At 42.1% G+C, this 57,671-nt stretch carries 51 protein-coding genes, 3 tRNA genes and 1 pseudogene (1 of these 55 running past the window's edge); 37 read left to right on the top strand and 18 right to left on the bottom strand.

What is annotated here, in order from left to right; translation table 11 throughout:
* A protein-coding gene (gene argA / locus EAE91_RS19855) for an amino-acid N-acetyltransferase (protein WP_214089992.1) crosses the window boundary here: on the bottom strand, window positions 1-153 show its start. The gene continues 1,182 nt to the left of window position 1, outside the view; 153 of the gene's 1,335 nt are visible here — the first part of the coding sequence; its start codon is at window positions 151-153; its stop codon lies off the left edge, out of view.
* A gap of 245 nt (window positions 154-398) precedes the next feature.
* Here argA and amiC point away from each other — a divergent pair, with 245 nt between their 5' ends.
* Window positions 399-1,643: an N-acetylmuramoyl-L-alanine amidase AmiC gene (gene amiC / locus EAE91_RS19850; RefSeq protein WP_214089991.1), complete on the top strand. Its 1,245-nt coding sequence runs from the start codon at window positions 399-401 to the stop codon at window positions 1,641-1,643.
* Between the two features lie 77 nt (window positions 1,644-1,720).
* Here the strand turns inward: amiC and EAE91_RS19845 are convergent, their stop codons facing one another.
* The 5 genes from EAE91_RS19845 to EAE91_RS19825 form a co-directional block, all read right to left on the bottom strand.
* Window positions 1,721-2,020 (bottom strand): helix-turn-helix domain-containing transcriptional regulator, encoded by a 300-nt coding sequence (locus tag EAE91_RS19845; RefSeq protein ID WP_036812155.1) that lies wholly within the window; start codon window positions 2,018-2,020, stop codon window positions 1,721-1,723.
* Between the two features lie 11 nt (window positions 2,021-2,031).
* Window positions 2,032-2,355 carry a type II toxin-antitoxin system RelE/ParE family toxin gene (locus EAE91_RS19840; RefSeq protein ID WP_214089990.1) on the bottom strand — a complete coding sequence of 108 codons (324 nt, stop codon included), beginning with the start codon at window positions 2,353-2,355 and terminating at the stop codon, window positions 2,032-2,034.
* A gap of 159 nt (window positions 2,356-2,514) precedes the next feature.
* Window positions 2,515-2,591 (bottom strand) — tRNA-Met (locus EAE91_RS19835).
* A 29-nt stretch (window positions 2,592-2,620) separates the two neighbouring features.
* A tRNA-Met gene (locus EAE91_RS19830) sits at window positions 2,621-2,697 on the bottom strand.
* Between the two features lie 28 nt (window positions 2,698-2,725).
* A tRNA-Met gene (locus EAE91_RS19825) sits at window positions 2,726-2,802 on the bottom strand.
* A 224-nt stretch (window positions 2,803-3,026) separates the two neighbouring features.
* Here EAE91_RS19825 and mltA point away from each other — a divergent pair.
* The gene (mltA, locus tag EAE91_RS19820) at window positions 3,027-4,124 is read left to right on the top strand and encodes a murein transglycosylase A (protein ID WP_214089996.1); all 1,098 of its coding nucleotides are present in this window, start codon (window positions 3,027-3,029) and stop codon (window positions 4,122-4,124) included.
* Window positions 4,125-4,173: 49 nt separating this feature from the next.
* The gene (tcdA, locus tag EAE91_RS19815; RefSeq protein ID WP_036781567.1) at window positions 4,174-4,986 is read left to right on the top strand and encodes a tRNA cyclic N6-threonylcarbamoyladenosine(37) synthase TcdA; all 813 of its coding nucleotides are present in this window, start codon (window positions 4,174-4,176) and stop codon (window positions 4,984-4,986) included.
* 2 nt (window positions 4,987-4,988) lie between these two features.
* Here tcdA and csdE read toward each other — a convergent pair whose 3' ends face one another.
* Both csdE and csdA read right to left on the bottom strand, forming a co-directional pair.
* Window positions 4,989-5,444 carry a cysteine desulfurase sulfur acceptor subunit CsdE gene (gene csdE / locus EAE91_RS19810; protein WP_214089989.1) on the bottom strand — a complete coding sequence of 152 codons (456 nt, stop codon included), beginning with the start codon at window positions 5,442-5,444 and terminating at the stop codon, window positions 4,989-4,991.
* A gap of 20 nt (window positions 5,445-5,464) precedes the next feature.
* Entirely contained in the window at window positions 5,465-6,718 is a 1,254-nt protein-coding gene (csdA, locus tag EAE91_RS19805) for a cysteine desulfurase CsdA (RefSeq protein WP_214089995.1), read from the bottom strand.
* Between the two features lie 430 nt (window positions 6,719-7,148).
* Here csdA and EAE91_RS19800 point away from each other — a divergent pair, with 430 nt between their 5' ends.
* The 8 genes from EAE91_RS19800 to EAE91_RS19765 all read left to right on the top strand — a co-directional run bounded on the left by EAE91_RS19800 (window position 7,149) and on the right by EAE91_RS19765 (window position 17,228).
* On the top strand, window positions 7,149-8,069 hold the full coding sequence (locus EAE91_RS19800) for a transcriptional regulator GcvA (RefSeq protein ID WP_040151422.1): 921 nt from the start codon (window positions 7,149-7,151) through the stop codon (window positions 8,067-8,069).
* A 60-nt stretch (window positions 8,070-8,129) separates the two neighbouring features.
* Entirely contained in the window at window positions 8,130-8,525 is a 396-nt protein-coding gene (locus EAE91_RS19795) for a DUF423 domain-containing protein (protein WP_214089988.1), read from the top strand.
* Window positions 8,518-9,618: a 23S rRNA (cytidine(2498)-2'-O)-methyltransferase RlmM gene (rlmM, locus tag EAE91_RS19790; RefSeq protein ID WP_214089987.1), complete on the top strand. Its 1,101-nt coding sequence runs from the start codon at window positions 8,518-8,520 to the stop codon at window positions 9,616-9,618. The genes EAE91_RS19795 and rlmM overlap by 8 nt, the downstream gene beginning before the upstream one ends.
* Before the next feature lie 1,120 nt (window positions 9,619-10,738).
* Window positions 10,739-12,199: a serralysin gene (gene prtA / locus EAE91_RS19785; protein WP_280520294.1), complete on the top strand. Its 1,461-nt coding sequence runs from the start codon at window positions 10,739-10,741 to the stop codon at window positions 12,197-12,199.
* A 54-nt stretch (window positions 12,200-12,253) separates the two neighbouring features.
* On the top strand, window positions 12,254-12,658 hold the full coding sequence (locus tag EAE91_RS19780; RefSeq protein ID WP_214089985.1) for a protease inhibitor Inh/omp19 family protein: 405 nt from the start codon (window positions 12,254-12,256) through the stop codon (window positions 12,656-12,658).
* Window positions 12,659-12,717: 59 nt separating this feature from the next.
* Window positions 12,718-14,448: a type I secretion system permease/ATPase gene (locus EAE91_RS19775; RefSeq protein WP_214089984.1), complete on the top strand. Its 1,731-nt coding sequence runs from the start codon at window positions 12,718-12,720 to the stop codon at window positions 14,446-14,448.
* Window positions 14,449-14,523: 75 nt separating this feature from the next.
* A complete protein-coding gene (locus EAE91_RS19770) occupies window positions 14,524-15,852 on the top strand; it encodes an HlyD family type I secretion periplasmic adaptor subunit (RefSeq protein WP_214089983.1) in 1,329 nt (442 codons plus the stop codon).
* Window positions 15,853-15,854: 2 nt separating this feature from the next.
* Window positions 15,855-17,228, top strand: a complete 1,374-nt coding sequence (locus tag EAE91_RS19765; RefSeq protein ID WP_214089982.1) for a TolC family outer membrane protein — start codon at window positions 15,855-15,857, stop codon at window positions 17,226-17,228.
* Here EAE91_RS19765 and xni read toward each other — a convergent pair.
* From xni to queF, 3 genes are all read right to left on the bottom strand, one after another.
* Window positions 17,225-17,983 (bottom strand): flap endonuclease Xni, encoded by a 759-nt coding sequence (xni, locus tag EAE91_RS19760; protein ID WP_214089981.1) that lies wholly within the window; start codon window positions 17,981-17,983, stop codon window positions 17,225-17,227. The two genes, EAE91_RS19765 and xni, sit on opposite strands and share 4 nt — an antisense overlap.
* A gap of 63 nt (window positions 17,984-18,046) precedes the next feature.
* A complete protein-coding gene (ppnN, locus tag EAE91_RS19755) occupies window positions 18,047-19,414 on the bottom strand; it encodes a nucleotide 5'-monophosphate nucleosidase PpnN (RefSeq protein WP_214089980.1) in 1,368 nt (455 codons plus the stop codon).
* A gap of 111 nt (window positions 19,415-19,525) precedes the next feature.
* Window positions 19,526-20,374: an NADPH-dependent 7-cyano-7-deazaguanine reductase QueF gene (queF, locus tag EAE91_RS19750; RefSeq protein WP_214089979.1), complete on the bottom strand. Its 849-nt coding sequence runs from the start codon at window positions 20,372-20,374 to the stop codon at window positions 19,526-19,528.
* A 147-nt stretch (window positions 20,375-20,521) separates the two neighbouring features.
* Here queF and syd point away from each other — a divergent pair, with 147 nt between their 5' ends.
* The 6 genes from syd (at window position 20,522) to EAE91_RS19720 (ending at window position 26,555) form a co-directional block, all read left to right on the top strand.
* A complete protein-coding gene (gene syd, locus EAE91_RS19745; RefSeq protein ID WP_214089978.1) occupies window positions 20,522-21,076 on the top strand; it encodes a SecY-interacting protein in 555 nt (184 codons plus the stop codon).
* Between the two features lie 529 nt (window positions 21,077-21,605).
* Window positions 21,606-21,938, top strand: a complete 333-nt coding sequence (locus EAE91_RS19740; protein ID WP_214089977.1) for a YqcC family protein — start codon at window positions 21,606-21,608, stop codon at window positions 21,936-21,938.
* A 1-nt stretch (window position 21,939) separates the two neighbouring features.
* Window positions 21,940-22,686 (top strand): tRNA pseudouridine(65) synthase TruC, encoded by a 747-nt coding sequence (gene truC / locus EAE91_RS19735; RefSeq protein ID WP_214089976.1) that lies wholly within the window; start codon window positions 21,940-21,942, stop codon window positions 22,684-22,686.
* A gap of 792 nt (window positions 22,687-23,478) precedes the next feature.
* Entirely contained in the window at window positions 23,479-24,450 is a 972-nt protein-coding gene (locus tag EAE91_RS19730; protein ID WP_051560829.1) for a Fe(II)-2OG oxygenase family protein, read from the top strand.
* Between the two features lie 9 nt (window positions 24,451-24,459).
* Window positions 24,460-25,320 (top strand): glutamate racemase, encoded by an 861-nt coding sequence (murI, locus tag EAE91_RS19725; RefSeq protein WP_036781528.1) that lies wholly within the window; start codon window positions 24,460-24,462, stop codon window positions 25,318-25,320.
* A gap of 23 nt (window positions 25,321-25,343) precedes the next feature.
* Complete coding sequence (locus EAE91_RS19720) at window positions 25,344-26,555, top strand: MFS transporter (protein ID WP_214089975.1); 1,212 nt, start codon at window positions 25,344-25,346, stop codon at window positions 26,553-26,555.
* Between the two features lie 407 nt (window positions 26,556-26,962).
* Here the strand turns inward: EAE91_RS19720 and EAE91_RS19715 are convergent, their stop codons facing one another.
* Window positions 26,963-28,129, bottom strand: coding sequence for a hypothetical protein (locus tag EAE91_RS19715; RefSeq protein ID WP_214089974.1), 1,167 nt, complete (start codon window positions 28,127-28,129; stop codon window positions 26,963-26,965).
* 626 nt (window positions 28,130-28,755) lie between these two features.
* On the opposite strand from EAE91_RS19715, the gene EAE91_RS19710 reads away from it, so the two are divergent.
* Window positions 28,756-29,205, top strand: coding sequence for a flavodoxin (locus EAE91_RS19710; protein WP_214089973.1), 450 nt, complete (start codon window positions 28,756-28,758; stop codon window positions 29,203-29,205).
* A 57-nt stretch (window positions 29,206-29,262) separates the two neighbouring features.
* Here EAE91_RS19710 and EAE91_RS19705 read toward each other — a convergent pair whose 3' ends face one another.
* The 4 genes from EAE91_RS19705 to map all read right to left on the bottom strand — a co-directional run bounded on the left by EAE91_RS19705 (window position 29,263) and on the right by map (window position 34,445).
* Complete coding sequence (locus EAE91_RS19705) at window positions 29,263-29,649, bottom strand: DUF3461 family protein (RefSeq protein ID WP_036781518.1); 387 nt, start codon at window positions 29,647-29,649, stop codon at window positions 29,263-29,265.
* A 214-nt stretch (window positions 29,650-29,863) separates the two neighbouring features.
* The gene (gene dapD / locus EAE91_RS19700) at window positions 29,864-30,688 is read right to left on the bottom strand and encodes a 2,3,4,5-tetrahydropyridine-2,6-dicarboxylate N-succinyltransferase (RefSeq protein WP_214089972.1); all 825 of its coding nucleotides are present in this window, start codon (window positions 30,686-30,688) and stop codon (window positions 29,864-29,866) included.
* Window positions 30,689-30,859: 171 nt separating this feature from the next.
* Complete coding sequence (gene glnD, locus EAE91_RS19695) at window positions 30,860-33,508, bottom strand: bifunctional uridylyltransferase/uridylyl-removing protein GlnD (protein ID WP_214089971.1); 2,649 nt, start codon at window positions 33,506-33,508, stop codon at window positions 30,860-30,862.
* 139 nt (window positions 33,509-33,647) lie between these two features.
* Entirely contained in the window at window positions 33,648-34,445 is a 798-nt protein-coding gene (gene map, locus EAE91_RS19690) for a type I methionyl aminopeptidase (protein ID WP_214089970.1), read from the bottom strand.
* A gap of 429 nt (window positions 34,446-34,874) precedes the next feature.
* On the opposite strand from map, the gene rpsB reads away from it, so the two are divergent.
* From rpsB to tilS, 18 genes are all read left to right on the top strand, one after another.
* Entirely contained in the window at window positions 34,875-35,600 is a 726-nt protein-coding gene (gene rpsB, locus EAE91_RS19685; protein ID WP_036781258.1) for a 30S ribosomal protein S2, read from the top strand.
* A gap of 150 nt (window positions 35,601-35,750) precedes the next feature.
* Window positions 35,751-36,602, top strand: coding sequence for a translation elongation factor Ts (gene tsf, locus EAE91_RS19680; protein ID WP_214089969.1), 852 nt, complete (start codon window positions 35,751-35,753; stop codon window positions 36,600-36,602).
* A 153-nt stretch (window positions 36,603-36,755) separates the two neighbouring features.
* Window positions 36,756-37,484: a UMP kinase gene (pyrH, locus tag EAE91_RS19675; protein ID WP_036781253.1), complete on the top strand. Its 729-nt coding sequence runs from the start codon at window positions 36,756-36,758 to the stop codon at window positions 37,482-37,484.
* 119 nt (window positions 37,485-37,603) lie between these two features.
* Window positions 37,604-38,161, top strand: a complete 558-nt coding sequence (gene frr, locus EAE91_RS19670; protein WP_214089968.1) for a ribosome recycling factor — start codon at window positions 37,604-37,606, stop codon at window positions 38,159-38,161.
* A 267-nt stretch (window positions 38,162-38,428) separates the two neighbouring features.
* Window positions 38,429-39,625, top strand: coding sequence for a 1-deoxy-D-xylulose-5-phosphate reductoisomerase (gene ispC, locus EAE91_RS19665; protein ID WP_214089967.1), 1,197 nt, complete (start codon window positions 38,429-38,431; stop codon window positions 39,623-39,625).
* A 283-nt stretch (window positions 39,626-39,908) separates the two neighbouring features.
* Window positions 39,909-40,604 (top strand): (2E,6E)-farnesyl-diphosphate-specific ditrans,polycis-undecaprenyl-diphosphate synthase, encoded by a 696-nt coding sequence (ispU, locus tag EAE91_RS19660; RefSeq protein ID WP_244868950.1) that lies wholly within the window; start codon window positions 39,909-39,911, stop codon window positions 40,602-40,604.
* A 9-nt stretch (window positions 40,605-40,613) separates the two neighbouring features.
* A complete protein-coding gene (cdsA, locus tag EAE91_RS19655) occupies window positions 40,614-41,462 on the top strand; it encodes a phosphatidate cytidylyltransferase (RefSeq protein WP_214089966.1) in 849 nt (282 codons plus the stop codon).
* A gap of 28 nt (window positions 41,463-41,490) precedes the next feature.
* A complete protein-coding gene (gene rseP / locus EAE91_RS19650; RefSeq protein WP_214089965.1) occupies window positions 41,491-42,846 on the top strand; it encodes a sigma E protease regulator RseP in 1,356 nt (451 codons plus the stop codon).
* 34 nt (window positions 42,847-42,880) lie between these two features.
* A complete protein-coding gene (gene bamA, locus EAE91_RS19645; protein WP_214089993.1) occupies window positions 42,881-45,274 on the top strand; it encodes an outer membrane protein assembly factor BamA in 2,394 nt (797 codons plus the stop codon).
* A 110-nt stretch (window positions 45,275-45,384) separates the two neighbouring features.
* Window positions 45,385-45,882: a molecular chaperone Skp gene (skp, locus tag EAE91_RS19640; protein ID WP_214089964.1), complete on the top strand. Its 498-nt coding sequence runs from the start codon at window positions 45,385-45,387 to the stop codon at window positions 45,880-45,882.
* Between the two features lie 3 nt (window positions 45,883-45,885).
* Entirely contained in the window at window positions 45,886-46,914 is a 1,029-nt protein-coding gene (gene lpxD / locus EAE91_RS19635; protein WP_214089963.1) for a UDP-3-O-(3-hydroxymyristoyl)glucosamine N-acyltransferase, read from the top strand.
* A gap of 154 nt (window positions 46,915-47,068) precedes the next feature.
* Window positions 47,069-47,521, top strand: coding sequence for a 3-hydroxyacyl-ACP dehydratase FabZ (gene fabZ, locus EAE91_RS19630; RefSeq protein ID WP_036781244.1), 453 nt, complete (start codon window positions 47,069-47,071; stop codon window positions 47,519-47,521).
* Between the two features lie 3 nt (window positions 47,522-47,524).
* On the top strand, window positions 47,525-48,313 hold the full coding sequence (gene lpxA / locus EAE91_RS19625) for an acyl-ACP--UDP-N-acetylglucosamine O-acyltransferase (protein WP_214089962.1): 789 nt from the start codon (window positions 47,525-47,527) through the stop codon (window positions 48,311-48,313).
* A gap of 4 nt (window positions 48,314-48,317) precedes the next feature.
* Window positions 48,318-49,502 carry a lipid-A-disaccharide synthase gene (gene lpxB, locus EAE91_RS19620; RefSeq protein ID WP_214089961.1) on the top strand — a complete coding sequence of 395 codons (1,185 nt, stop codon included), beginning with the start codon at window positions 48,318-48,320 and terminating at the stop codon, window positions 49,500-49,502.
* Window positions 49,499-50,092, top strand: coding sequence for a ribonuclease HII (gene rnhB, locus EAE91_RS19615; RefSeq protein ID WP_214089960.1), 594 nt, complete (start codon window positions 49,499-49,501; stop codon window positions 50,090-50,092). Before lpxB ends, rnhB begins: the two co-directional genes overlap by 4 nt.
* 53 nt (window positions 50,093-50,145) lie before the next feature.
* Complete coding sequence (gene dnaE / locus EAE91_RS19610; RefSeq protein ID WP_214089959.1) at window positions 50,146-53,628, top strand: DNA polymerase III subunit alpha; 3,483 nt, start codon at window positions 50,146-50,148, stop codon at window positions 53,626-53,628.
* 12 nt (window positions 53,629-53,640) lie between these two features.
* Window positions 53,641-54,600, top strand: a complete 960-nt coding sequence (gene accA, locus EAE91_RS19605) for an acetyl-CoA carboxylase carboxyl transferase subunit alpha (RefSeq protein WP_214089958.1) — start codon at window positions 53,641-53,643, stop codon at window positions 54,598-54,600.
* Between the two features lie 209 nt (window positions 54,601-54,809).
* Window positions 54,810-56,138 carry a tRNA lysidine(34) synthetase TilS gene (gene tilS / locus EAE91_RS19600; protein ID WP_214089957.1) on the top strand — a complete coding sequence of 443 codons (1,329 nt, stop codon included), beginning with the start codon at window positions 54,810-54,812 and terminating at the stop codon, window positions 56,136-56,138.
* Window positions 56,139-56,170: 32 nt separating this feature from the next.
* On the opposite strand, the gene rof is transcribed toward tilS, so the two are convergent.
* Window positions 56,171-56,437: a Rho-binding antiterminator gene (rof, locus tag EAE91_RS19595; RefSeq protein ID WP_214089956.1), complete on the bottom strand. Its 267-nt coding sequence runs from the start codon at window positions 56,435-56,437 to the stop codon at window positions 56,171-56,173.
* A 333-nt stretch (window positions 56,438-56,770) separates the two neighbouring features.
* Here rof and nlpE point away from each other — a divergent pair, with 333 nt between their 5' ends.
* A complete protein-coding gene (gene nlpE / locus EAE91_RS19590) occupies window positions 56,771-57,436 on the top strand; it encodes an envelope stress response activation lipoprotein NlpE (protein ID WP_247982983.1) in 666 nt (221 codons plus the stop codon).
* 113 nt (window positions 57,437-57,549) lie between these two features.
* Here nlpE and EAE91_RS25080 read toward each other — a convergent pair.
* Window positions 57,550-57,671, bottom strand: a pseudogene (locus EAE91_RS25080) (IS982 family transposase); the annotation flags it as partial.

The raw sequence follows: 57,671 nt of genomic DNA, 5'->3' as shown, positions 1-57,671 counted from the left end.
TAGCAAACCTATATCATTGATAATATTGGTAAAATTATCATGAGCAATAGCCTCACCACCAAGCATAATAACAAAGGTTTTACCACGATGTGCATTGATGTACGGAACAGAATGACGAAATCCTTCAACTAATTCGGTGCTGCGTTCTTTCATAACAGACTCTCGATTGAATTTTTATTCGTGATTTATGCTTTTTTATTCCTTTTGAGAGAAAATGGCAAGAGGCAATTCAGATAAAAACATTTTCATATACCTGTAGACGTTAATAATTTGCAAAATATAAAATGCTGTTTATTGATGACAGCATAATGCTGATTGGTTAAAGTTTTTCATTTGATCGTTTCATTTGGTGAATATCACCCTGAATGTTTGTATTTTATGAATGGAATATTAAGTAGATGAGTCATTCAGAGCATAGTCTGTCACGACGTCGTTTGTTGCAGGGAGCCGCAGCGATGTGGTTACTCAGTGTTAGCCAGGTGGGTTACGCAGCGTCAGCAAAAGTTATAGCGGTACGTATTTGGCCAGCATCCAGTTATACCCGTGTGACTCTTGAATCCAATATTCCACTCAAATATCGCCAGTTTGCGTTAAAAAATCCAAATAGAATTGTCGTTGATCTTGAAGGTGTACAACTGAATCATACCCTAAGTGGGATGGGAGAGCAGATTCAATCCCGCGATCCTTATCTTAAATTGGTCAGGGTAGGACAGTTTGATCCTAAAACCGTTCGTCTGGTGTTCGAAGTTAAACAAGCCGTCAGCCCACATATGTTTACTTTGAAGCCAGTGGCAGAGTTTAAACATCGTCTGGTATTGGATATTTATCCCGCTGCGGGGGTTAATACGGATGATGATCCATTGCTTGCTCTACTCGAAGAATACAATAAAGGTCATTTGGCCGAGGATCTGCCAGTGGAAAGGCCAAGGTCAGGTAAGGCAGGTAAAGACAGGCCGATCATTATCATGCTTGATCCTGGGCATGGCGGGGAAGATCCCGGCGCTATTGGCAAATATAAAACTCGTGAAAAAGACGTTGTTCTGAAAATTGCCCGTCGATTAAAAACGCTTATTCAGCGTGAGCCGGGTATGAAAGTTTATATGACCCGTAATGAAGATGTGTTTATCCCATTAAAAGTTCGGGTGGCAAAAGCGCGTAAAATGCGAGCTGATCTATTTGTTTCTATTCATGCTGATGCCTTTGCTAACCGGGCGGCACGTGGTTCTTCGGTTTTTGCGCTTTCTACTAAAGGTGCAACCAGTAATACCGCACGCTTTCTGGCCCAGACGCAAAACGAAGCTGACCAAATTGGCGGCGTGAGTAAAAGCGGTGATAAGTATCTGGATCATACGATGTTTGATTTGTTGCAGACTGCGACAATCAATGACAGCCTTAAATTTGGTAGTGAAGTGCTTAAACGTATGGGCAAAGTGAATAAACTGCATAAAAACCGGGTGGATCAAGCTGGATTCGCGGTACTGAAAGCGCCGGATATCCCCTCGATTCTGGTAGAGACTGCTTTTATTAGCAATTTGGAAGAGGAGCGGAAACTGAAAACCGCGCGTTTCCAGCAGCAAGTAGCAGAGTCAATTTTTGCGGGTATCAAAGCTTATTTTAAGAATGGCGGTAGTTTGGCAATTTGAGCTTGCCGCTATGGGTAATTTTTGCTGTTAAACAGGGAAGGAGGCTATTTTCCTTTAGCCTATACTCCCCGCCCTATTTAGTGGGTAGTGATAGGTTGAACTGCCAGGCGCAAGCCCATGACACGCAGAATCGCGCTTAGACTTCTAACTTCCGGGTTGCCCTCGGCTGACAAGGTGCGATAGAGCTGGTTCGGATTCAACTCAGCTTCCTTGGCCACGTTACGAACTCCGCCGAAAGCCTTGGTCATTTGGCGAAGGGCAATCAGTAACTCGGCTTGTTCGCCATCTTCAAGGATGCTGTTTAGTAGCTCAATCGCGTAAGCCGGGTCTTTGCGGAACACCTCGGCCATTGCGTCGTCGTGTGATCTATCTTTCATTATTTGTTCTCCTATCTGTTTCTACTCTTCCATTCACGCCAGTATTCACATGCTCTGGCTATGTCTGCGTTTTGCTTACGTTTGTCGCCGCCACAGAGCAGAAGAACTACAGTTAAGCCAGATTTGGCGTAATAGACCCGATACCCCGGCCCTATGTCAATGCGCAGTTCCCAGACACCCTCGGACAAGGGTTTGTGATCGCCAAAGTTACCCAGTTCCATGCGCATAATGCGTCGGTCAATGGCAATTTGAGCCTTGGTGTCACGTATTTGTTCTCGCCATTCTTCAAAGACATCACGTCCGTTGTTGTCGATATAGTGTCGTATCTCATTCATAGCTTTGTTATCGTTTATAAACGATAATCTGTCAAGCCAGAAATGACTATATGTGGATATTTATCATTAAACTGAGAGCAGATACGATGACGAAAAAATTATCTAAAAGTCATTATGAAGTTGCTTTTGGGAGTTTATATGCTGAAACGCATAGAGAATTGGTTGCGGGGGCCGGATTTGAACCGACGACCTTCGGGTTATGAGCCCGACGAGCTACCAAGCTGCTCCACCCCGCGTCCGTTTTGATATTTTGAATAGCGAAAATTGGTTGCGGGAGCCGGATTTGAACCGACGACCTTCGGGTTATGAGCCCGACGAGCTACCAAGCTGCTCCATCCCGCGTCCGTTTTATCGAACTACTTTATTGCGTTGGTTGCGGGGGCCGGATTTGAACCGACGACCTTCGGGTTATGAGCCCGACGAGCTACCAGGCTGCTCCACCCCGCGTCCGATAGCGGGCACTATACTCAGGATAAGAGCCGTTGCAAGTTTTTTTATTAAAAATTGTTTGTTTCGTTACTTTTTTGATGGGTTACTCTGCATGTTGGAGTTTTTTTATTCGTTTGTGTCGTTGTTTTGTTAAGTTATTTTTTTATGGTAGGTTTCATTATTTTTATTGGTTTGGTATGGTTTGCCGTTGAGTCATGTTGGCAAGTGTAGAGAAGATGACAATGAAATACTGGGGTAAGTATCTGCTGTGTGGAACCGTGATTTCACTGTTAGTTGGATGTCATTCTCGCCCAACAGCACAAGGCCAACAATATAGAGATGGCCATATCGCTCAGGATTTACGGCTGGTTAATCAACCCAATGCGCAGGGTAAGCCAGTTAATGCAAAGGATTTTTCAGAGCAGGTTGCCCTGATTAATCAGGTTGCTCCTCGTCTGTATAATCGTAATAGCTTAACTTTTGACGCTGTTCAAAACTGGATGTTAGCGGGTGGTGAAACCAGTAAGTTGAATCTGTTTAATTTACGCGCTTACCAGATGGAAGGTGTGGATAATTACGGTAATGTCCAATTTACCGGCTACTATACGCCGGTGCTACAAGCTCGCCGTGTTAAACAGGGGGAATTTAAATATCCTCTGTACCGAATGCCGCCTAAGAGTAAATATCGCTTACCAAACCGAACCGAAATATACAATGGCGCTCTTAGCCCCAGTTTGATTATTGGTTATAGTCGTTCACTGATTGATAATTATATTATGGAGGTACAGGGTAGTGGTTATGTCGATTTTGGTGATGGTGGACCACTGACTTTTTTGGGTTATGCCGGTAAGAATGGACATATTTACCGGAGTATTGGTAAATTACTGATTGAGCGTGGAGAGATCGCGCAAGAAGATATCTCCATTCTGGCGATTCGTAAATGGACAGAATCTCACAGTGAGGCAGAAGTCCGTGAACTGTTGGAGCAGAACCCATCATTTGTTTTCTTTAAACCTGAAAACCTTGCACCGGTACGGGGTGCGAGTGGTGTTCCTTTAATTGCAAAAGCTTCTGTAGCTGCTGATAAAATGCTTATTCCACCGGGAACAACCCTGTTGGTAGAGGTTCCTTTATTGGATAAAGAGGGTAAATTTACCGGTCAGTACCAAATGCGCCTGATGGTTGCATTAGATGTTGGTGGGGCAATAAAAGGACATCATTTCGATATCTATCATGGTATTGGTGATGCGGCAGGTATAGCGGCAGGTTTCTATAACCACTACGGTCGGGTTTGGGTGTTAAAAAAAGCGCAGCCTACTATGCTGATGGTAAGTCAGTGATAACTCTTCATAAATTTTATAATTAGGTTTTCAGGATTGATATTCAGTAATGCAAACTTCTCTTTCTGATGCATATATGCAGCGCTTTGCGGGGACTGCCCGTTTATATGGACAAAAAGCGCTTTCTTTGTTTTGCCATTCTCATGTTTGTGTTGTGGGCATCGGTGGTGTCGGCTCCTGGGCGGCTGAGGCTCTGGCTCGAACGGGAATCGGTGCGATCACTTTGATTGATATGGATGATGTCTGTATCACCAATACTAACCGCCAATTGCATGCTTTAAAACAGCATATTGGGCAACCAAAAACCGAAGTGATTGCCGAACGTATTCTGGCAATTAATCCAGAGTGCAAAGTGACTTGTGTTGATGATTTTCTCACACCCGATAATGTTGAAGAGATGATGGCGGCTGGATTCAGTTATGTGATTGATGCTATCGATAGTGTCAGGCCAAAAGCGGCGCTGTTGGCTTATTGCCGTCGCCATAAAATTCCGCTGGTGACAACCGGTGGCGCAGGTGGGCAACTTGATCCGACACAGATTCAGGTTGTTGATTTGGCGAAAACGGTTCAGGACCCTTTAGCGGCTAAACTGCGAGAAAGGCTGAAATCTGATTATCGTGTTGTGAAGAATGGTAAAGGTAAATTGGGCATTGATTGTGTGTTCTCAACCGAGCAATTGGTTTATCCGCAGAGTGATGGTTCTGTTTGTGCCGCGAAAAGTACCGCAGAAGGCACTAAGCGTATGGATTGCGCTTCTGGTTTTGGTGCCGCAACGATGGTCACGGCGACATTTGGATTTGTGGCGGTTTCCCATGCACTGAAAAAAATGGTTGCTAAGGCGCAACGTCAAGGTGATCTTTAATCTTACGTATAATGTTTTGCGGCGTTTTGCACGGTATTAATCAGTGATTTCACGCCGTTCAACCGTGAGCCACTTATCTGCTGTTCCAGCCCAAGTTGGTGGAACAGTGCCAACAGGTTAGTTGCTAAAACTTGTTCCGGTGTTTTGCCTTCTACGGCAGTCAAGATCACCGCCAGTAAGCCTTTTACAATGCGGCCTTCGCTGTCGCCATAAAAATGCAGATGACCATCTGGCAGTAATTGATGCCCTAACCAAACCCGGTTTTCACAGCCGGACATTTCCGTGTCTTGTTGTTTCAAGTTATCGGGCAGTGCAGGCAGTTTCTTTGCCAGTAAGATTAATTGGCGATAACGATCTTCCCATTGGCGGCATTGGTCAAAGGTTGCAATGAGCTGTTGTTGGCTGATTTCCCGGCCAAATGGGTGTGGTGCAATCCGGTTTTCAGTGGTTTGAGTCATAATGTTATTCGTCCTGTAATTCATTCATCCTGTAATAGAGAAAGGCCAAATTTTACGGCTTGAATTAAAGTATCGGCATCTTGTTGGTTGTTGTAAGGCATAAAGGAGGCGCGTAAACAGCCGCTGATACCTAACGCTTCGATCAAGGGCTGAGCGCAATGCTGACCGGAACGTAAAGCAATATTTTGTTCTGCCAGAATGGCGGCCAAATCACTGTGATGAATGTCGGTAAAATTAAACGCTAGTAAGCAGGAACCGGCAATGCGATAGCTGATAAATCCGGGTAAAGCGGAGAGTTGTTCTTCGGTATAATCAGCCAGAGTGACCGCATGGATTTCGGCTTTGGCAATATCAATATCTTTCAACCATTCCAGTGTGGCAGAAAAACCAATAATACCAGCAACATTCGGTGTGCCTGCTTCAAACCGGAAAGGTACCTTTTCTGGTATAAAATCGCTGAATGAAGTGTGGGAGAGCATTTTCCCGCCACCTTGCCAGGGAGACATGGCATTAAGTAACTCACTTTTGCCGTAAAGTACACCAACGCCGTTCGCGCTGTAGAGTTTGTGAGCGGAGAATGCGTAGAAATCGATATCTGATTGCTGGACATCAATGGGATTGTGAACAACGCCTTGTGCGCCATCAACAACGACCAGACAGCCATGTTGGTGTGCTATTTCTGTTATTGCAGCGAGATCAACTGTTCCACCTGTCACGTTGGACATTTGGCTGATTGCTATCAATCGACTGTGTTTGTTTAGCAGTTCAGGCAGGATGTTGATATCAGGCAGTTTGCCATTGCCTAGAGGCCATTTAATAACCTTAGCGCCGATTTGTTCTGCCAACATTAACCAAGGGATCAGGTTGGAATGATGTTCCTGCTCACTCACTATAATTTCATCACCAGGCTGGAGATAAGTACGGAAATAACTTTGAGCAACCAGATTGAGGGATTCCGTTGTTCCTTTTGTCCAGATAATATTTTCAGCTTGTGGAGCGTTGATGAGTTCAGCAACTTGTTGTCGGGCCTGTTCATAGCGGGATGTGATTTCCAGCGCTGCTTGGTGTTGGCTGCGATGTACGGTAGCGCTACTGTTTTGATAATAATTTTGTGTTGCCTGTATCATGGCTTGTGGTTTGAGGGCAGTGGCTGCACTATCCAGAAATACTGTCCGTTCTTGTGTAGAAAATGGTTGTTTTGGAAATTGTTGTGTAGGCAATTGCTGTAGCGCTGGAAATTGCTGGCGGAACTGTTCTGGTTCGAACTTTTTCATAGATGTATTAATTTTGTTTTGGTGGTGATGGTGCTTAACCACTTTGTTTCTGGCTGAAAATGGATAGGTTATTACATTGAATAATATTGCCATGTTCCGGCCTTTATGCCAAAAAAAAGCACCGCAACTGCGGTGCATTAAAAAATCACTATGGACAGACAGGGTAAATGTACAGGAAGTGAAAAAAAACAGTAGCTTAAGCTACAGGGTCTGGTTTCCCAGACAACTTGCAAACACAACATCACAACCACAAAGCCAAAAGTTTCATAGCGTTAAGCTGATTCACTTTTCGTTCCGGCTTAGGAAGTGGCGCCACTATAGGGATTTACTGGAGTATCCTCAATGGACAATTTATAATGATTCGGATTACAAAAACTAATAATTAAATATAAAGAGTTACCGGTATCGCTAACATTACATAAGGGCTCACATGTCCAAACGTTTACCACCACTTAATGCGTTGCGGGTTTTTGATGCCGCAGCGCGCCATTTAAGTTTTACTAAGGCGGCAGAAGAATTATTTGTGACGCAGGCCGCAGTTAGCCACCAGATGAAAAGTCTGGAGGATTTTCTTGGGTTGAAGTTATTTCGTCGTCGCAATCGATCACTATTATTGACTGAAGAAGGTCAAAGCTACTATCTGGACATCAAAGAGATATTCACGGCGATAAATGAAGCAACACGTAAACTTCAAGCCAGAAGTGCCAAAGGGGCTTTGACGGTTAGCCTTTCACCTAGCTTTGCTATCCAGTGGCTAGTTCCAAGGCTATCCAGTTTTAATTTAGCTTATCCAGGTATTGATGTCAGAATACAGGCGGTAGACAGAGAAGAAGATAAGCTTGCTGATGATGTTGATGTTGCCATATTTTATGGTCGTGGAAATTGGCCGGGGTTACGTACTGATCGCCTTTACGCAGAATATTTGCTTCCCGTTTGTTCTCCTTCGTTGCTGACCGGAGAAAATCCTTTGAAAACCCCCGCAGATTTGGCGCGTCATACGCTGTTGCACGATTCTTCTCGTCGTGACTGGCAAGCGTATGTGCGCCAGCTTGATATGCAGCAGCAGATAAATGTTCAGCAAGGACCGATATTTAGCCATAGTGCAATGGTGATCCAGGCCGCTGTTCACGGGCAGGGTATTGCGCTGGCAAATAATGTCATGGCTCGGACTGAAATTGATGCGGGACGCTTAGTTTGCCCATTTAATGATGTGTTAGTGAGTAAGAATGCATTTTACCTTGTTTGTCATGACAGTCAGGCTGAATTGGGGAAAATTGCCGCATTCAGACAGTGGGTTTTGGCACAGGCAGCCAGTGAGCAGGAGAAATTGGGCTTTATTACCAATGAGTAAGACCGGAATAAGGCATTCGAGCTGTAAAAGCTCTCAGATAGAAGAAAAAGGAAGATAACAGTGAATAGTCGCTTAATGCTTATCTTTGCTGGCTTTAGTGGTTTTTTCTACGTGGCGTTTGGTGCTGTAGGGTCACATTTATTATCCCCGATAATGGAAAAATATCAGATAAGTTGGATTGATCTCGGTCTGCAATATCAGGGTATTCACACTCTGGCAATGATGGCGATATCTGCCATGCTAATGCGTAAAGTTGTGCTCTGGTTTTACTGGAGTGGCGTCTTTTTTGCAGTAGGTATTTTGTTGTTTAGTGGCAGTCTCTATTGTATGGCTTTATTGCAGGTTAAATTTTTCACTTATATTACGCCAGTTGGAGGGTTCAGCTTTCTTATCGGCTGGTTTTTAGTATTAATTGGCGCTTTGCGTCTAAGGAAATCGGCGCTTCGCCATGAATAAAATTGCTTTATATTGCCGCCCTGGTTTTGAAAAAGAGTGTGCAGCAGAAATCACTGATAAAGCGGGTCAAAAAGAGATTTACGGTTTTGCCCGGGTGAAAGATAACAGTGGCTATGTCCTGTTTGAGTGTTATCAACATGAAGATGCCGATCGGCTAATCCGTGAGATCCCATTTCGTGAGCTGATTTTTGCTCGTCAGATGTTGGTCGTGGGTGAATTATTGCGAGATTTGCCCTCTGAAGATCGGATAAGCCCGATTATAGGTATGCTGCATGGCGTCATTGAGCGTGCAGGTGAGTTACGGGTTGAGGTACCTGATACGAATGAAAGTAAAGAGTTATTAAAATTCTGCCGAAAATTTACTGTTCCGTTGCGTAATGCTATGCGGCAGGAGAAGATCTTGCTGATTCGGGAAAACGTTAACCGCCCGGTAATACACGTTTTCTTTATTGCTCCGGGTTGTTGTTATGTTGGTTATTCTTACAGTAACAATAACTCGCCATTTTATATGGGTATTCCTCGGTTGAAATTTCCTTCGGATGCGCCAAGTCGTTCAACATTGAAACTGGAAGAAGCGTTTCATGTGTTTATCCCATATGATGAATGGGAAGAACGATTAGCTAGCGGTTTATATGCGGTTGATCTAGGCGCTTGCCCAGGTGGTTGGACTTATCAACTGGTGAAACGGAGTATGATGGTTCATGCGGTAGATAATGGCCCGATGTCGGAAAGTTTGATGGATACGGGGCAAGTTAAGCATCACAAAGTTGATGGTTTTAAGTTTGAGCCTTCGACAAAAAACATTTATTGGTTAGTATGCGATATGGTGGAAAAACCAGCAAAAGTGACGCAGTTAATGGCAGATTGGTTGGTTAATGGCTGGTGCCGGGAAGCCATTTTTAATCTCAAATTACCGATGAAAAAGCGTTATGAAGAAGTTGCTCATAATTTGCAGAAAATGAACTTGCAATTAAAAGAGGGGGGGGTAAATGCACAAATTCAGGCAAAACACCTTTATCATGACAGGGAAGAAATAACGGTTCATGTCCGTCGTATTTGGTCTGCTTATGCAGCTAGCCGAAATGATTACTAATTCACGATTGTTCATCACCATTCTGGAATAAACCGATAACATAAGATTTCCTAAAGTGCCTCAGTTATATTCTGAGGCGTTTTTTTCAATATTGAATAACATTATTGCATTTTGTCTCTCATTACTGTGTGGAGTAAAATGAGTGTATTAGAAGGATTTAATTCATTTTTTCAGTTAAGAAAGTATCACATAATGCTCTGTTATGAGGTGATTATTATTTAATGTGACAATGAATTATTGTATGATTTGTGTCTCAAAATTGTTGATTTTTTTACTTGACTTAAGGTAAATAGCGAAATGAATATATTATTATAATCGTTTAATTAAACGTAAAATTAATGTGAAATAACTTAATAAATTAAGATTATAAAATGGGAAATAATGAAATAGATCGTGTTTTTAATGGGTTTAATTAATATTTAAAGTATGAGATTTAATTATGATATTAAATTTAAATAATACTGAATTATATCAAAATTAAATTTCTTATTTATATTTTGTTATTTTGTGTTCAAAAAATACAAGTGTTATTTAATTGTATTGGGCTTGGATGATTTATAATTAAATTAAATATTAACCACTCTGTGATATATGTTTTTTACTGATTTAATTAAGCTTTTATTAATTTTATATTAATTTGTTTGATAATATATAGGTGTTTACTGGTTTAGAGTCTTTCTATATACGTCATATCGTTCAATATTTCAGTCGAAGGTGGTAGATTATTCTGATTTTGTCTATTTATATAACGGCTTGGGATAATTGCTGATTAAAATTATCAGTAATAATGCTATAAATTTTTTAAAGTTTACTTCATAGATAGTTAAATAAATAGATAATTAATTCGTAAGAAAATACCGCCATGAAATTAGCGGTATTTTTTTCGCCTTAAATAGTTATGTTATATAAAACAATCGCTTATTTGTTTTATGTTATTTTTATCACGTTTATATTAAAAAAATATGTTAATTGCTTTTTACATAATTAACTTTAATGTTACGTTTATGTGAAAGGGATTTTAGCTGTTAATTTGGATGACCAGGGGCGGTCTGTTGTTTTCAGGTTTTATTGACTTGTATTTAATAAAATAAAAAGATTTTTATATCTAAGTCCTGAATTTATGGAGAAATATATGTCTTTAAAGAAGAAAATTTCATACTCGGAAGACAAAGACGTTAGCGGTTCAGCAAAAGCAAATGAGTTGCTTAAATGGTTACAGGCTTATATACCAGGTAAGGATTCTAATATTGTCGTTGAGCATGAGCCCAGTAAAGATGCTGCTAAAGAATTAATCCGGGGTGATTATCGTTGGGGGCATCAGGACGACGATAAATCTAAAGCTTTCCAATTGAAGTATACTTTCCTGGAAAGTAAGCCGGATGATATGCCGTGGCATATTTCTGAATTTTCAGCATTTAATGAAGAACAAAAAGCTGCTGCAAAATTGTCAATACAATCTTGGGCTGATGTTGCTAATATCAATTTTGTCGAAACCACTGATGCCAAAGAGGCAAATATCACCTTTGGGTTCTTTGATGTTAGTTTGACGGGGAGTTATGCGTTTGCTTATCTGCCAAGGCCAGAGAAAACACAGTTAGGGACTTGGTATAACGCCAAAAGCCGTACTTTCTCAAACAATGATATTGACGTGAATGGTTATGGCCGTCAAACGTTTACTCATGAAATTGGTCATACTCTGGGGTTACAACATCCGGCTGATTATAATGCGTCTGATAAGGTAAGCCCAACTTATAAGAACAGCGCTACTTATTTTGAAGATAGCCGTGCTTATACCGTCATGAGTTATTTCAGTGAGAAAAATACCGGTCAGGACTTTAAAGGTATTTATTCTTCTGCACCATTACTTAACGATATTTCCGCCATTCAGGAGGTATATGGCGCGAACAATACCATTCGTGCTGATGACACAGTGTATGGCTTTAATTCCAACACAGATCGTGACTTCTATACCGCAAAAGATGAGAACAGCAAACTGTTGTTCACTGCTTGGGATACCGGTGGCAATGATACGTTTGATTTCTCTGGTTTTACTCAAGATCAACGCATCAATCTGAATGAAGCCTCTTTCTCTGATGTCGGTGGGCTGAAAGGGAACGTCTCTATTGCTCGTGGCGTCACGATTGAAAATGCGATTGGCGGCAGTGGTAATGATGTTTTGATCGGCAATGATGCTGCCAATACTCTGAAGGGCGGGGCTGGTGATGACATCATTTACGGCGGCTTGGGAGCGGATAATCTTTGGGGCGGGGAGGGCAACGATACATTTGTCTACCTGAGCGCCAAGGAATCACCTCCTCTTGAGCGTGATTGGATCCATGACTTTGTTTCCGGTAAAGACAAGATCGATGTGTCACTGTTCGATCTGGGTGAAGCCGGGAAGGGGGGCGTTAAATTTGTAAGGGAATTCACGGGTGAAGTCGGAGAAGCGGTGCTTCGTTATAACACTGTTGATAAGGTGAATGATTTCGCCATTAATTTGGGCGGTGAATTTTCCTACGATGATTTTTGGGTGAAGATTGTCGGAGAGCCAATCTTAGAGTCTGATTTCATTCTTTCATAACATAACAACACAACCGCATCTGATTTTGGATGCGGTTATTTGTTTGGAGGCGGCATGGTTTTTGCGGCTTGGTATCTGAAATTTGTATTCTTTGTTGCTCTTGCATTCAGCATTATCGGAGGAAGTATGGCAAGTAGTCTTGCTCTCCCACACGCCAGTGAATTGAAAGGCGTGTGGCAACTGTCGGATAAACATCAACAATGTGATGTGTCATTGACTGACCAACCCTTACCTGAGGGATCAATTTGGTCACTTAATGGTGATAACGATTGTTTGGCGTATATGTTTGGCGAAGTGCCTGCCGGTTGGCGGCCGACTCCTGACGGTCTCACAATTACTGATGAACAGGGTAGTAGTTTGGCTTTCTTTGCTAATGAGCCAGACGGCTGGTTTGCCCGCTTTGCTGATGGTCGGGAATTAATGATGAAGCCCAACAAGACTAATAAGAAAAATGAATAAAAAGGGAAGAATTAACATCAGATAGTTATATTTTTAAAAAATAAAAATAAGGAAATAATGTGAAATTACTGCTCCCGAAGGATGAAATTACTGATGTCATTCGTGCTCGTAGCCGAGTATTTTGGGCTATCGGGTTGTTCACTGCCTTTATTAACCTGCTGATGCTAGTTCCGTCTGTTTATATGTTGCAGGTTTATGACAGAGTATTGCCGTCGGGCAATGAAATCACTTTGCTGATGTTAACTCTGATTACCCTCGGCATGTTTGCCATGATGGGAATGCTGGAATATATCCGTAGCATGATTGTCATCCGCATTGGTAGTCAGCTTGATATGAAGCTGAATAACCGGGTTTATACCGCATCTTATGAATCAAATCTGAAAAATGGCACCACTGATGCCGGTCAAATGCTCAATGACTTGGCAAATATCCGCCAGTTTCTGACGGGTAACGCCTTGTTTGCCTTTTTTGACGCCCCTTGGTTTCCAATCTATCTGCTGGTCATTTTTCTTTTTAACCCTTGGCTTGGTCTGTTATCACTGGGAGGCGCGCTGGTATTGATTGCCTTGGCTGTGCTGAATCAGTGGTTATCAAGTCATCCGTTATCCGAAGCCAGTAAACTCTCTCTACGTTCAGCGAGTCTTGCCAGCACCAATTTACGTAATGCCGAAGTCATAGAGGCATTAGGTATGTTACCGGTGTTACGCCGGAGATGGTTTGGGTTACATGAGCGTTTTCTAGATTTCCAGCGCATTGCGAGTGAGCGGGCTTCCGTGATTAATTCAGTCACTAAAACAGTGCGTTTGGCCTTGCAGTCACTGATCCTTGGATTAGGGGGCTGGTTAGCGATTGGTGGACATATTACGCCGGGCATGATGATTGCGGCTTCAATTTTGATGGGACGTGCACTTTCACCGATTGAACAACTGATCCAAGCCTGGAAAGGCTGGAGTGGTGCTCGTTTGTCATGGCAACGTTTAACCAATTTGTTGGAACAACAACCGGAACGTAAACCGGGCATGTCATTGCCCGCGCCAAAAGGAAATTTGTCCGTGGATAAAGTTTCCGCGGCACCTCCGGGAAGAAACAGCAAGGTTGTGTTAGAGGATATTAGCTTTTCGTTGGATGCCGGTGATGTAATGGGGTTAATTGGCCCCAGTGCGTCTGGCAAATCGACTCTTGCCCGGTTGTTGGTGGGGATATGGCCTGCACAAGAAGGCGTTGTTCGTCTGGATAATGCAGATATTTATCAGTGGAACAAAGATGAGTTGGGCTCTTCAATCGGCTATTTACCGCAAGATATTGAACTATTTGGCGGCACCATTGCTGAGAATATTGCTCGTTTTAATGAAGTGGAGTCAGAAAAGGTGGTGCAAGCGGCAAGGAAAGCGGGTGTTCATGAGCTGATATTGGCCCTTGATAAGGGTTATGACACCGTAATTGGTGCCGGGGGGGTTGGATTATCTGGCGGGCAGAAACAGCGAATTGGCCTTGCTCGTGCTTTATATGATGATCCGTCATTGGTGGTGTTGGATGAACCTAATTCCAGCTTGGATGAGGCAGGAGAAAGAGCATTGAATGAGGCGATTTCTCAACTAAAGGCACAAGGAAAGACAGTGATTGTGATCACTCACCGTACCTCATTGCTATCACAGACAAACAAAATATTGTTACTGGTTCAGGGGAAAATGAAAATGTTCGGTCCATCTCAGCAGGTGATGGCCGCTTTATCACAAAGAAATAATAGTCAGGGACATTCTGCGACCAAAGCAGTCGCGCAGGCATCATAGTAACAATAGGTAAATGTGCATTTAATTATAATAATATCAAATAGCTGAGACGGAGCTTTCTGTCCGGGAGTGGATATGTCTGATCAGATTACGCCGGTAAGAGATGAAAAAGGATTATTGCCTTTGGAAGAAAGGCATTTTTTACGACTAGGATGGTTAGTGATTGGTGTGGGGATCTTGGGGTTTCTCATTTGGGCCGCGTTAGCACCGTTGGATAAAGGGGTTGCGTCTTCCGGTGTGGTGGTTGTAGATGGTAATCGTAAAACAGTTCAGGCCCCGGCAAGCGGTATTATCAGTCAGATTAAGGTTGTTGAAGGAGAAACAATAAAAGCAGGTCAGACACTCGTCCAGCTCAGTCAGGTGCAGGCAAAGGCACAGGTCGATGCACTTCAAGATCAACTGTATACCACGCTGGCAACGGAAGCTCGTTTATTAGCCGAGCAGCATGGTGATGAAGCGCTAATTTTCCCCGACATATTACAGCAATTACAATCTGAACCGCGGGTGAATGAGATTATCGAACTGCAAAAACAACTTTTTGTATCACGCCGTGAAGTACTGAGAAGCGACTTGGCAGGGCTTGAGCAGTCTGTCGAAGGAATAAATTTCCAGATTAAAGGGCTGAAATCTTCTCTTCTCAGTAAGCGCATGCAGCAGGCGGCGCTTAAAGAGCAGATAACTAATCTGAAATCTTTAGCGGATGAGGGCTATTTTCCGCGTAATCGCTATCTGGAGCTTCTGCGTGAACAGGCTGAACTCAACAGCGGCATAGCGGAAATGGAAGGACGAGCTGGTCAGCTTGAAAAACAGTTACAGGAAACACAGCAGCGTATTGTTCAGCGTAAAGCAGACTATCAGCGGGAAGTGCGTACACAATTAGCAGAGGTGCAGGTCTCTGCCAGTGAATATAGAAATAAGCTAGATACAGCACAGTTTGAACTGACTCATACTTCAATTGTGGCACCGGTTGACGGCACTGTCGTGGGATTAAATATTTTTACCCAAGGTGGGGTTGTTGCTCCCGGCGAAAAACTAATGGAAATTCTGCCGGGCCAGATGGCGCTTGAAGTGGAAACTCGTGTTGCGGTTAATTTAGCGGATAAGATTAGTAAAGGGTTGAATGTGGATCTGATGTTCACCGCTTTTAACCAGAATCGGACACCAAAAGTTGAAGGAAAAGTTGCCGTGATTTCCGCGGATAGGTTGGTCGATCCTGTAACCAGTCAACCTTATTATCAGATGAGGGTGGTTGTCTCTCCTGAGGGAATGGAAAAACTGAAAGGGTTGGATATCAGGCCAGGAATGCCGGTTGAAGTCTTTGTCAAAACGGGTTCCCGCTCTCTGTTGAGCTATCTGTTTAAGCCACTGTGGGATCGGGCTTCAACATCGTTGATAGAGGAGTGATTATGAAACTGAATAATGCTTCTTTCTCAATGGGTTTGCTGATTCTTTTCAGCGTCAGTTTGTTTTCTTTTCCTGCATGGTCATTGAGTTTGACTGAAGCCTATGCGCTGGCGTTAGAAAATGATCCCACTTTTCTCGCTGCTGTGAAAGAGCGGGAAGGCGGTGAAGAGTATGAAAAGCTCGGCAGGGCAGAACTGTTACCTAAAGTCATAATGTCTTATCAGAATTCACCGCGGAATTGGCAACATATGGAGTCTGTTGGGTATGACCTCTGGGGCAGGAAGACGACTAGCAGCCGGGATCGTCAATATAACAGTTATAACGCGGCTGTTGTGTTGACTCAGCCATTGATCGATTTTGAAATATGGGCTCGCTATAAAGCCAGCCAGGCTCACACTTTGATGAGCAATGAGCGTTTTAGAGCAAATTTTCAGCAACTGGCTGTTCGAGTCGTGAATGCTTACGTGGATGTGGCTTATGCGCAGGATCAGATTGATTTAGTCATACGGCAGAAAATGGCTTATGAAAAGCAACTGGAACTGAATAAGAAATTGTTTATTTCTGGCGAAGGGACACGTACTGATGTGGTGGAAACGCAATCCCGCTATAGTCAGGCGATTGCCGATGAGATAGCAGCCAAAGACGATTTGGATGCGGCAATCCGAAGTTTACAGCTAATTGTGGGCGCTCCCCTCCCTGTTGATCTGCCTGTACAACGGCTATCAGATAAAAAGCGTTTCCATATCTTGAGGTTATCGCCTGAGCGTTATGAGGAGTGGGAAAAATTGGCATTGGCTAACAATCCGGTTTTGGCTGCTTCTCGTCAGGAAGTGCAAGCCGCGTACCATGAAGTGCAACGTAATCGGGCGGGCTATTTACCTAGACTGGAGTTTTACGCCTCCCATTCTGAAAATGAATCCAGCAGCGACAATACCATAGATCAAAAATATCGAACCGATACTATTGGCCTGCGGATGAGCATGAATATCTATAATGGTGGTGCTACGTCTGCCTCTGTACGTCAGGCGGCGGCCAACTATGGCAGGACTAAATATGATCTTGATGCTCAGGCTGGAGAAATTCTCAATGCATTACGCCGCAATTATAATCAGTACTTGAATAGTGAAAAACGGATTAGTGCTTATGAAATGGCGGTTGAATCAGCTAGCTTGCAGGTAGACGCGACCAGTAAAAGTGTTGCGCTTGGGCAGAGGGTTAATGTGGATGTCTTGAACGCTGAACAGCAGTTATATACTGCTCGACGTGATCTCTCACAAGCAAAATATAATTATATTAAATCTTGGATCGGCCTCCTTAGTGAGGCCGGAGAATTAAAAGGCGAACACCTGGATAAGATAGCGAAGTATTTTCGTTAGGTTGCTGTTGTCAGCCGGAGTTGTTGCAGATTACCATTTAAAGCCAGATCGGTACGTAATGACGCAACTTCCCGGCTGATAAACGCCATTTCTCTATTGGATTCTAGCTTATTGCGCCATTTATCGGGTTGTTGGTCGAGGTTCTGGAACAGATTATCCAGTGTACCGGCTTGTTGCAGTAAAGTGGCGGCGGTTTTCGGCCCGATCCCCTGAATACCCGGAATTTTACTGCTACTTATCCCCGCCAGCCCCCAATAATCAGGCAGTTGTTCTGGTAAAACGCCAAACTCTTGTTGAACAAATGGCATATCCAGCCAGCGTTTTTGAAAGTAGTCACGGATACGGATATTGGGTGAAAGTAACTGACAATATCCTTTATCAGTAGAAACAATCGTCACGTTGTGACCAGCAGAGGTCACTTTTACCGCCAGTGTCGCTGCAAGATCGTCAGCTTCATGCCCTTTTGCGTGCCAGCAGGTGACTCCTTGTTGTTCAAATGATGTTCTGATTTGTGGCATTTCTTGTTGCAGATTATCAGGCATGGGCGAACGACCAGCTTTGTAGTCAGGTAATATCTGGTGACGCCAACTGTGACTGCGATTCTCTTCATCAAATACTGCAACCGCATGTGTGGGATGAGTGTGTTGGATAAGCTGCCTTAGTGCATGTTCACAAGCAGGAATGCATGGGCTGCCCTGCACAGCATGAATGCGTCGGATAAGGTTAAGGGCATCAACAATAAGAAGGTGTATCATATGGGATCACTTTAAATAGCATAATGCTCCATCCGTGGAGCGCAGATATTTTTTCAGGTAATTTTATTTGATAATTTCGTAGCAAGGCTCGTAGGCGGTGCCTCCCGGTAGTTTCATTCGATGCTGTTCCACAAAGTCTTTCAGTAGTTTATCCATATGGCGCATTATTTTAGCATCCCCGTGGATTTTGAATGGACCTTGTTTTTCAATCGCTTGAATACCCACCTCTTTGACATTACCGGCAACAATCCCGGAAAAAGCCCGGCGCAGTGACGCGGCCAGTTTTTCAGATGGTTGATCAGGATAGAGATTAAGATCAGCCATGTTTTCATGGGATGGTTCAAACGGCTGTTGCAAATCATAATTGATCTTCATTGACCAATTAAAGCTATATGCATCACCGGTACTGTGGCGACTATCTCTCACTAATGGCATCGCTTCTTTCATTATTCTGGCAACTTCAGGCGCATCATCAATGATGATGTGATAGTAGCGTCGCATCTCTTCGCCCAATGTATGAACAATAAATTCGTCCAGAACCTGGAAATAGTCCTCACTCTCCTTCGGTCCGGTAAGAATCAATGGCAGTACTTGCTCCTGATTTTCTGGATTCATCAGAATACCTAGCAAATAAAGTAATTCTTCCGCTGTACCGACACCACCAGGGAAAATAACGATACCATGAGCAATACGAACAAAAGCTTCCAGACGTTTTTCTATGTCTGGCATGATAATCAGTTCATTCACTAATGGATTTGGGGGTTCAGCCGCAATGATTGATGGCTCGGTGATACCAATAAAACGGCTATTTTTGTAATTTTGTTGGGCATGGCCGACAGCAGCACCTTTCATCGGTGCTTCCATTGCTCCGGGGCCACAGCCGGTACAGATATTTAGTCCACGTAACCCAAGCTGATTACCGACTTTACGGCCATATTGATACTCTTGCTTACTAATTGAGTGGCCTCCCCAACAGACGATCATGTTGAGATCGTCATCGGTATGCAGCGCTCTGGCATGGCGCAGAATAGAGAATATTCTGTTGGTGATATGTGCGCTATTCTCTGAATCGGAATAATCCTGTTGTCCCGGATCGGTAATCTGTGTATGGACAAACAAAATATCCCGCAGCACTGCGAACAGGTTAGCTTGTAGTGAATGAATAATTTTTCCATCAACGAATGCGTCTTCTGGTGGATCTATCAGTTCCAGTTTTACTCCACGCTCACGGCGCAGTACGTTAATCTCAAAATCGGTGTATTTAGAGAGCAGCTCTTTGCTATTATCGGTTTGGCTACCTGAATTGAGTACGGCCAGTGAGCAGTTACGGAACAGGCGATACAGATCACTTTTTGCGGTACTCTTTAGCATATCTACTTCAAGTTGAGATAATAAATCCATTGAGCCGAGTGGGTTGATATGTGTGATCAAGAATGACTCCTTGTATACCGTGTATGGATTACATATCAATAGCACTAAACTGAATGTATTACATACCCTATTTCAGCTTATTTTTCAAAAATTGCGTTTAGAAAAACAGATTTATTGACGTGCCAGTCTGCCTATAGCTGGAATAAAGCTTGCATTATTTGTACGCCACGGGTTGATATCTAATCCCCCACGACGGGTATAACGAGCGTAGACTGAGAGCTTTTCTGGTGCACATAACTGTTGTAAATCGTTGAAGATACGCTCGACGCATTGCTCGTGAAACTCATTGTGATGCCGGAATGATATTAGGTAGCGTAACAATGCTTCCCGATTGATTTTTGCCCCTTGGTAGTGAATCTGGACAGATCCCCAGTCAGGTTGATGGGTAATCAGGCAATTAGATTTCAGCAGATGGCTAACCAAAACTTCCTCCACCAACGGGCCTTGTGCTGCATCTTGCAGATAATGACGCTTGAAATCATATTCAGTCACTTCAATGTCCTGATCGTCAATACATTCACCTGTAAAAGCGGAGATTGGCTGGTTATTGAAATGATCTAAATGATGAAGAGTCACTTCCACCTCGCCTTCAGCACAAGCAGCCAGATCGCGCTGTAGTGTTTCTGCAACGGCTTGCCAGTTTTCAAAACGAGTTTGGTTAAAACTGTTCAGATAGAGCTTAAAACTTTTAGATTCAATCAGGTTTTTGCTTGCTGCATTTAAACTAACATGCCCGACAGCAACTTGTGGCAAACCACGGCTATTTAGCCATGATAGTTCATATAGCGTCCAGATATCGGCACCATGAAATGGCAAATTATCAGGGAAAATTTCTAGCGGCTCACGGTTCATATTGCGGGGTACAGCTTGTAATAAGCTGGCATCATATTGATCACGATATAAAGTGGTTTTACCCAGAGTAAGCTGCTCAAGAGCTTGGTGATCCCGATATAACGACATGTTATTCCTCAAAATCTGATATTAGTGATGGCTTAAGTTTAGCAAGTTAGCGCGTTTGTCTGAATTTTATTTGTTCGCTCAGTTCACTATCTTTGGTTTACTATAAAATTGCTAAGTACACCCTAACAGTTACCGGTTGAAAATAATATGATTTCTAATGTTACAGAAGCGTTGTCTAATTTTACCCGTTGTTATGTTGATTTGTGGCAAAAGGAAACCGGAGCCCCCCCTGCCAGCCGTGAACTTTATGGCGTACCATCACCTTGTATTACCCAGACTGGTGACAACATGGTTTATTGGCTTCCACAGCCTTTTCCTTTAGAGGATAAGCTGAATAGCGTCGAAGTTGCACTGGATATTCAATTACAACCGGCAATTCATGATTTTTATACATCACAATTGGCCGGTGATATGACGGTAACGTTTGAAGGACAACGTTTTAGTTTGATTCAGGTCTGGAGTGAAGATGACTTTATCCGTTTACAGGAAAACCTGATAGGACATTTGGTGACGCAGAAGCGGCTGAAACTGTCGCCAACGGCATTTATTGCGACGATGGAGTCAGATGATATGGGGATCATTTCTCTGTGTAATTTGAGCGGTGAAGTGATTTTGGAACAATTTGGTAGTCATAAACGAACGCGGTTATTTACCGACTTAATTGGGTTTCTTGGCGCAGTTGAACCCGTCTTTATTCGCTAGGGTTGGATTTTTAACGTTGTATTTGTGAGATATCTCTTACACTTCATGTAAGAGATATCATTGTTTACTTTTGTGAGCTTCACATTAGTTTATTATTTCCATTTTATTTCAATAGGCTATAAATAGTCACAGATTTTATTCACTATCTTCACTTACTGGTTTCATTATGTGTAGCTTGTTTCATCGAACGAATTAATTCATGCTGTCCTCAGCAGGAAAGGAATCATTGCGCACAATTTCTCAAGGACAGATAAGTGATGATGGTCAGGATGACACCAATGCATAACAGGATCGTATGCAATATAAATAAAATGATGGGTAGGGATAGCCAAACTAAGGACAAGTTTGTCAAGGAGTGAGCAGGGAGCATCTTATTATTAGCGGGACTGCTATAAAATCAACTTAAGGGGAGCGCTTGTTCGCTCCCTTCTCTTATTTGGTGGGGCAAGTAAATTTTCAGCTTAAGGGGTATCGATGGTATTCTTGCGAACTTGGTTGTTTTGAGTAAAAACTGAGTCAGGCTGAAAATATGAGTGCCACAAAACAAATTCTGCATAAATTACAGTTAATTGAAGAAGCCATGAGGGAAATTGGCCTGTGGCAGAGCCATCCGCCTAAACCAGAAGCTTTCGAAAGTGTTGAGCCATTTTCCATTGATACAATGTTAGCTGAAGAGTGGTTACAGTGGATATTAATTCCGAGAATGTATGCATTGTTGGAGCAGGGATTAGCGTTGCCTACGGCATTTGCTATCGCGCCTTACTTTGAGGAATCTTATAAAGAAGATACTACCGGACGTTATCAGCAACTGCTTGAACATCTTCGTGCGTTGGATCGCTTATTTATGCAGGATAACGTTTGATATGTTGGAAGTGTTATATCAGGATGATTATATTGTGGCAGTTAATAAGCCAGCGGGGTGGTTAGTTCATCGTAGCTGGTTGGCGCGTCACGAAACTGTCTTTGTCATGCAGACATTGCGTGATCAGATTGGTCAGCATGTTTTCCCGGTACACCGTCTGGATAGACCAACGTCAGGTGTATTGCTGATGGCGCTTTCCAGCGATGTTGCCCGCCAGCTCTCCCAACAGTTTGAACATCATCAGTTACAAAAAACTTATCACGCTGTCGTGCGTGGTTATGTGCTGGAACCAGCTATTATTGATTACGCTCTGGTTGAGGAACTGGATAAGATCGCAGATAAATTTGCAGATGGCGATAAAGAAGCTCAACCCAGTGTGACTTATTACCGGCCACTGGCAACGGTGGAGTGTCCGGTAGAAATAGGTCGTTATCCTACATCACGTTTTAGTTTGTTGGAGTTGACACCGAAAACAGGCCGAAAACATCAATTAAGACGCCATATGGCACATATTCGTCACCCCATTATTGGTGATACAACGCATGGCGATTTACGGCAAAACAGAGGGGTTGCCGCTCATTATCAAACCAACCGGTTGATGCTTCATGCCAGTTGTCTTGAGTTGGATCACCCTGTTACGGGGGAGAAATTATCGCTTACGGCAAAATGGGATGCGTCATGGCAGCATTTAATACAACAATTTGGCTGGCAAGGTATTATCCCCGATTTGGAGTATGATAGTAATTAGCGAAAGCCGTCGTTGACTCTCTCCACCCCGCCAGTACTACAAGCAAAGCAAGCTTTCTACGGTAGTAACCTAGTCTTGTTTTGTACCCGTAAATAGGTATGTTGCTGGCGTAGTAGATGGAATGTTTCACCCTGACAAAACCAGAATTACCTATTGCAAAGTGCAAAGACGGGAAACAAAAGGACGGGTATGAACACACCCGTTTCGACTTCCTTGGATATACCTTGTCAGCCGAGGCTTAGTAAAGCTACAAGAGAAACGATCTGCTCAAAGTATTATTGCGTTGAGTTAGGCGTAAATTTAAGAACCAGTCTGGTGATACTGCTGAAATTCTGGCTTGTATATGATCTGACTTTGAATATGTTTCGTGCGGAAACAACAAAAAAGCCAGTATTCGCGGCAAACGAAAACAGGCCAACATGAATAGCGCCTATATGGATAAGGTACTGATAGTTGGTTTTAATACGATGAGTAATAAACAAACACTCAGTTTCTACCTTGTTTAGATTAAAAGTTTCCTAGTGTAATATTACGTTAGTATTTAAATAAAAAATGCATGATTTTTTGAAAAAATGGATTTAAATATTATTTCCGTAAATATTTCGTTCGATTTTAAAAAAGATGTTTTTTCTACAACGATAATTTAACTTTTTGAAATTTATGAATAAAATAAAATTTTGGAAATAATAAAAATGTAAATAAATGTAAAGTAAATTTTGTTTTAAACTAAAAAAATATAAATTCCCTGAACCAAATTGGTTTTTATTAAATTAACTATATTAGAGTAGGAAGATGACATATATTAAGGAAATTAAACCTGATCAAAATGAAAGTAAAGTGATTAAAGGTTTAATAGATCATATTGTTTTTGATGAGAAATTAGATAATCAATATGACTTTCTAGAAAGAGCCCCAATTTTCGCACAAGAGTTGCCTCGTAGTATTAGAGAAGAGTTTTATCATTTTAAGCGGCATGAGAAATATGCTGCTATTCATGTTAAAGATAACCCTGTTTTACTTAATGGTGTTCAACCAACTCCGAGAAAATTAATAGAATTAGAAGATGGATATAAAATTAATGATGCAAAAATATTATTAGGTCTATATGGATCTTTATTGGGAGAAGGTATGGGATTTACCTCCCAACGAAATGGTAGTATATACAATAATATTATCCCTTTCGAAGAATTACAAAATGTCCCTAATTCAAGCAGTGGTTCAAATAAAGATTTTGGGTTTCATGTAGAAGATGCCTTTCACCCAGCAAGAGCTGAATTCTTGGGACTTGTCTGTATGCGAAATGAAGAAAGAGCACCAACAACAATTTCTTGTATTGACGGTATTGAACTTACTGACAAGGAAAAAGAACTTCTTTTTCAGGACAGGTTTTATATTTCTCATAATCCAATTCATTCAACTTCAAATATTGTTGATGAAGAAGGTCAAGCAATATTATTTGGTGCAAAAGAAGAGCCTTATGTAAGAATTAATGCTGCTGCTTTGAACCTAGATAACAATTCGTTAGATGAAATAAAAGCAGTCAATAAGGTAATTGATTTTTTTAATAAAAATAAGGAGTCAATTGTTTTAAATACTTCAGATTGTATATTTGTTGATAACTTTAGATGTGTACACGCCAGGGATGCATATGAACCTTTCTTTGGAGAAAAAGCACGTTGGTTAGCAAGAGTTGTATTTACAACTGATTTAAAGAAATCTCGAGGAATGCGAGGATCTGTTCAAAGTCGAGCTATCATTGCGTAAGAGGTTTTTATGTTAGTTGAAGATACGATTATTTTAGAAAAAAAAAATATAGAATTTTACAATTCTAATGGTGATTCTGTAGAAAAAATAAACACCGATACCCCTAGAATATTGATTTTTGATTCGGGAGTTGGTGGTTTATCAGTATCTAAATATGTAGAGAATTTTTTTTTAGGTACTGACGTCGTTTATATTGCTGATAATAAGTTCTATCCTTATGGAAATAAGGATAGAACTTTACTACTAGAAAGAATAGAAGATTTGTTAGAGCAAGCAGTACAAGTATTTAAGCCAATTGGTTTAATTATTGCCTGTAATACAGCATCAACTTTATTGAGTAACAATTTTATAGAAAAACTAAAATTGCCTTGTATTAAAGTGCTCCCTCCTATTTTAGAAGCCTTTCAGATCTCTTCAAAAAAAAATGTTCTTCTGATTGCTACACCTAATACAATTAACAGTGAATATGTTAATAATATATGTGAAAAGTTAATTTATGATAAGTTCATCTTTAAAAAGTTAGGTTTAACAGAGCTAGTTAACTTTTCAGAGATGAAATCAAGAGGAATACTATTAAAAACCAATGAAATAGAAAGTTTAATACTAAAATCAATGACAAAAGAAGAGATTGATAATGTAGATGTAGTGATTTTAGGGTGCACTCACTTTCCTAATATTAAAGATGAATTAAAGTATATTTTTAAAAATGTTAATGAGTGGGTGGATCCTGCCTATGATGCCGTTAACTCCCTTTATCAAGCGATTAACCAAAGTAACTCTCAAAAGGGAATTCAGAAATTTTTATTCTTAACAGAACAAAGTAAAGCCGATAACTTTACTTTTCCATATTCATATAGTGGTTTTTTATAAAGATCTTCTAGGATAGTTAATTCGTGATAAATCAAAATATTGAAAATTATAAATGGACAGTGTTATTTATAGCTACGATAACTCAGGCATGTGCGTGTTTTTTTGTTCAAGGGATAGGTTCTATCGCTCCACTATTGCAACAACAGATGTCGTTATCTGCATTCCAAATTGGGTTACTAGTATCGTCTGCTCAACTTGCACCATTAGTTGGTTTACTAGTAGCTGGAGAATTACTTGATAGGTTTAATGAAAAGTACGTGGTAAGTATAGGTGTTTTCTTAGTTGGAATGACTCTATGTTTTACCCTATTTTTTGATAACTATTATGCGATTCTCATACTCTTATTTATTCTTGGGATTGGGTATAGTTCTGCGCAACCAGGTGGGGCCAAGTCTGTTTCTAATTGGTTTCCAAAAAGCCAGTTAGGTTTTGCTATGGGGATTAGACAAGCAGGATTACCTCTAGGAGGGGCTTTAGCAAGTTTAATCCTACCATTTTTGGCAATACGTTTTAATTGGCATTTCGCTTTCTTTGCTAGTGGATGCATTGCTATTTTTGGGGCTACACTTTTTTTTATATTTTATAAAGATAAAGATCCTGGAGCAAAGAAAATAGGGCGCATTAATATTATATCGACTATCAGAAATAAAATGTTAATGGTTAAAGAGCCTGCGATGTTTAATATTATGTTGTCTGGGGCTTGTTTGACAGCCATTCAATATAGTGTGGTTATTTATCTAATTTCTTATTTTTATGAAGAACTAAAAATTTCTCCATCTATAGGTGCAACTTTATTATTCTCAGCTCTTGTTTCTGGGGTTTTAGGAAGAATAGCCTTAGCTGCTTGGAGTGATAGAACAAAAACAAATAGATATTTTCAAGTATTATGTTGCTTATTTTTCTCTTTAATTGGAATCACGATTTTATTTTTTATTAAAACTGATAGTTATTATTTTTTATTCCCATTAATGATCTTACTTGGTTTCTTTGGAGTAGGTTGGTATGGCCCTTGGGTAGCTTATATAGCAGACACAGCCCCAAAGGATAGGATGGGATTTGCTTTAGGTTTAGCTATGACTGCTAATCAAGTATCTGTGATTGTTATTGCGCCATTAATAGGGATATTAAGAGATATTACAGGTAGTTATAACTTAAGTTGGATATTACTGATGCTTTTTACTTTCTTTGCTTTACTAACTACTTATTTTAGAAATAAAAAGGTATTAGCAAGCTAGTATAGGGTATTGTTATTGTATCTTTACTGTTTGTCATTAATGGTTGTATAAAAAGCACTTTAGGGTGCTTTTTATCCTTTATGAGCACCAAACTGACCATTTGTAATAGAATATCTTTCAATTGTATGATATCTATACCATCTTCATCATTTGATATAAAATAAATATTTTCTATAAGCATATAAATATTTAAATTTTTTAGATGATATAATTGAAGGCACTGATTGATTGTAGTCTAAAATGATGCAAAAGCTTCGTTGAAGATTATGAATGTTTCTTCTATTTAAAAGAGGAAATACGGCTGTATTATTGGTCAGTGCGGCTGATTTGTATTCTGGTGAAATACCCATTATTATTATGTCTCTTCATTGATCCATAAGTGTTTTAATATAATAATTACGCTGGTTTTATTGTTTTTTAGAGTTAATAGTAAAGAGAAAAATTATCGATATAACTATTGAAGAAACTAATAATATTGTAAATCCAGCAATGATTTCTTCAACGCCAACACCTGAGTAAATAGTATAAAAAAGAATGACCATAGTAATAAATACATAAATACCTGATTGCATACCCAAAGTATAAAGAGAGTTTTTTGAATATAATCCCAAATAAGAGAAAAAAACAGGTTGCATAATAGTATTAGCTAAAAATACCATAATTGTGAATAGTAAATAGAGTATGCCAGAATTTATCATAATGCCAAATAAATAGAATCCGAGGGAAAATAATTGCATGATATTACCTATCATGATTCTTTTGGTTAAAAGTACAGATTTAATGATTTTCATGATGCCAATTGCACAGGGAAACCATATAATCAGTAATATGATATACATTTTAATCATGTCAATATGTTCAAAATATTTTGTTCGCATTGCTGGCATAATCATTAAGGATAGAAAAAAGCAAACATTGATGATAACTAAACTGGAAAAGGCAAATAAAATAACTAATTTATTGGTTGTTTTAACAGAGTCTTTAATATCCTGTTTTTGTTTTTTTAAATTATGGCTTTTAAAGCCAGTGAAATAGATAATTGAAGCAATAGAATAAATAAAAGCAGCGAAAAAATCTGCTGATGTACGGGAATTTAAACTTAAAAGAGAAAAAATAACGGGGATTAAAAATGGCAGGCTTAATAACGCCAGGCTTAAAATAGAAAAATCACTATTCGTTTTCTTTTCATTGCCTGCGGTTATAAGAATGTTTCTTCCCATTATAACAATAAATCCACTTATTACTCCCCATAATATTCTATGTGGAGCATCCAGCCAAACTGGAATAAGTGTTGTTTCTTTTGCAAAGAGAATGCAGTTTATGGTTGCTAGTAATAAGAAGAAGCAAAAAATATTTTTTTCAAAAAAAGTAATATTCATTTTTCGAATAAAAAAGGATACAGTCATACATCCCAGAGATAACCCCAATAAATAGGAAAAAACAGGAATATAAGCGTTTAAAATCATGCCTCCATCTTTAAGCACGGTATCTACCCAAATCATCAGGCCAGATGAGCCGGTAATATTTGCGGCACTTAATAGTATACTTAGCACAACAGCTCTATTGTTAAACATAGTGATGGTTTTCCTGTATTTAGCGCTTATTTGTGCCGTTCTATTAATCTGATAATACTATTGTTGATCTTGAAATAAAATATATGGTCATTTTTCATATTAATATCAATGTCATAAACTAAAGTTGTTTAAAAAAATGATTTTAACACTGAATTATTATTGGCTAAATAGCTTGATTTAGGATGACTTCACTTCTGTGACTTGATCTTGGTTGTCACAGAAAACAATGTTTTTGATGATTACCTGTTACCGTTTTATGTAGAATAACCACAGTTATTGATCGCTACATCTATTCGTAATTGGCTTAACAGATATATGATTAGTCATTAGTGCTGATATACCCATTATATTTCAAGTTGCCTCTTTGTTGGCTGCACTCGCTCACCCCGGTCACATAGTTATCTATGCTCCCGGGGATTCACTTCCTTGCCGTCGCGATGCATCTTGAAATCCATAGGGTATAGGATACTGTTTACATGACAGAGTGAACTTAATAGTGGCAATATTTGATTTGATACGACGGCTTAGCTGGTAAAGGTAATTATCCCTGATTTGGGAAGGGTTGAGTTTTCTGCTGTTGCCAGCGAGGATAACTAAATAATTCCTTTAAAAAGAGATAATAAATTATGGCAAAGATAGGTATTTTTGTTGGTACTGTTTATGGTAACGCGCTTGCTGTTGCAGAAGAAGCACAGCAGATCCTTGAACAACAAGGTCATGATGTAGAAGTCTTTGAAGAAGGAGAGCTGGAACAGTGGCAATCCTATCTTGATCAAATGGTTTTAGTTATCACTTCAACTACCGGACAAGGAGATTTGCCCGATAATATCCGGCCTCTTTACTATGCCTTGCGAGATGAACTGGGGTATCAACCAGAATTACGCTATGGTGTGATCGCCTTGGGTGATAGCAGTTACGAGAATTTTTGTGGTGGTGGCCGCGCTTTTGATGAGTTGCTACAAGAGCAAGGGGCAATAAGAATCGGTGAGGTTTTGATGGTGGATGCGGTGGAAGAAGCTGAACCGGAAGTTTTTGCTCAGTCTTGGATCAGGCAATGGGGAGAATTAATTGAATAATCTCAATACACCGCTTATACCAAATAAGATATAAGCGGTGTAACTAATCGAACCGTTTTATTTACGGGTTAGTTTTTCCAGATCGGCTTCAATCTCGGCAATCTTGTTGGCAACAACGTGTTCAAGATGACGCAAATCATCGAGAATTTTGTGTTTCAAATCGACTTCTGCTTGGTCACGTTTGCAAATTTGATCTAACTCTTCAATCACATAACGCAGGTTAGTGTTAATTTCGTTGATCTCTTTGTATCCTTGCTCTGTATTGTTTGCAGTTACCGTCTTGCGTTGACGTGGATATTTGAATTTCACGCTTTTAGCAAAGAATTCACCTTTATCCTTGCGGAAATAGATTTTCAGAATATCGTTGTTAGCTTCCTGACGCAGACTATAGCGGTCAATTTCTTCGGGATATGTGATCCCCAGACTCTTTAAGTTATCGTACATAGCACCACCTTAAGGGTATTTTTCCCAGTAGGTTATTTTATGTGTCATTTTGAATTCGGATTGTCGCCAAGTGCCTTACGTACTCTGTGTACGTTTCGGGTTGTGCGCGTTGTCCGCATTCAAACTCCCTATATTAATAACACTGACTGAGGTCGGTAATGATGATAAAAAGCAAAAAAATAGCGGATTTATTTATTATCCGCTATTTTAAAGTTTAATCTATCGATCTAAGTAGTTCATTAATGCCCACTTTTCCTCGTGTTTTGGCATCCACTTTTTTGACAATGACAGCACAATACAGGCTGTAACTACCATCTTTTGATGGGAGGTTGCCAGAGACAACAACGGAACCCGCAGGGACGCGACCATAATGGATTTCGCCTGTTTCACGATCATAGATTTTGGTGCTTTGTCCGATATAGACGCCCATTGAAATCACTGAACCCTCTTCGACAATCACACCTTCTACAATTTCAGAACGAGCGCCAATAAAGCAGTTGTCTTCAATGATGGTTGGATTAGCTTGTAATGGTTCCAATACGCCGCCGATGCCGACACCACCGGATAAATGGACGTTTTTACCAATTTGGGCACAGGAGCCGACAGTTGTCCAGGTATCTACCATTGTCCCTTCATCAACATAAGCGCCGATGTTGACATAGGAAGGCATCAGTACGCAGTTACGGGCAATAAAGGCCCCTTGACGCGCCGCCGCAGGAGGCACTACGCGAAAGCCCTCTTTTTCAAATCTAGCCTGATCATAGTCAGAGAATTTCATCGGAACTTTATCGAAATAACGGCTTTCTGTGCCATCGATGATCTGATTTTCATTAATACGGAAAGAGAGCAGTACAGCCATTTTTAGCCATTGATGAGTGACCCACTGACCGTCAATTTTCTCTGCAACGCGTAGTTTTCCACTATCCAGCAGGTTGATGACTTGAGTAACAGCATCACGTGTTTCATGGTTGACTGTTGCTGGAGTAAGTGTTGCGCGGTTTTCAAATGCACTTTCGATAATGGATTGTAATTGCTGCATTGCATCGGTTCCTTGGTTATCGTCCGAATCATGGGCTTATACCCGTCATCTTTCAAGTTGCCTCTTTGTTGGCTACACTCACTCACCCCGGTCACATAGTTCTCTATGCTCCCGGGGATTAGCTCCCTTGCCGCCGCGATGCATCTTGAAATCCATAGGGTATATATTGAGTTATATTTTATCCTTTGGATTTAGGGTTGCTGTCAACCTTTCTGATAATTCTTCTCTGACTTTTTTATTTAAAGCTTTGTGATCTTTATCCGCCAGAACAAAAAAATCTTCGACACGCTCACCAATCGTGGTGATATGTGCGCCATGTAGTGAAACCCCCATTTCAGCGAAAATATTACCGACTCTTGCCAGTAGCCCCGGTTGATCCAGGGCAAATAGTTCCATATAGGTTCGTCGTTCGTTATGGGTAGGTAAGAAGGTCACTTTTGTTGGTACGTTGAAGTGGCGCAGTTTGGTTGGTAATTTTCGTATTTTTGGTGTTTTGGTATGAGGCTCCAGAACGGCTTGTAAAAGTGCATTACGTATTATTTCGTGACGATCTAATGCTAAAGGATGACCATTGGGTTCCAGTACCACGAAAGTGTCCATTGTCATACCATCACGATTGGTAAATATTTGAGCATTATGAACGCTCAGGTTACGTCTATCCAGTTCGCCGACAACCGCTGCAAACAGGGAAGGACGATCTAAGCTCCAGATAAAAATTTCTGTACCGCCGCGGGTTGGCTTGGTGCTTATCAGTATCAGCGACTCTTGAGAATCATGTTGCACTAGATGACGGGCGTGCCAGGCAAGTTGTTTTGGTGTATGGCGAACGAAATAATCTGCATGACAACGACTCCAGAGCTGATGAAGTTTCTGTTCGTTAATATTATCTTGGCGCAACAGAGCAAGCGCCTGAAAACGGTTGTGACGGATGCGATCCCGAAAATCTGGCGTGTTTCCCTGGCGTAATTGGTTCTCTGTAGAGAAATAGAGTTCCCGTAACAAGCTCTGCTTCCAACTATTCCATAGGTTGATATTGGTTGCGCAGATATCAGCGACTGTCAGGCAGATCAGATAGCGTAACCGGGTTTCATTGAGGATTTGATGGGTAAATTGCTTGATGATTTCCGGGTCCTGAATATCTCGCCGTTGAGCTGTGACTGACATTAACAGATGATGACGGACCAGCCAGGCGACCAAATCAGCTTCTCGTGAATTAAGCCCATGTTGCAGTGAAAATGCTAGCGCATCGTCAGCGCCAAGTTCTGAATGGTCGCCAGTACGCCCTTTGGCGATATCATGAAATAGTGCGGCAAGACGTAGAAGCTCAGGTTGAGGCAGACGAGGATATAGCTCAACACAGAGTGGATGGGCTGGGCGGTTATTCTCATCGGCAAAACTTTCCAGTTTTCTCAGTACGCGGATGGTATGTTCGTCAACGGTATAAGCGTGAAACAGATCAAACTGCATTTGACCGACAATATTTCCCCAAAGCGGTGTATAAGCGCCAAGAACACTGTGACGATGCATAGGCACAAATGCGCTTTCAACCGCTCTAGGGTGACGTAGGATATCCATAAAGATTTGGCGAGCTTCGGGTAATTCGCACAGTGGCTGAGACAGGTTGCGGCGTGCATAACGGAGGTGACGTAACGTAGTAGAATAAATGCCTTGAACTTCCTCATGTTCTGCCATGCGATAAAACATCCGCATAATAGCTGCGGGTTCTTTGATAAACAGAGTTTCATCGATGAGATCAATAAGTTGCCCCCGTAGCTGGAATTCACTATCCAGTGGGCGGGATTTTTCATTGGTTTCTAGTGCCAAAATAGCTTCATCAAACAGTTGCAGTAGCATATTGTTGAGTTCGCTAACGCGGCGTGTCATCCGGTAGAAATCTTTCATCATTCGTTCTACCGGTTGATTACGCTCTCCTTGATAACCTAATAATTGAGCAATACTGAACTGGCGATCAAATAACAGACGGTTATCATAACGATTGACTATTAGATGAAGAGCAAAACGGATACGCCAAAGGAAACTTTGGCATTCATTTAATTCATTACGCTCTTCCGCTGTTAGGAAACCAAAGTCAACCATTTCATCTATGGAGGTTGCACCAAAATGGCGACGGGCAACCCACAGTAGGGTATGAATGTCTCGCAACCCTCCTGGGCTACTTTTGATATCAGGTTCCAGATTATAACTTGTACTGTGATAGCGCTGATGGCGCTCATGTTGTTCGACAATTTTGGCATCAAAGAAGTCAGTGGAAGGCCAAAAACCATCACTGAAGGTATATTGCTGTAACCGAAGAAAAATGGATAGATCGCCACAAATTAACCGTGATTCGATTAAATTCGTCGCAATAGTTAGGTCTGACAGCCCTTCCAGTAAGCATTCTTCAAGTGTGCGAACACTGTGGCCGACTTCCAGTCGGATATCCCATAATAAAGTGATAAATTGTCCAACATTCTGAGCTTGAGGTGGTGTGAGCGGTTGTTCACTGAGTATCAACACGTCAATATCAGATAGTGGATGCAGTTCCCGCCGGCCATATCCGCCGACGGCAATCAATGAAAGTGATGAAATTTTATCAAATCCATAGGTATACCATAATTGTTGTAATAACTGGTCTATGTAATCACTGCGTGCAGAAATCAAGGCTTCTGCGGAAATCCCTGCTTTAAATGCATGTTCCAGCCAAAGTTGAAATTCTTCGAGGTGCTGTTTCAACACGGGGTAGTGAAGCTCCTCACTAGAAAAATCAGCGGGAGACAGTGGCGGGATAGGGGCCTGAATTGTGGCGATATCTGCTGACATAAGTATAGACCTATGAAAAAGGCGAATCGTAACGGCCAGATTACTGAGAAAGTAGGGTGCTAAACAAGGGTATATTGCGGAGTAGAGGAAATAGAAGCCTTGTATGATTTTAGCAAGGCTTCGTAGTTTGTTGTTTTAATTATTCATTTACCAAGACTGCGGAAAGTGTTGGTTCTTCTTCTTTACGCCATGTCATGATTTCACAACCGTTATCAGTAACAACAATTGTATGTTCATACTGTGCAGACAGGCTGCGGTCCTTCGTTTTGACTGTCCAGCCATCTTTCATGGTACGGATACGGTAGTCACCGGTGTTAACCATTGGTTCAATAGTGAAAGCCATACCTTTTTGCAGAACAACACCACCATCATCGGCGTCATAGTGCAGTACCTGTGGTTCCTCATGGAACCCTTCGCCGATGCCGTGACCGCAATATTCACGGACTACAGAAAAATCGTTAGCTTCAACAAATTGTTGGATGGCTCTACCAAGGGTGCGCAGGCGAATACCGGGCTTCACCATTTTCAAGGCCAGATAGAGGCTTTCCTGAGTGATGCGGCATAGGCGCTCACCCTGAATGGTTGGTTTGCCAACAATGAACATTTTTGATGTATCACCGTGGAAGCCCTCTTTGATGACAGTCACATCGATATTAACAATATCGCCATCTTTCAATGCCTTATCATCACTAGGGATACCATGACACACTACGTCATTAACAGAAATACAAACGGATTTTGGGAAACCATTATAACCAAGGCAGGCAGAGACAGCCTGTTGTTTATTGGTAATGTGATCGTGACAGATACGATCTAATTCACCTGTTGTTACACCGGGTTTGACGTAAGGTTCAATAATTTCCAACACTTCTGCCGCCAATCGACCGGCGACGCGCATTTTTTCAATATCTTCAGGGGTTTTAATTGAGATTGCCATGAAACTTGTCCATTCAAGGCCAGCGAATCTGCTGGCTGTATTGTTTTTCAACAAGGAAAAAATTATTGAACTAATGGTATCAGCCTACAGAATATCTGCCAATAACAGTTGGCGGCCCTATTTCCCTCGTTACCTTTTTGCCTATCAAGAATACCTTTCGTCACCCTGCCTTTCTTTTCACATTGAGCTGTCAGAAAATGGCAACAAAAGTTGGTGTCTTAGGTGGGTTTATGATATAAAGCGCGCCGGCGTTCTCTGTATTTGCTACTGAGGCAAAATAGAGTGACGTTAAATATACTCACTGTGTAATAACACACACGAGTCGGCACATACACCGGGGTGCTCTCATGCAGAACATGCAGCTAAGGAGTCGGTGTTATGGGGCTCGTGGAGGCATAACCCCAACTTAATATTTTACAGAGGTTTACAATGGCAACTGTTTCCATGCGCGATATGCTGCAAGCGGGCGTTCACTTCGGTCACCAGACTCGTTACTGGAACCCAAAAATGAAACCATTCATCTTTGGTGCTCGTAACAAAGTGCATATCATCAACTTGGAAAAAACTGTTCCAATGTTCAACGACGCGCTAGCTGAACTGAACAAAATTGCTTCACGCAAAGGCAAAATTCTGTTTGTTGGTACTAAGCGTGCTGCGAGCGAAGCGGTTAAAGAAGCAGCTCAGAGCTGTGATCAATACTTCGTTAATCACCGTTGGTTAGGTGGTATGTTGACTAACTGGAAAACCGTTCGTCAGTCCATCAAACGTTTAAAAGATTTAGAAGCACAGTCTCAGGACGGTACTTTTGACAAACTGACCAAGAAAGAAGCGTTAATTCGTTCTCGTGAACTTGGTAAGTTAGAAAATAGTCTGGGCGGTATCAAAGATATGGGTGGCTTACCTGACGCTCTGTTTGTTATCGATGCTGAACATGAACACATTGCTATCAAAGAAGCAAACAACCTGGGTATTCCAGTATTTGCGGTTGTTGATACTAACTCTGATCCAGATGGCGTTGATTTCATCATCCCTGGTAACGATGACGCAATCCGTGCAGTAAAACTGTATCTAGGTGCTGTTGCTACCGCTGTTCGTGAAGGTCGTTCTCAAGATCTGGCTGTTCAGGCAGAAGAAAGCTTTGTAGAAGCTGAATAATAAGGCAAGCTCATTATTGAGCCCTTATTAACCAGGTATTGAAATATATTGGTTAGGGGGGCCTGTTATGGCCCCCTTTTACGTATCTAATATAAGAACTATCCATGCGGAATACTCTCTTCCTGCGGGATACATCGAGGAATAAAACAAATGTCTGGAATTACCGCTGCTTTGGTAAAAGAACTGCGTGAGCGTACTGGCGCAGGTATGATGGAATGTAAAAAAGCGCTGGTTGAAGCTAATGGTGATATCGAGTTAGCTATTGACAACATGCGTAAATCAGGTCAAGCGAAAGCTGCTAAGAAAGCTGGCCGTGTTGCTGCTGAAGGTATCATCCTGGCGGAAGTGGCTGCTGATGGCAAATTCGGCGCTTTGGTTGAGCTGAACTGTGAAACTGACTTCGTTGCTAAAGATGCTGGCTTCATCGCTTTCGGTAAAGAAGTTATGGCGGCAGTATTGGCTGATAAAGTCTCTGATATTGAAGCGCTGAAAGCTAAGTTCGAAGAACAGCGTACCACATTGGTTGCTAAAATCGGTGAAAACATCAACATTCGTCGTGTTTCTGTATTAGAAGGCGAACAACTGGGTACTTATCTGCATGGTGCGCGTATCGGTGTTCTGGTTGCGGCTGAAGGCGCTAATGAAGAGCTGATTAAGCATGTGGCGATGCACATCGCTGCAAGCAAGCCTGAATATGTTAACCCAAGCGATGTACCTGCTGATGTTGTTGAGCGTGAGCACCAAATCCAACTTGATATCGCCATGCAGTCTGGTAAACCACGTGAAATCGCAGAGAAAATGGTTTCTGGCCGTATGAATAAATTTACCGGCGAGATCTCTCTGACAGGTCAGAATTTCGTGATGGACCCAAGCAAAACAGTTGGCGATCTGTTGAAAGAAAACAATGCTAAAGTGACCAACTTCATCCGTTATGAAGTGGGTGAAGGTATTGAGAAAGTTGAGACTGATTTCGCAGCAGAAGTTGCTGCAATGAGTAAATAGTCTTAATTTTTACAAACAGGGCCGCCAAATGGCGGTTCTGTTTTATCTAATCTAAACCGCCTATTCCAGTAGGTTTTGAGTTTTTGCATCTGGTCAGAATGACCCGGATGTATGTAAATCCCCAATATACTTTTCTGCTTAGGACAGAACATCATGGCAACCAATGCAAAACCCGTATATCAGCGTATCCTGCTTAAACTCAGTGGAGAAGCCCTGCAAGGTGCAGAAGGTTTTGGTATAGATGCCAGCGTTTTAGATCGTATGGCTCAGGAGATCAAAGAACTGGTTGAGTTAGGCGTACAGGTCGGTGTCGTCATTGGCGGTGGTAATCTGTTTCGTGGTGCTGGCTTGGCAGAAGCAGGAATGAACCGTGTAGTCGGCGACCACATGGGCATGTTGGCAACAGTAATGAATGGGCTGGCAATGCGGGATGCATTACACCGCGCCTATGTGAACGCCCGTCTAATGTCTGCCATTCCTTTAAATGGCGTTTGTGATAACTATAGTTGGGCAGAAGCGATTAGTTTGTTACGTCATGGTCGTGTTGTTATTTTCTCTGCGGGTACCGGCAATCCGTTCTTTACTACAGATTCGGCAGCGTGTTTGCGTGGTATTGAGATTGAAGCAGATGTTGTGCTAAAAGCAACTAAAGTAGATGGTGTTTATTCGGCTGATCCGGCTAAAGATTCGGAAGCGGTATTGTTTGATAAGCTCTCCTATCAGCAGGTATTAGAGCGTGAATTGAAAGTTATGGATTTGGCGGCATTCACGTTGGCTCGTGATCATAGCTTACCCATTCGCGTATTTAACATGAATAAGCCGGGGGCATTGCGTCGTGTGGTGATGGGGGAAAATGAAGGTACCCTGATTTCTCATGAGTAATGTTCAAAGACACCAGAGATGTTTGGCGGTATGATGAGTCGCCTGATACGCCAAATTTAATAAATTATGGCCATAATGATTTATGGCTTGAAAACAACCAGTTCCCAAGGGTTTGTAACGTGATTAATGAAATCAAAAAAGACGCACAAGACCGCATGGAAAAGAGCGTCGAAGCACTTAAAAACCAAATTAGCAAGGTTCGTACTGGCCGAGCTTCTCCTAGTCTGCTGGATGGTATCACTGTTGAGTATTATGGTGCGCCAACGCCTTTGCGTCAGCTTGCTAACGTCGTCGCTGAAGACGCACGTACCCTGGCTATCACGGTATTTGATCGTACTATGACGCCGGCGATTGAAAAGGCAATCATGGCTTCTGATTTAGGGCTGAATCCATCTTCTGCGGGGACTACAATCCGTGTTCCTTTGCCAGCATTGACAGAAGAGCGCCGTAAGGATTTGATTAAGGTGGTTCGTAGCGAAGCTGAGCAGGGGCGTGTCTCTGTACGTAATATTCGTCGTGATGCTAACGACAAAATCAAAGCGCTGTTGAAAGACAAAGAGATCAGTGAAGATGATGAGCGTCGTGCGCAGGATGATATTCAAAAGCTGACGGATAATTTCATCAAAAAAGTTGATGAAGCTTTAACGAAGAAAGAAGAAGAACTGATGGAGTTCTAATCTCTTTCATAAGATATATACCCTATGGATTTCAAGATGCATCGCGGCGGCAAGGGAGCGAATCCCCGGGAGTATAGATAACTCTGTGACCGGGGTGAGAGAGTGCAGCCAACAAAGAGGCAACTTGAAAGATGACGGGTATATCAAGCGCTGCTATCGTGCGGCGCTATTTTTTATTCGGCATTTCTCTGAAGTCATGAGCGCTCATAGCCAGGCAAATCAGACAAGTATCAATACACACCAAATAAAACAATTCAGAGCATCAGTATGAAAAGGTTGACCATTCTTGGTTCCACAGGTTCGGTAGGCAAAAGTACACTTACTGTAGTTCGCAATAATCCTGATAAATTTAAAGTAACAGCGCTTGCCGCTGGAAAAAATGTCCAGGTTATGGCTGAACAATGTCTGGAATTTCGGCCTCAATATGCTGCGATGGCGGACGAAGTTTCTGCAAAAGAGTTGCGTCAGTTGCTCATTGAACAAGGTTGTAAAACCGAGGTATTTTTCGGGGAACAGGCTGCGTGTGATTTAGCTGCTTTGAATGATGTTGATCAGGTGATGTCTGGGATTGTTGGTGTTGCTGGTTTATTGCCAACGCTGGCTGCCATCCGAGCGGGTAAACAGATTTTACTTGCTAATAAAGAGTCGCTGATTACCAGTGGTCGGTTTTTTATGGATGCGGTGGCGCAACATAATGCTCAACTATTACCCATAGACAGTGAACATAATGCTATTTTCCAGAGTTTACCTGAGGTCATACAGCGAAACCTTGGGCGCGGAGATCTAAAACAACATGGAATTGCTAATATCATTCTGACAGGATCTGGTGGGCCTTTTCGTCATACTCCTTTGGAGCAATTGGCTTTTGTCACACCGGACCAGGCTTGTGCTCATCCGAATTGGTCGATGGGGCGTAAGATTTCGGTAGATTCTGCAACAATGATGAATAAGGGATTGGAATATATTGAGGCGTGTTGCTTGTTCAATGCATCTGCTGCGGAAATGGAAGTAGTAATCCATCCTCAATCGGTTATTCACTCTATGGTTCGTTATCAGGATGGCAGCGTTATTGCTCAATTAGGAACGCCGGATATGTGTACACCAATTGCCTATGCGATGGCGTACCCAAATCGTATTGCTTCTGGTGTTGAACCTCTTGATTTTTATTCTTTAGGTACACTGACGTTCTCGAAACCAGATTATGAACGGTATCCATGTTTGAAACTAGCTATTGAAGCTTGCCACGCAGGTCAGGCTGCAACGACAGCCTTGAATGCAGCGAATGAAGAAATCGTTAAGGTTTTTTTACAAAATGGAATCTCTTTCACAGATATTGCAATTATAAACCGGCTGGTTGTAGAAAAACTAAATTTACCGGAACCTCAGAGCATTGAGGAAGTCTTACAGATTGACAATCTCGCAAGAGATTTGGCTATGAAGACTATTCGTTCGTTTATCAGATAGTCTTTGATTGGCAAATGGGTATTTGTCCGCATTTTTACCTGATGGTATAGTTTGCGTATAACTGTTGGTTGATATAATTAACGGTCCAGATTTTGGAAGTTCTCTTCCAGATAATTAGGCTTTTACCCAGGCCGTGGATACCAGACACGGCTTTTTTATGTTTGGATGCCTGAACTTGTAAGAGAATTACCCTGACCAGTAAAGGATTAATTGAGTGATATTATCCAGCAATCATCATCAGAACGATTTATCGTCATTATTACCTAAACATGTTGCCATTATTATGGATGGTAACGGCCGTTGGGCAAAGAAACGAGGGAAATTAAGAGCCTTTGGTCATCGTGCGGGGATTAAAGCGGTACGGAGTGCGGTGAGTTTCTCGGCTAAACATAAAATTGAGTCACTGACGCTATACGCTTTCAGTAGTGAAAACTGGAATCGGCCGGAGCAAGAAGTCAGTTCTTTAATGGAATTATTTATTTTTGCACTAGATAGCGAAGTCAAAAGTTTACATAAGCATAATATTAGATTATCTGTTATTGGTGATATCAGCCGGTTCAGTGAGCGTTTACAGGATCGTATCTGCCGCTCAGTTAAGTTGACTGCTAATAATACGGGGCTGCAACTTAATATTGCTGCAAACTATGGTGGTCGTTGGGATATTGTTCAAAGTGTTCAGAAAATTGCTCGGCAGATTAAAGATAATTCCCTTGAGCCGCAGGATATTACTGAAGAATTAGTTAATAATTATGTGAATCTAAGCCAGCAACCTCAGGTTGATTTAGTCATCAGAACCGGAGGTGAGCATCGTATCAGTAATTTTCTATTATGGCAGATAGCTTATGCAGAATTCTATTTTACCGATATACTCTGGCCTGATTTTGATGAAACTGTTTTTGAAGGTGCAATTAATGCCTTTGCCAAAAGAGAACGCCGGTTTGGCGGAACAATACCAGACGATGCCAATATGGGATCATAGGAGGAACTCTTGCTGAAGTACCGCCTTATAACGGCTGTGATATTAATCCCTCTTGTGATTGCCGCTTTGTTTTTGCTGCCGCCAGTAGCGTTTGGGCTGGTTATTATTGCTGTTTCAGCCCTTGCTGCATGGGAATGGGGGCAATTCGCTGGCTTATTTAGTCAAACGAAACGGGTTATTCTGGCAGTTCTGTTTGCTATTGGTTTATTAGCCCTACAGTATACTCTGCCAGATTTCACTGATTTAGTTGGACAACCGCAAATCACTTTTATCCTGTGGGGGGGGATGATTTGGTGGGTTGTTGCGACGCTTCTGGTTGTTACCTATCCTTCTTCCGCTGCAATTTGGAAGAAATCCATTCTATTGCGCCTTTTGTTTGGTGTCCTGACATTAGTGCCGTTTTACTGTGGAATGATGGTCTTGCGGACTCAGGGATATGATGATAATTCATATTATGGTGCATGGTGGTTACTGTATGTCATGTTGTTGGTATGGGGAGCGGATTCCGGTGCTTATCTCTTCGGACGTACTTTAGGTAAACGTAAAATGGCACCGAAAGTTTCTCCAGGAAAAACGCTGGAAGGATTAATCGGGGGATTAATGACAGCGGCCGTTATTTCATGGTTGTTTGGGAAATATGCTCCAGTACCTGCAATGCCTGAAAAACTTATGTTGTGTTCTGCTATTGTTGTTATCGCTTCTGTATTTGGTGATTTGACTGAGAGTATGTTCAAACGTGAATCAGGTATTAAGGATAGCAGCCAGCTAATTCCGGGACATGGCGGTGTTATGGATCGTATTGATAGTCTGACTGCTGCGATCCCTGTCTTTGCCGGCATGATATTGCTGGTGTTTTGATCTCTCTGTTTGACGGCGTTTAAAAAATATGATGGGAATTCTCTGGAATCTGGCGGCTTTTATTATTGCGCTAGGCATATTGATCACTGTGCATGAGTTCGGTCATTTTTGGGTAGCTAGAAAGTGTGGTATCTACGTTGAGCGTTTTTCCATTGGTTTTGGTAAAGCGCTATGGCGGCGTATGGATCGCCAGGGGACGGAATATGTTATAGCCCTTATCCCGCTGGGGGGATATGTGAAAATGCTTGATGAGCGTGTTTCACCTGTTTCTCCTGAACACCGTCATATGGCATTCAATAATAAAACACTTGGGCAGCGTGCCGCGGTTGTCAGTGCCGGGCCAATTGCTAACTTTTTATTGGCGGCTGTGGTTTATTGGTTAGTGTTTATTATTGGTGTGCCGGCAATCCGTCCTGTTGTTGCGGATATCAAACCGGATTCTATCGCTGCGCAAGCAAATATTTCATCAGGAATGGAACTAAAATCCGTAGATGGTATCGAAACGCCTGATTGGAATTCAGTTCGTTTTGCTCTGGTGGGTAAGATAGGTGATGATAACATGACCGTTCAGGTTATCTCTCCAGGTTCATCATATCCGGTAGAGAAAATTTTGGATTTGCAGCAATGGAACTTTGATCCTGATAAGCAAGATCCTGTGTTGTCTCTAGGAATTATGCCTGTCGGCCCTTATTTGGATTCTCTGGTGGAAAAAGTTATCCCTGGCTCCGCAGCAGAAAAAGCGGGTTTGCAAAAGGAGGATAGGATAGTTAAAGTCGGTGACCAGGAAATAGATGCTTGGCATACTTTTACATCCTTTGTCAGTAATAATCCGAATGTCCCGCTGGAACTTTCCGTGGATCGGGCTGGTCATATTATTTCCCTCTCTATGACGCCGGAAGTAAGACAACAGTCCGGTGGCAGGAAAGTTGGTTTTGCCGGTGTGGAGCTGCGAGTTGTGCCATTAGCCGATGAATATAAAATCGTTCAGCAATACGGGCCTTTCTCCGCCATGTATCAGGCAGGAGATAAGACTTGGCAACTGATGCGATTAACTGTCAGTATGATTGGTAAGCTGATCGTTGGTGATGTGAAAATTAACAACCTGAGTGGGCCTATCTCTATCGCCAAAGGGGCGGGGGTGTCGGCTGATTCCGGCTTGGTGTATTATTTGATGTTTTTGGCGCTAATAAGCGTCAATCTTGGGATTATTAACCTAATTCCATTACCTGTGTTAGATGGTGGACATCTGCTCTTCTTGTTTATCGAAAAGATAAAGGGTGGGCCGGTTTCCGAGCGTGTACAAGACTTCAGCTATCGCATCGGTGCTATGATACTGGTGTTATTGATGGGGCTTGCACTTTTCAATGATTTCTCCCGTTTTTAAAGCGGAAGACTGGTTAGGAAGACGCATTACAACGATGGCGATGAAAAAGTTACTCATAGCGTCGCTGCTGTTCGGCAGCGCCACTGCATACGGTGCAAACGGATTCGTAGTTCAGGACATTCACTTTGAAGGTCTTCAACGCGTCGCCGTAGGTGCAGCATTATTGAATATGCCAGTTCGCGTAGGTGATACGGTTAGCGATGAAGATATCGGTCGTACCATTCATGCACTATTTGCTACTGGTAACTTTGAAGACGTTCGTGTCCTGCGTGATGGCAATACACTTATTGTTCAGGTAAAAGAACGGCCGACTATTGCCAGCATCACTTTCTCCGGCAATAAATCGGTGAAAGATGACATGTTGAAACAAAACCTTGAGGCATCTCATGTTCGGGTCGGAGAAGCCCTTGACCGCACGATGCTGTCCAATATCGAAAGAGGGTTGGAAGATTTCTACTACAGTGTGGGTAAATACAACGCTAGTGTAAAAGCGGTTGTTACGCCACTTCCACGTAACCGTGTCGATTTAAAACTGGTTTTCGCTGAAGGTGTTTCGGCAAAAATCCAGCAAATTAACATTGTCGGTAATAAATCATTTTCTTCTGATGAATTATTGAATCGTTTCCAACTTAGAGATGATGTGCCGTGGTGGAATCTGACCGCCGATCAGAAATATCAGAAACAAAAACTGACTGGTGACCTTGAAGCATTACGCAGTTTTTACCTTGATCGCGGTTATGCCCGTTTCAACATTGATTCGACTCAGGTCAGTTTGACGCCAGATAAAAAAGGTATTTATGTCACGATAAATATGACTGAAGGGGATCAATACAAAATATCAGGTATTGACATCAACGGTAATATGGCGGGTTATCAGTCAGAAATTACTAAACTGGCTGCCATTGAGCCTGGATCTCTGTATAACGGGACTCAGGTGACTAAAATGGAAAATGACATCAAGAACCTGCTTGGTCGCTATGGTTATGCTTACCCACGGGTGATGACGCAACCGGAAATCAATGATCAGGATAAAACAGTAAGACTGCATGTCAATATTGATGCAGGTAACCGCTTCTATGTTCGTAAAATTCGTTTCTCTGGTAATGACACCACTAAAGATTCCGTTCTGCGTCGTGAAATGCGTCAGATGGAAAGAGCATGGTTAGGGAGTGATCTGGTTGAACTGGGTAAAGAGCGTCTTAACCGTTTGGGTTATTTCGAAACGGTAGATGTTGAAACTCAGCGTGTACCAGGCAGCCCTGATCAGGTAGATGTCGTTTATAAAGTTAAAGAACGTAATACCGGTTCTTTGAACTTTGGTGTTGGTTTTGGTACAGAAAGTGGCGTTAGTTTCCAGATTGGTGCTCAGCAAGATAACTGGTTAGGTACAGGTAATGCTGTGGGGATTAATGCTAGTAAGAACGATTATTCAACCTATGCGGAGCTTTCCTTCACTGATCCATACTTCACAGTTAATGGTGTGAGTCTTGGTGGCCGGGTATTCTTCAACGATTTCAAAGCCGATGATGCTGAATTATCCGGTTATACTAACCAAAGTTATGGTGTAAATGGTTTTCTCGGTTTCCCGATTAATGAAAATAATTCCCTGAATTTTGGATTAAATTATATTCATAACTCGCTGTCTGATATGCTTCCTCAGGCAGGCATGTGGCGTTATCTGAGGTCTATGGGTGAAAAACCAGATTTTGTAAGTAAAGCTGAATTCAAAGCGGATGACTTTGCTCTAAGCATGGGGTGGACATATAACAACCTTGACCGCGGTTTCTTCCCAACATCTGGTGTGAAATCGACACTGAATGGTAAAGTGACTATTCCTGGTTCGGATAATAAATTCTATAGAGTGACTCTTGACACTTCTGCGTACTATCCGATTAATGATGATCGTACGTGGGTGATTTTGGGGCGCAGCCGTTTAGGTTATGGTGATGGATTAGGTGGTAAAGAGTTGCCATTCTATGAAAACTTTTATGCAGGTGGCTCCAGTACGGTTCGTGGTTTCCGCTCGAACAATATCGGTCCTAAGGCTATTTACTTGAATAAGGACGGGCTGCCTAAGAAAGATAGTCCATCTCGTGATGCCGTGGGGGGGAACGCAATGGCGGTAGCCAGCCTTGAGTTGATTACTCCGACGCCATTCCTCGATAGTAAGTATTCGAATTCTGTCCGAACTTCATTCTTTATTGATTCAGGTACGGTTTGGGATACCTATTGGAATGATTCTGTTGCGATGAAAAACAATGGTATACCTGATTACGGCAAACCGGGTAATATCCGCGTTTCGGCGGGTATTGCATTGCAATGGATGTCTCCTTTAGGTCCGCTGGTGTTCTCTTATGCTAAGCCGATCAAAGACTATGAAGGCGATAGATCAGAGCAATTCCAATTTAATATTGGCAAAACCTGGTGATAATGCGTTTTTATCTTATTATTGATAGAGCAAGCTCTGAAATCGTAAGTTTCAGAGCATTGACTAAGTTTTCCAATAGGTTACAGATAGCGTGGTTTAAGGAGTTTATAGTGAAAAAATGGTTGTGTGCAGCAAGCTTTGGTATTGCATTAGCTTTCTCTGTTGGCGCTCAGGCAGCAGACAAAATTGCCGTTGTAAATGTTGGTGAGATTTTCCAGCAGTTGCCAGCCCGCGAAGCTGTTGCGAAGCAGTTGGAAAATGAGTTTAAAAACCGCGCATCTGAATTGCAACGGATGGAAACTGACTTGCAATCCAAGATCCAGAAATTACAGCGTGATGGTTCCACTATGAAATCCAGTGAGCGTACTAAGCTGGAAAAAGATGTGATGGCTAAGCGTGAAGAATTTGCCAAAAAAGCTCAAGCTTTTGAACAAGATCACCGTCGTCGCGAGATGGAAGAACGCAACAAAATTCTAAGTCGTATTCAGGACGCAATCAAAGTGGTTGCTGGCAAAGAAGGCTATGATGTTGTTATTGATGCGAATGCTGTTGCTTATTCAGTATCTGGCAAAAATATTACTGCAAGTGTATTGAAACAGGTTAAATAACAGATGCCTTCAATTCGATTGGCTGATTTAGCTCAGCAGTTGAATGCACAATTACATGGTGATGGCGATATTGTTATCACCAGTATTGCACCAATGCATTCGGCCAATGGCGAACAGATCACTTTTTTGTCTGACAGTCGTTATCGTGAACGTTTAGGTGAATGTCAGGCTGCCGCTGTCGTTCTCCAAGCGTCAGATCTTCCTTATTGCAATATTCCAGCGTTGGTTGTCGCCAATCCTTATCTGGCATATGCCTATATGGCTCAGATTATGGATACAACACCAGTTCCCGCACAAGATATTCACTCTTCTGCGGTGATTTCACCTCAGGCAACTTTGGGTAAAAACGTTGCTGTCGGAGCCAATTCTGTTATCGAATCTGGCGTTGTTCTTGGTGACAATGTTGTTATCGGTGCAGGCTGCTTTATTGGTAAAAATACGCGCATTGGTGCGGGAAGTCGCCTTTGGGCGAATGTCTCGATTTATCATAATGTTGAAATGGGTGAACAGTGTTTGATCCAGTCAGGAGCAGTGATTGGATCTGATGGTTTTGGCTATGCGAATGATCGTGGCAAGTGGGTTAAAATCCCTCAATTAGGTTCAGTCATTATTGGTGACCGGGTTGAGATTGGCGCTTGTACAACGATCGATCGGGGAGCTTTGGATAATACCATTATTGGTAATGGTGTCATTATCGATAACCAGTGTCAGATTGCTCATAATGTTATCATTGGTGACAATACAGCGGTTGCTGGCGGTGTGATCATGGCCGGTAGTCTGAAAATTGGTTGTTACTGTATGATTGGTGGTGCCAGTGTAATTAATGGACATATGGAAATCTGTGATAAGGTAACAGTCACGGGGATGAGTATGGTGATGCGTCCCATCACTGAACCTGGTGTATACTCCTCTGGTATTCCGGCACAACCAAATAAAGTTTGGCGTAAGACGGCAGCTTTAGTCATGAATATCAATGAAATGAATAAACGTCTTAAGTCAATGGAGAACAAACTGGAAGGCGAAAACGAGTAATTGCACTATATTTAATTGTACTAGATTTAATTGCACTATATTTTTATTTTTGGTTGTGTCTTATTTTGCGGCCTGCCTGGGAACTCTGGATTTGGGGTTTAAGCGGGCCGTGTCGTTAATACAATTAGTCCTTTTTGACAGGAAGAGTATTTAGATGAGTGATAATCATACTCTGCACATTGAAGAAATTTTAGATTTACTTCCACATCGTTATCCGTTTTTATTGGTGGATCGCGTTCTTGATTTTGAGGAAGGTAAATTCTTACGTGCAGTAAAAAATGTATCTTTTAACGAACCCTTCTTTCAGGGGCATTTTCCCGGCAAACCTATTTTCCCAGGTGTTCTGATCCTTGAAGCTATGGCGCAGGCTACCGGAATTCTGGCATTTAAGAGTGTGGGTAAACTAGAGCCAAATGAGCTCTATTATTTTGCCGCTATCGATGGTGCCCGTTTTAAACGTCCGGTAGTGCCTGGGGATCAAATGATATTAGAAGTAGAATTTATTAAAGAGCGTCGAGGGGTTGCGCGTTGTAGAGGCGTAGCGAAAGTCGATGGAGAAGTGGCTTGCGAAGCAGAAATGATGTGTGCTCGCCGTCGTGAGGTTTAGTCTATGATTGATGAAACCGCTTATATACATCCTAGCGCTATTGTGGAAGATGGTGCGGTTATTGGTGCCAATGTTCGTATTGGGCCATTTTGTTGTATTGGTTCACAGGTTGAAATTGGCGAAGGTACAGAGCTGAAGTCTCATGTTGTTGTCAATGGAATAACCAAAATAGGCCGTGATAACCAGATTTTTCAGTTTGCTTCTATTGGCGAAATGAATCAGGACCTGAAATATCACGGTGAACCAACCCGAGTTGAAATTGGTGATCGTAACCGTATCCGCGAAAGTGTCACTATTCATCGTGGTACCGAGCAGGGTGGCGGTGTAACGAAAATCGGCAATGATAATTTGCTGATGATTAATGCCCATATCGCTCATGACTGTATTCTCGGTGATCGTTGTGTCATTGCTAATAATGGTACTTTGGGGGGGCATGTTATCCTGGGTGATTATGTCATCATTGGTGGTATGAGTGCGATTCATCAGTTCTGTCAGATAGGCTCTCATGCTATGGTGGGAGGATGTTCTGGTGTGGTACAGGATATTCCGCCATATGTTATTGCTCAGGGGAATCATGCAACACCTTTTGGTACTAATGTCGAAGGTCTGAAACGCCGTGGTTTTGATAAAGATTCATTGCATGCAATTAGAAATGCGTACAAGATTTTGTATCGTAACGGAAAAACGTTAGAAGAAGCACAACGAGAAATTGCTGAGTTGGCTGAAAATAATCAGCATGTGAAGATCTTCAGCGATTTTTTGGCAAATTCTACCCGCGGCATTATCCGTTAAGTAGATGAAGGATACTCCTTTGGCTACCATTTCTTCTATTGATAGTCTGCGTCCGTTGACTATTGGATTAATCGCCGGAGAAACCTCCGGTGATATCCTTGGTGCAGGCTTAATTCGTGCTTTAAAAGCGAAAGTGCCTAATGCCCGTTTTGTTGGTGTGGCAGGTCCTCTTATGCAGGCTGAAGGTTGTGAAGCTTGGTATGAGATGGAAGAGCTAGCAGTAATGGGGATTGTCGAAGTTCTCGAACGTTTACCTCGTTTGTTGAAAATACGTAAGGATCTGACAACCCGCTTCACTGAATTGAAACCTGATGTGTTTGTAGGCATCGATGCACCGGATTTCAATATTACCTTGGAAGGTCGGTTAAAACAGCGGGGCATCCGCACTATTCATTATGTTAGTCCGTCGGTATGGGCTTGGCGGCAGAAACGTGTTTTCAAAATTGGTAAAGCCACAGATATGGTACTGGCTTTCTTACCTTTTGAAAAAGCGTTTTACGATAAGTTTAATGTTCCGTGTCGGTTTATTGGGCATACCATGGCGGATGCTATGCCATTGCAACCGAATAAAGCGGCGGCACGTGAGTTATTAGGTATTCCGCCAGAGGCTGTTTGCTTGGCTTTATTGCCGGGAAGTCGACATTCCGAGGTTGAGATGCTGAGTGAGGATTTTCTTAAAACTGCTCAGTTATTGCAGCGAAGCATACCTGATCTGCATGTATTTGTGCCATTAGTGAATGCTAAACGGCGTGAACAATTTGAGTGCATTAAACAAGAAGTTGCGTCAGAGCTGAATGTTCATCTTGTGGACGGTAAAGCGCGAGAAATCATGATCGCAAGTGATGCCGCACTTTTGGCCTCTGGTACTGCTGCCTTGGAATGTATGTTGGCAAAATGTCCAATGGTGGTTGGTTACCGGATGAGGCCATTGACTTTCTGGTTGGCAAAACGCTTGGTAAAAACGCCTTATGTTTCATTGCCTAACTTATTATCCGGTGAAGAGTTAGTTAAAGAATTATTGCAGCAAGAATGTCAGCCGCAAAAACTTGCAGATGAATTGTTGCCGTTACTACAAAGCAATGAAAAAGTTGAAATATTGAAGCAGACATTTTTACATTTGCATGAAAGCATTCGTTGTAATGCTGACGAACAAGCAGCACAAGCGGTGTTGGAATTGGCAGGAAAATGATGGAATTTATATATCCTCGGGCGAGTCTGATTGCTGGGGTTGATGAAGTTGGTCGAGGCCCGTTAGTGGGTGCAGTTGTAACTGCGGCGGTTATTTTAGATCCATTACGGCCGATAGTTGGTTTGGCTGATTCTAAAAAACTTAGTGAAAAACGCCGTGAGGCACTGTATCTGGAGATCACAGAAAAAGCATTGTGCTGGAGTTTAGGGCGTGCAGAACCGGCAGAAATTGATCAATTGAATATCCTGCATGCAACTATGCTTGCGATGCAAAGGGCTGTGGCTAATTTGCCTATTTCTCCTGAATATGTACTGATTGATGGTAACCGTTGCCCTAAATTGCCCATGCCGGCACAAGCGGTGATAAAAGGCGATGGGCTGGTTGCTGAAATCAGTGCCGCTTCTATTGTGGCGAAAGTTACCAGAGATCGGGAAATGGCTGAACTTGATCAACTGTTTCCTGAATATGGATTTGCTAAGCATAAAGGCTACCCGACGGCATTTCATTTAGAAAAGTTGGCTCAGTTGGGAGCGACAGAACATCATCGTAAAAGTTTTGCGCCGGTTAAGAGAGCAATTGGCCTTAAGTAAACTTGTTGACTGAATACAGCTATTCTTCAAATTGATATCATCTGGATAAATATATGGCCGAACCCCGTTTTGTGCACTTACGTGTTCACAGCGACTATTCAATGATTGATGGCTTAGCCAAAACCAGCCCTTTAGTGAAAAAGGTTGCGCAGTTAGGTATGCCGGCTTTTGCGATCACTGATTTTACTAATTTGTGTGGGTTGGTGAGATTTTACGGCAGTGCTCATGGGGCAGGAATAAAACCGATTATTGGTGCTGATTTCTATGTAGAAAGTGAACTGCTTGGTGATGAGTACGCTAGCCTCACCATTCTTGCGCGCAATAATACTGGTTATCATAATCTGACGTTGCTGATATCAGAGGCTTATCAAAAGGGATATGGTGCGATTGGTCCGACAATTAAGCTGGAATGGCTGATAAACCATAAAGAAGGGCTAATCTTGCTCTCCGGTGGCCGTATGGGAGATGTGGGTAAATTCTTGCTACGTGGTAATCAGGTTATGGTGGACCAATGCCTTGAGTTTTATCAGGAGCATTTTCCCGGCTGTTATTATTTGGAGTTGATCCGCACTGGGCGTGCAGATGAAGAAAGTTATCTGCACGCAGCGGTTGCACTGGCAACGGAAAGAAACCTGCCTGTCGTTGCAACTAATGATGTTTGTTTCATTGATAGCGAAGATTTTGATGCACATGAGATTCGCGTAGCGATTCATGATGGCTATACTTTGGCTGACCCCAAACGCCCGAAAAATTACAGTCCTCAGCAATATTTGCGTAGTGAACAGGAAATGTGTGAACTATTCGCTGATATTCCTGAAGCGCTGGAAAACAGTGTAGAAATTGCTAAGCGTTGTAATGTCACTATTCGCCTTGGTGAATATTTTCTGCCGCAATTCCCTACGGGAGAAATGAGTACTGAAGATTATCTGATAGATAGATCTAAACAAGGGTTGGAAGAACGCTTAGCATTTCTCTATCCAGATCCTAAGGTACGCGCAGAAAAACGCCCTGAATATGATGAGAGACTCGATGTTGAACTTCGGGTTATCAACCAGATGGGGTTTCCAGGTTACTTCCTGATCGTGATGGAATTCATTCAGTGGTCGAAAGACAACGGTGTTCCTGTTGGCCCTGGACGTGGTTCGGGTGCGGGTTCTCTGGTGGCTTATGCCCTGAAAATAACCGATCTTGATCCTTTGGAGTTTGATCTGCTATTTGAACGATTCCTTAACCCTGAACGTGTTTCTATGCCCGATTTTGACGTCGATTTCTGTATGGAAAAACGCGATCTGGTGATTGATCATGTGGCTGATATATATGGTCGTGACGCCGTATCTCAGATCATCACATTCGGTACAATGGCTGCGAAAGCGGTAATCCGGGATGTTGGCCGTGTGCTAGGGCATCCATACGGATTTGTTGATAGGATTTCCAAATTGATACCGCTTGATCCAGGTATGACGTTGGAGAAAGCATTTGCCGCAGAGCCTCAACTTCCTGAAATCTATGAAGCGGATGAGGAAGTTAAGGCGCTGATAGATATGGCGCGTAAATTGGAAGGTGTTACTCGTAATGCCGGGAAACACGCGGGTGGGGTGGTTATCGCTCCAACTAAGATCACTGATTTTTCGCCTCTCTATTGTGACCCGGAAGGTTTGAACCCGGTTACTCAGTTTGATAAAAACGATGTGGAATATGCAGGGTTGGTGAAATTTGACTTCCTCGGGCTGAGGACACTGACCATTATCAACTGGGCATTAGAGATGATCAACGCTCGTAGGGCGAAGAAAGATCTAGAGCCGATTGATATTGCAGCAATTCCGCTGAGCGACGCTAAAAGCTTTGATATGCTGCAACGCGCTGAAACAACAGCGGTATTTCAGCTTGAATCCCGTGGTATGAAGGACCTGATTAAACGTCTGCGTCCCGACTGCTTTGAAGATATGATCGCGCTTGTTGCTTTATTCCGTCCAGGTCCTTTGCAATCAGGCATGGTGGATAACTTCATTGACCGTAAACACGGTCGGGAAGAGATCTCATACCCGGATATACAGTGGCAGCACGAATCTTTACAGCCAGTGTTAGAGCCAACTTACGGCATTATCCTTTACCAAGAACAAGTGATGCAGATTGCTCAGGTGCTGGCGGGATATACTCTCGGTGGTGCAGATATGCTCCGACGAGCGATGGGCAAGAAAAAACCGGAGGAGATGGCTAAGCAGCGTTCTGTCTTTGAAGACGGCGCAAAAAAACTGGGTATTGATGGCCAACTGGCAATGAAAATCTTTGACCTGGTAGAGAAGTTTGCCGGTTACGGATTTAACAAATCTCACTCTGCTGCATATGCCTTGGTCTCTTATCAAACCTTATGGTTGAAAGCACATTACCCGGCTGAATTCATGGCTGCGGTAATGACTGCTGATATGGATAATACAGAAAAAGTTGTTGGTTTGATTGATGAATGCTGGCGCATGGGGCTGAAAATCTTACCTCCTGATATCAATAGTGGCTTGTATCATTTCCACGTTAATGATGACGGGGAGATCGTATATGGTATCGGCGCAATTAAAGGGGTAGGTGAAGGGCCAATTGAAGCGATCATTGAAGCTCGTCAGAAAGGTGGTTATTTTAGAGAACTGTTTGATTTATGTGCCCGTGTTGACATCAAGAAGTTAAATCGCCGAGTGATGGAAAAACTGATCATGTCAGGGGCATTTGATCGTTTGGGGCCACATCGTGCAGCACTGATGTCTACGTTGGAAGATGCCTTAAAAGCGGCAGATCAACATGCTAAAGCGGAAGCTACTGGTCAGACTGATATGTTTGGTGTATTAGCTGAAGAGCCAGAAGAAGTGGAACGCTCTTATGCCAATATTCCTCAATGGCAGGAACAAATTGTTCTTGATGGTGAACGGGAAACGTTGGGACTTTATTTAACTGGGCATCCTATCACCCGTTATTTAAAAGAAATTGAGCGCTATACTAATGGATTGAGGTTAAAAGATGTGAACCCAACACCGCGCGGTCAGGCAACGACTGTGATAGGTTTGGTGTTAGCGTCCAAAGTGATTATAACCAAACGGGGTAACCGGATTGGTATTTGTACCTTAGATGACCGTTCAGGACGTCTAGAAGTTATGTTATTTTCCGATGCCTTGGAGAAATATCGGCATTTGTTAGAACAAGACCGGATATTAATTGCTACAGGGCAGGTCAGCTTTGATGACTTCAATGGCGGTCTTAAAATGACAGCTCGTGAATTAATGGATATTAGTGAAGCGCGTGAAAAATATGCGCGTGGGCTTGCTATCTCGCTGTCAGACAGGCAAATTGATGATCAATTGTTGAGCCGTCTTCGTAGTGCATTGGAACCACACCGTTCGGGAACGATACCAGTTCATCTTTATTACCAGAGGGAAGACGCCCGCGCCCGTTTAAGATTTGGCGCGACGTGGAGGGTAACGCCAACGGATAACCTTCTGACAGATTTGCGAACTCTGCTGGGTAATGAGCAGGTAGAATTAGAATTTGACTAAAATAGGAATGTTATGAGTCTGAATTTTCTTGAATTTGAACAGCCGATTGCCGAGCTGGAAGCGAAAATTGATTCGCTAACCGCAGTTAGCCGTCAAGGTGAAAAATTAGATATAAATCTGGATGAAGAAGTACAACGTTTGCGAGAAAAAAGTCTGGAATTGACTCGTAAAATCTTTTCAGATTTAGGTGCCTGGCAAGTTGCTCAGCTTGCTAGGCACCCACGTCGTCCTTATACGTTGGACTACATTCAGCATATTTTTACTGATTTTGAAGAGCTTGCTGGTGATCGTGCTTATGCTGATGACAAAGCAATTGTTGGTGGTCTGGCTCGTCTTGATGGGCGTCCAGTGATGGTTATTGGTCACCAAAAAGGTCGTGAAACCAAAGAAAAAATTCGCCGTAATTTCGGTATGCCAGCGCCAGAAGGGTATCGTAAGGCTTTGCGTCTGATGGAAATGGCAGAGCGCTTTAAACTGCCAATCATTACTTTCATTGATACTCCTGGTGCATATCCAGGGGTTGGTGCAGAAGAGCGTGGCCAATCTGAGGCGATTGCTCGCAACTTGCGTGAAATGTCTCGCCTGTCTGTGCCTGTTATTTGTACCGTGATTGGTGAAGGTGGCTCTGGTGGTGCATTGGCGATTGGTGTTGGTGATAAAGTGAATATGCTGCAATATAGTACTTATTCTGTTATCTCCCCAGAAGGTTGTGCCTCAATTTTGTGGAAAAGCGCGGAAAAAGCACCTTTGGCGGCAGAAGCGATGGGGATTATTGCACCTCGTTTGAAAGAGTTGGAGTTGGTCGATACTGTGATCTCAGAGCCATTAGGTGGCGCTCATCGTGACTATGAAGTAATATCTGCGTCGTTGAAAGCTCAGTTGTTGGTTGATCTAGCAGAGCTTGATCATTTGACATCAGAAGAGTTAATCGACCGCCGATATCAGCGCTTAATGCAATATGGTTATTGTTGATATCTGAACTCATTGTTTGAATGAGGGATGGAAATGATTGTAACTGATAAATTTCAGCTACTTCCATCCCTTATTATTTCTGTTTTATTTATTTTGTCTTTTTAATGAAAGTGACGAAAAACGTTATTAACGGGCAGTGATCTTAAACTGAATAAAATAAGTGATAACAAATTCATATTATTGCATATTAGAGAACGCTTGAATCTGTAATGACAAACATTAATGAGCGACTATTTGTCACTTTGGCTAAACAGCTTGGTGAATATAAGAAAATTCTGGTTGGATTCAGTGGTGGGCTAGATTCCTCTGTTTTGCTTCATTTGCTGGTTAATTGGCGTAATCAACATAATCAGGAAATTCAACTAAGAGCAATGCATATTCACCACGGTTTAAACCTAAAAGCAGATCAGTGGGTTGAACATTGCCAGCAGATTTGTGATGACTGGAAAGTGGCGTTTCATTCTGCAAGAGTCACGATAGATGCTCGTCAAAAGGGGATTGAGGCTGCGGCTCGCGATGCTCGATATCAGGTATTCAAGCGCGAATTACAAAAAGATGAAGTTTTGGTAACAGCTCAACATCTTGATGATCAAGCGGAGACTTTTTTACTGGCATTAAAGCGAGGTAGTGGTCCGGCAGGTCTTGCTTCTATGCCTTCAATCGCTGTGTTTGCTGATACATTATTGTTACGTCCGTTACTTGGCTATGGCCGGAATGAATTGGAAATGTATGCCAGTAAACATCGTCTGAATTGGATTGAAGACGACAGTAATCAAGATGATCGTTATGACAGAAATTTTCTGCGCTTACATATCATGCCGTTACTGAATCAACGTTGGCCGCATTTCCCACAATCTGTTGCTCGTAGTGCAAGTTTATGTGGTGAACAAGAGCAGCTTCTGGATGAATTACTGAATGAGTCTCTGAAAGAGCTGATAACTCAAGATGGTGCTTTGGGTATTTCGTCTTTGGCTGTATGTTCAGAAGCCAAACGAAATGCTTTGTTACGCCGTTGGTTTGGTTACCATGAGATGAAAATGCCTTCACGAGAGCAGCTTAACCGGCTTTGGTATGAGGTGGCGCTTGCTCGTACCGATGCTGAGCCTCGTCTACAATTTGGTAAATATGATGTACGCCGTTATAAGCAAAAACTCTGGTTGGTTCCTCAGTGGCAATCTTTGAGAGAGATTATTCTTGAGTGGGATATTTGCAATACTTTGGTATTACCGGATCACTTAGGAGAATTGAATATTGCTGATTGCGGTATTCAAGTAAGGGCCCCGGCTGATAATGAACGAGTGACTATTCGCTTTGGTGTCCAAGGAATGATAAGTATTGTGGGGCGTCAACACTCCCGGCATAGTAAAAAATTGTGGCAAGAGCTTGGGGTTGCCCCGTGGCTTAGAGAGAGAATTCCACTGCTTTATTACAACGAACAATTGATCGCGGCGTTAGGTGTTTTTGTTACCAAGGAAAGTGAAACGGCAGAAGGAAGGGTGATGTTAACAATTAACTGGCATAAAACGCTGTTAAAATAAAAAGTTAAGCCGCCAAAGGCGGCTGTTTTCTATCAAGATTCAGAGGGTTCAATAGTAATAGTGCCAATTTTAGGGTGACTGAAACTAGCAATATGATCTAACCGCAACTCACGGGGTTTACCTTCTGTTTCAATTATCAAGTATTCAGCTTTTTTTCTTAAAACCAAATCACAGGCTTTTCCTTCAATAACTTCCCCGCCCCGCAACTTTATGTGGAGATGGAGCTGATGTTGGCAAGTTGACTCAAGATTGTCGTAGTCGTCACAGTTAATTGGTTGATATTCAGTATTTATAGACATATTCGCTCACCACTATGGTTAGTGGCGGTTATTGCCGCCCGTGGTTGTTAAAAATTGTAACTCAAAAGCACTATTAATGACTATAGCACAGGAAATCAATCGTGATTAATGAATAACTTTGGTTATTCATTCTGAACAGTAAATAAATAAAAGTCTTATTTCACAGCAAGTTCCTGACAAAAGGATTAAAATCGGCCTACGTTATTTTGCTATTATTGAGTAACATCCTTAAGAAGGACAGTATTTACGCTATTAAGCTTGAATAATCACTATGTTCCTTGTGTTACTTATAAGATGAGAATTATGAGCTCATTATACTGTGTGGAGATAAATGTGAATAAAAAACTTTTGACCGCGTTAGTTGCTGTGGGCGTATCTGCTTTGATGGGATGTAAAGGTAACTCAGCACAGCAAACGAGTTCACAGCCAGTAGATCAGACTTTTCATGGCGCTCTTCCTTGCGCTGATTGTTCTGGTATTGATACCACACTGTTATTGGATAATGACGGTACTTATATTCTGGAACAAACTTATCTTGGCGCTCGTGATGGTGACCAGTCGTTCTTTGAATCCGGTCTATGGGCAAAAGATGGAGCGAAAATTCGCCTGACAAATTCAGACGACCAGAAATCTTATTATCAGTCGAAAGGTGAAAATTTGGTAATGCTGGATATTGAAGGCAATACAATTGAATCATCATTCAACTATGAACTACAGCGGGTAAAACCGAAGAAACTAATGGGTGAATACAGTTATATGGCTGATGCTGCTTCATTTACTGATTGTAGTACAGGTAAGCAGTATGCGGTAACGGAAAGCCTGGATTTGGAGCAAGGCTATCACCAAGTTGGTGTGGAAGGTGGAACGCCGGTTTATGTTGAAGTTGAAGGCTATTACAGCATCCGTCCTTCAATGGAAGATGGACAATTTGATCCTGCCTTGATTCAGACAGGTAAAATCCATTTCGATAAATCGAAATCTTGTAATATGAAGAAATAATTCCAGCTTAGTATGAATGGTGATAATGGGCTAAAAAGCGTAAAATGCTCTGTTGCGACATGACCATTATCACCATACTATTCAATAAATTACTGCAATAACCCTAATTAACCTCAGCTTCGTTTAAAAATAGCGATATCACAATCCCGTAAATTCAAGCTCGGTTTTTTAGGTTGGAATGTATAAGCAATTAGGCCAGCGACGATTTCCAATAAAAAACCGAGTTGACTGCGGT

Source organism: Photorhabdus noenieputensis (assembly GCF_018448935.1).
In the GTDB taxonomy this organism is placed as follows: Bacteria; Pseudomonadota; Gammaproteobacteria; order Enterobacterales; family Enterobacteriaceae; genus Photorhabdus; species Photorhabdus noenieputensis.
Note: the sequence above shows the minus strand (reverse complement) of the source record. Positions and strands in the feature narration are given on the sequence as shown.

Excerpts from the sequence above, each read along its gene's own strand:
- amiC (WP_214089991.1), top strand. The coding sequence starts at position 399 with ATGAGTCATTCAGAGCATAGTCTGTCACGACGTCGTTTGTTGCAGGGA.
- EAE91_RS19845 (WP_036812155.1), bottom strand. The coding sequence starts at position 2,020 with ATGAAAGATAGATCACACGACGACGCAATGGCCGAGGTGTTCCGCAAA.
- EAE91_RS19840 (WP_214089990.1), bottom strand. The coding sequence starts at position 2,355 with ATGAATGAGATACGACACTATATCGACAACAACGGACGTGATGTCTTT.
- mltA (WP_214089996.1), top strand. The coding sequence starts at position 3,027 with ATGAAATACTGGGGTAAGTATCTGCTGTGTGGAACCGTGATTTCACTG.
- tcdA (WP_036781567.1), top strand. The coding sequence starts at position 4,174 with ATGCAAACTTCTCTTTCTGATGCATATATGCAGCGCTTTGCGGGGACT.
- csdE (WP_214089989.1), bottom strand. The coding sequence starts at position 5,444 with ATGACTCAAACCACTGAAAACCGGATTGCACCACACCCATTTGGCCGG.
- csdA (WP_214089995.1), bottom strand. The coding sequence starts at position 6,718 with ATGAAAAAGTTCGAACCAGAACAGTTCCGCCAGCAATTTCCAGCGCTA.
- EAE91_RS19800 (WP_040151422.1), top strand. The coding sequence starts at position 7,149 with ATGTCCAAACGTTTACCACCACTTAATGCGTTGCGGGTTTTTGATGCC.
- rlmM (WP_214089987.1), top strand. The coding sequence starts at position 8,518 with ATGAATAAAATTGCTTTATATTGCCGCCCTGGTTTTGAAAAAGAGTGT.
- prtA (WP_280520294.1), top strand. The coding sequence starts at position 10,739 with ATGGAGAAATATATGTCTTTAAAGAAGAAAATTTCATACTCGGAAGAC.
- EAE91_RS19780 (WP_214089985.1), top strand. The coding sequence starts at position 12,254 with ATGGTTTTTGCGGCTTGGTATCTGAAATTTGTATTCTTTGTTGCTCTT.
- EAE91_RS19770 (WP_214089983.1), top strand. The coding sequence starts at position 14,524 with ATGTCTGATCAGATTACGCCGGTAAGAGATGAAAAAGGATTATTGCCT.
- EAE91_RS19765 (WP_214089982.1), top strand. The coding sequence starts at position 15,855 with ATGAAACTGAATAATGCTTCTTTCTCAATGGGTTTGCTGATTCTTTTC.
- xni (WP_214089981.1), bottom strand. The coding sequence starts at position 17,983 with ATGATACACCTTCTTATTGTTGATGCCCTTAACCTTATCCGACGCATT.
- queF (WP_214089979.1), bottom strand. The coding sequence starts at position 20,374 with ATGTCGTTATATCGGGATCACCAAGCTCTTGAGCAGCTTACTCTGGGT.
- syd (WP_214089978.1), top strand. The coding sequence starts at position 20,522 with ATGATTTCTAATGTTACAGAAGCGTTGTCTAATTTTACCCGTTGTTAT.
- EAE91_RS19740 (WP_214089977.1), top strand. The coding sequence starts at position 21,606 with ATGAGTGCCACAAAACAAATTCTGCATAAATTACAGTTAATTGAAGAA.
- truC (WP_214089976.1), top strand. The coding sequence starts at position 21,940 with ATGTTGGAAGTGTTATATCAGGATGATTATATTGTGGCAGTTAATAAG.
- EAE91_RS19730 (WP_051560829.1), top strand. The coding sequence starts at position 23,479 with ATGACATATATTAAGGAAATTAAACCTGATCAAAATGAAAGTAAAGTG.
- murI (WP_036781528.1), top strand. The coding sequence starts at position 24,460 with ATGTTAGTTGAAGATACGATTATTTTAGAAAAAAAAAATATAGAATTT.
- EAE91_RS19715 (WP_214089974.1), bottom strand. The coding sequence starts at position 28,129 with ATGTTTAACAATAGAGCTGTTGTGCTAAGTATACTATTAAGTGCCGCA.
- EAE91_RS19710 (WP_214089973.1), top strand. The coding sequence starts at position 28,756 with ATGGCAAAGATAGGTATTTTTGTTGGTACTGTTTATGGTAACGCGCTT.
- EAE91_RS19705 (WP_036781518.1), bottom strand. The coding sequence starts at position 29,649 with ATGTACGATAACTTAAAGAGTCTGGGGATCACATATCCCGAAGAAATT.
- dapD (WP_214089972.1), bottom strand. The coding sequence starts at position 30,688 with ATGCAGCAATTACAATCCATTATCGAAAGTGCATTTGAAAACCGCGCA.
- glnD (WP_214089971.1), bottom strand. The coding sequence starts at position 33,508 with ATGTCAGCAGATATCGCCACAATTCAGGCCCCTATCCCGCCACTGTCT.
- map (WP_214089970.1), bottom strand. The coding sequence starts at position 34,445 with ATGGCAATCTCAATTAAAACCCCTGAAGATATTGAAAAAATGCGCGTC.
- rpsB (WP_036781258.1), top strand. The coding sequence starts at position 34,875 with ATGGCAACTGTTTCCATGCGCGATATGCTGCAAGCGGGCGTTCACTTC.
- tsf (WP_214089969.1), top strand. The coding sequence starts at position 35,751 with ATGTCTGGAATTACCGCTGCTTTGGTAAAAGAACTGCGTGAGCGTACT.
- pyrH (WP_036781253.1), top strand. The coding sequence starts at position 36,756 with ATGGCAACCAATGCAAAACCCGTATATCAGCGTATCCTGCTTAAACTC.
- ispC (WP_214089967.1), top strand. The coding sequence starts at position 38,429 with ATGAAAAGGTTGACCATTCTTGGTTCCACAGGTTCGGTAGGCAAAAGT.
- ispU (WP_244868950.1), top strand. The coding sequence starts at position 39,909 with ATGGATGGTAACGGCCGTTGGGCAAAGAAACGAGGGAAATTAAGAGCC.
- rseP (WP_214089965.1), top strand. The coding sequence starts at position 41,491 with ATGATGGGAATTCTCTGGAATCTGGCGGCTTTTATTATTGCGCTAGGC.
- bamA (WP_214089993.1), top strand. The coding sequence starts at position 42,881 with ATGGCGATGAAAAAGTTACTCATAGCGTCGCTGCTGTTCGGCAGCGCC.
- lpxD (WP_214089963.1), top strand. The coding sequence starts at position 45,886 with ATGCCTTCAATTCGATTGGCTGATTTAGCTCAGCAGTTGAATGCACAA.
- fabZ (WP_036781244.1), top strand. The coding sequence starts at position 47,069 with ATGAGTGATAATCATACTCTGCACATTGAAGAAATTTTAGATTTACTT.
- lpxA (WP_214089962.1), top strand. The coding sequence starts at position 47,525 with ATGATTGATGAAACCGCTTATATACATCCTAGCGCTATTGTGGAAGAT.
- lpxB (WP_214089961.1), top strand. The coding sequence starts at position 48,318 with ATGAAGGATACTCCTTTGGCTACCATTTCTTCTATTGATAGTCTGCGT.
- rnhB (WP_214089960.1), top strand. The coding sequence starts at position 49,499 with ATGATGGAATTTATATATCCTCGGGCGAGTCTGATTGCTGGGGTTGAT.
- dnaE (WP_214089959.1), top strand. The coding sequence starts at position 50,146 with ATGGCCGAACCCCGTTTTGTGCACTTACGTGTTCACAGCGACTATTCA.
- accA (WP_214089958.1), top strand. The coding sequence starts at position 53,641 with ATGAGTCTGAATTTTCTTGAATTTGAACAGCCGATTGCCGAGCTGGAA.
- tilS (WP_214089957.1), top strand. The coding sequence starts at position 54,810 with ATGACAAACATTAATGAGCGACTATTTGTCACTTTGGCTAAACAGCTT.
- rof (WP_214089956.1), bottom strand. The coding sequence starts at position 56,437 with ATGTCTATAAATACTGAATATCAACCAATTAACTGTGACGACTACGAC.